This is a genomic window from Acinetobacter sp. V116_7, from assembly GCF_056735735.1.
This window is the reverse complement of sequence record NZ_JBWZIF010000022.1, coordinates 1-57671: the sequence shown is the minus strand read 5'-3', so window position 1 is coordinate 57671 and position 57671 is coordinate 1. Positions and strand designations below refer to the sequence as shown.

The following is a 57671-nucleotide window of genomic DNA, read 5'->3' as shown; positions in this document are numbered from 1 at the left end:
GGCATGATTCCTTGGTTACTCACTGTTGCCCTACTCTCTGAAACAGGAAAATCTCTTTCAACGCTCGTTGAAAATATGATTACCAAGTTTCCTTGTAGTGGTGAAATCAACTTTAAAGTGGCTGATACACAAATCACTATTCAAAAGATTTTCGATTTCTATGCCGAGCAAAACCCAGAAATTGACCGTACCGATGGTGTAAGTCTAGACTTTGGTGCATGGCGCTTTAATGTACGCGCTTCAAATACTGAACCTTTGCTACGTCTTAACATTGAAAGCCGTGCAGATCGCCAAGCTCAGCCAATGCAACATTATGTAGATGAATTGACTGGGTTGATTCAGAACTAATTCATAATAAAAAAAGGAGCAATAAGCTCCTTTTTTTATTAGTATTTAATTATATCCATTAGGATTCTGCTTCTGCCAATTCCAACTATCTTTGAGCATATCTTCTAAGCCATATTGCGGTTGCCAATCTAACTCAGCAACTGCACGGCTATTGTCTGCAAAAGATGTTGCAACATCGCCAGCTCGACGTGCTACAAACTCAAAGGCTACGGGTATGCCATTAACTTGTTCAAAGGTATCTTTGACTTGCAAAACAGATGAACCATTACCTGTACCGATATTCCATGCTCGGCAACCTTTCGACTGTAAACGGTTATTTAAAGCACACAAATGTGCATTCGCTAAGTCAACCACATGAATATAGTCACGCACACCAGTACCATCTACCGTGTCATAGTCATTACCATAAATAGACAGCTTCTCACGGCGGCCAACAGCAACTTGAGTCACATAAGGCATTAAATTATTTGGAATACCTTGTGGATCTTCACCAATACGTCCACTCTTATGTGCACCTACTGGATTAAAATAACGAAGTAATGCGATTGACCACTCTGGATTAGAAGCCGACAACTTTTGCAATAATTGCTCAACAATCAACTTAGTGTAACCATAGTTATTACTCGGTATACCTGTTGGCATGTCTTCATTTAATGGCGATATATTAGCCTCGTCATATACTGTTGCAGAAGAGCTAAATACAAGTGCATAAACACCAGCCTTTTTCATCGAGTTAACCAGTTGAATACTACCCGCAATATTATTATCAAAATAAATCAGCGGTTTTTCTTGGCTTTCACCTACTGCTTTTAAACCTGCGAAATGAATAACAGCATCAATTGAATGATTTTCGAAAACACGATCAAGTTCATCTGCATTACGAATATCACCATGTATAAAAGTTAAACTTTTTTGGGCGATATCTTGAACTCTATTTAAAGATTCTTCTGAACTATTCGAAAGATTATCAAAAACGATAACTTCATGACCAGCCTGTAAAAGCTCAACACAAGTATGTGAACCAATATAACCTGCGCCACCAGTGACTAGGATTTTAGCCATCTACTTTTCCTAACAATATTTTAATTAATCCGCGCGTTGATGCATCAAGTGTTGAAAGATCATTTTGAACACCGTTTAAAATCGGAAGTAACTGATCAGCAATCTGCTTACCTTTCTCAACTCCCCACTGATCAAATGGATTAATATTCCAGATCACAGACTGCACAAAGACTTTATGCTCGTATAAAGCAATCAACATTCCTAAACTGTAGGGGTTTAATTCTTTCAATAATAATGTAGAACTGGGTTGATTACCTTCATATTGCTTATAAATTGGTAAATTCTCTAATTCAGCTGAGTCTAGAGCTTCATTACCAAAGGCTAATAATCTTGATTGCGCTAAACAGTTTGAAAGTGCAAGATGATGTTGTTCAACGAGAGCTTCTGCATTTTCAACATAGGTAAAATGATCTGAATTATAACGTTGAATTGGCGCAATAAAATCACAGCTTACTGCTTGTGAACCTTGATGTAACAACTGATAGAAAGCATGCTGGGCATTGGGACCAACCTCGCCCCATATAATAGGGCAAGTATCAAGCTCAACTTTTAAACCATTACGTTGCACCGACTTACCGTTAGACTCCATTTCTAGTTGTTGCAAATAAGCTGCAAAATATTTTAATCGCCCATCATAGGGTAATACTGCATGGGTCTGAATATTTAAAAAGTTATTATTCCAGATTCCTAATAATGCCATCAAAACCGGAATGTTTTGATCAAAACTCGTATTTTGAAAATGCTCATCGACGGCATGAGCACCTGCTAAAAGTTGCTGGAAGCCTTCCACACCAATCGTCAAAGCAATAGGTAAACCGATACAAGACCATAGAGAATAACGCCCACCTACCCAGTCCCACAGTAGTAACTGGTTTTCAGGCGCAATTCCCCATTCAGACATTTTGTCAGATTTTGTAGATACACCAATAAAGTGACTTTTTAATACACGAGCATGTGTTCCTAATGCCTTTTCAAGCCACTGACGAACTGTTTGTGCATTTGATAAGGTATCAATCGTACCAAAAGATTTAGATGAAATAATAAACAAAGTTGTTTCAGGACGAAGTTGATGGAGTAACTCAGATAACTGACTACCATCCATCGTAGACACAAAGTGAATATTCAAAGGTTTAGCCGTTTTTACCTTAAAATCAGATAAAGCATGCGTGACCATTTGTGGTCCTAAATCAGACCCCCCCACCCCAATATTAACAACATCTTGAATCACCTCACCAGTTGAACCCCGATATTGCCCTGCATGGATTTTTTCCACTAAGGTATACATGCGTTGTAACTGGCTATGAACTTGCTCTGTTAAATCTGCAAACTTCGAATAGTCAACGGGCAAACGTAGTGCCCAATGCATTGCCTCACGTTGCTCAGTGCAGTTAATTTTATTTTGTGAAAAAAGGCGATTAATCCATTCGGTTAAATTTTTAGTATTTGCAAGAGCTACTAATTGTCCCAAAATATCTTTGGTTAAGCGGTGCTTACTATAATCAAAAAATAATTGATCAAATTTTACAGAATAATTTTGAAAACGATCTGGCTCTAAAGCAAATAACTCTTTTATATGTAATTTTGAGTTTTTTTCACCTAGAGTTTGAAGATGAGCTAAAGGTGAAGCTAATTCCTTTGGAAATTGCTCAATTGATTTACTCATAAGCGCCCTACTCCTTCATAAGCAAAACCTTTTGCCTTTACATACGCAGGATCATAAATATTACGTCCATCTAAAATTAAAGGATGCTTCATTAACTGTTGTAGTTGCTTAAAGTCAGGACTCCAATATTGCTTCCATGCCGTGACTAGGCATAGCGCATGAGAATCCCGTACCGCCTCATATTGGTCCGTACATAAAATTAAATCTTCACGATGCCCATAAGTTACAGCTATTTCATCTAAAGCTTGAGGGTCATGCAGACGTACTATTACCCCCTGTGCCCATAATGCGGCTAATAAAATATGAATCGGTGAGTTATGTATATTCGAAGTATTTTCTTTAAAAGAAGCTCCCCAAATCGCAACTGTTTTACCATTTAGGCTACAGTGATAATAATTCCATAACTTACGAAATAAAATTTCTTTCTGCTGCTCATTAATCGCCCAAACCTGTTCCAAAAGTCGACTTTTTGTTCCAGTCTCAGACACAGTACTCGAAAGTGTTAAAATATCATGCGAAAAGTTCTCACCGCCAAATCCGACACCCGGCGATAAATATGCAGCACCAATACGTGTGTCAGCAGCGATACCATGCTTTACATTCGCAATATCAATACCTAACTTTTCAGCCACCATAGCCAAGTCATTCATATAACTAATGCGGGTAGCCAACATGCCTGAAATACTCAGTTTGGTGAACTCAGCATCTAAAATCGGCATAAATAAATATTGATAACTAAATTGGAAAAAAGGGCGCAATAACTCTTGCATGGTTTCACTTGCATCCCTAGATTCAACACCAACAATGACATGTTTTACATTTAATACACTGTTGATAGCATTACCTTCCTGAATCACATCAGGAAAATAAACCCACTCATCTTTTGGTAAATGCTGTTTTAATTTCTCTGTACCATGCAAACCAAAAGTAGAGCCATTAATCATTAATCGCGGATGAACAATAGGTCGTTCGCTCAACTTCTCAACTGTTTTTAATGCAAGTTCAATTTGTGTTGGACTAAAACAGAATAAATAAACTTCAATATCTAAAGGAATCTGAGAAAAAGGGCTCTCTTTTAAAAAACCCGCTTTTCGCTGCTTATTTAAATAATTATTTACGTCTTGATCTTGATACGAAAGTACAGAAATATTTTCTTCACAGGTGACACTTGTACACCAGTAAATTTGATTACCATATTCAGCTAATAACGCTGCCATCACACCGGCATGTAACGTTGTTCCAAATACTGCGATTTTCATTGCACACCTGATTTTTTCGTATTTTATAGATTTCTCTTCCCATTACAGGAAGAGAATATACTGCCCAGCTACTATCTTCAGTAGTTTTTACAAATACTTAAGCAGAACTACAAAACTTTATAATTTAAGTTCTTGAATCAGCTGTTTAAATTCCAATCCTAACTTAGGGTGTGCAACCCCATAGTGTAGTACAGCTTTCAAATAACCGAGCTTACTGCCACAGTCAAAAGTTTGGCCTTGCATCCGATAGGCTTCAACAGTATCTGTTTCTTGAAGCATCGCAATTGCATCAGTTAACTGAATTTCATTGCCCGCGCCTTTCGGAGTATTTTCTAAAAGCTGCATAATCTTAGCAGGTAAAATATAACGGCCCACCACAGATAAATTAGAAGGTGCAGAACCTATCGCAGGCTTTTCGATAATTCCCTGCATAGCAATACTTTCACCCTCATTTGGGCTCTGCTTTACATCAACAATTCCATACTGATCTACAAGATGGTCTGGTACTGCCTCAACCATGATTTGAGCAGCTTGACTCGATTCATAGCGTGAAATCATACGCGATAAATCGTTTTTTCCTGAGTTATCTTGAACCAACACATCTGGCAACAACACAGCAAAATCATCTTGTCCAACAATACTTTTTGCACATAAAACAGCATGCCCCAACCCCAAAGGTTGGGGTTGTCTTACACTTACCACACTTACATGAGATGGAATAATCTGCGTAATTTCTTCAAGTAAATCGAACTTTTTCTTTTGCTCTAGAGTCGTTTCTAGTTCAAAGTTTCGATCAAAATAATTTTCAATTGATGCCTTAGATGAATGAGTTACCAAAATAATTTGCTCAATTCCAGCCTCTACAGCTTCACGCACTACATATTCAATTGCAGGACGATCAACCACTGTAACCATTTCTTTGGGAATTGACTTACTTGCTGGTAAAAAACGTGTACCTAATCCAGCTACAGGTAAAACTGCCTTTTTAATCACACATTCACTCTCTAATTAACCATAATATCTTTACTACGTTTATAACCATCAACATAGTGTTCGAGTTGACAAAGAGCCCAATCAATATCTTTTTGAACAGCAGTCATATTATTAACTCGATCAAAAACTTCTTGAATTTCAGTGAGTGGGTAGAATTTTTCAAATGATCGAAGAATTCTACTGTGCTCGGTATATTCAGTATTTTCTTGATCAATTAATAATTCTTCGTAAAGTTTTTCTCCTGGGCGTAATCCACTATAGTGAATTTCGATATCCCCTTGAACTGAGTCTTTTTCACGAACAGTTAAGCCACTTAAAGAAATCATTTGTCGAGCTAAATCCTGAATACGAACAGGCTCACCCATATCAAGTAAAAAGACATCTCCACCTTTGCCTAACGCACCAGCTTGAATAACCAACTGAGATGCTTCAGGAATAGTCATGAAGTAGCGCGTTACATCAGGGTGAGTCACAGTAATCGGACCACCTTTTGCGATCTGATGTTTAAATAACGGCACTACAGAACCCGAAGATCCTAATACATTACCAAAACGTACAATACTAATTTGAGTTTGCTTTTGAGCTTCAGCCATAGCTTGACAATAAAGTTCGGCCATGCGTTTTGAGGCGCCCATAACATTGGTTGGACGTACAGCTTTATCAGTCGAGATGAGAACAAACGTCTCCACACCTTTTTTCACAGCTGCATTTAAACTATTCGCTGTACCAATCGCATTATTCTTTAATCCTGCAATTGGATTACATTCTACTAAAGGTACATGTTTATAAGCCGCGGCATGATAAACAGTTTGTACGCTGTATTGCTCAATAATACGCTCTAATTTTTGTTGATCCTGAACAGTACCTAAAATTGGAACAATTTCACATTGAGCGGTTAGACGTAATTCTCTATCAATACTGTAAAGCGCAAATTCGGTAATTTCATAAATAATCAACATTTTAGGCTGATTTTTAATAATTTGTCGACACAACTCCGAGCCAATTGAACCACCGGCACCAGTTACCATCACAATTTTATTATGAATATTTTTTGCAAGTAAATGATCTACAGGGGGTACTGGGTCACGTCCCAATAAATCAACAATGTCTACTTCACGAATATCAGCAACTTTTAGCTCACCATCAACCAACTGAGTAAGGCCAGGAAGTTCAGTAATTTTAAGATGTGCAGGTTCTAACTGTTGGATAATTTCACTTTTACGTACACGCCCAACGGAAGGTAATGCTAGTAAAATCTCATCTGTTCTATATTTTCCAAAACGTTGTAACGCTTTCTCTAAAGATAGTACTTTTAAACCGCCAACCATATGGTCTTGCAAAGAACTGTTATCATCAATGAAAAATACAGGTAAATGGTTGCCAGAACGGTAAAGCACAGCTGCAATTTGCTGACCAGCATCACCAGCACCATAAATTGCTATGCGCTTAGGTTCTTCACCAGTTTGTAATGAAGCTTTTACAATAAAACGAATGAATGCACGGCTGCACCAAACCCAACCAAACATTAAAAAGCCAAACATCAAAGGAATTGACGTCGGAACAAACGCTGCTGAGAATGCATTTAGGCTATATAAAACAATTACCATCAGAGCAACAGCAAGCGCTAATTTTGCAATAAAGGCTTCGTTAAAAGTACGAACAATGAAGCGATATACCCCTGTTACCATTAAACTTAAAATAGCAATGATCGTAACAATGGCTACTCCATAGTTAATGCCTGGGATAACTTCAGCACCTAAATCAAACAGTCGAATGGCATAACATAACCACAAAATAACAGGAAACGCAAAAAGGTCTATAAGAACCAAAAAACATTGTTTGGTGAGTCTTGGGGCAGACGCAAACTGATAAATAATCTTTTTCACAATACTCTTCTAATCGTTCTAGTAACCGTGCGATATTTATACTTACTTCTTGTATAACTAGAAATAAATTTTACGCAGCGGTTACATAACTTTAAATCAGATCATAATTCAAAATAAAGCTATGTGAATAGCTTCACATTTTTTATGATTGTATAGCTTTACTAACCGTATTAATTGCACTAACTGTTTTTTCTATACTTTCTTGACTTAAAGTCGGATGCACCAAAAACATCAAGCTTGTATCACCTAATTGCTGTGCATTTTCCAAACGTTTTTCTGGACGCCATGAGGTACCATCGAAAGCGTGTTCTAAATAAACTTCCGAACAAGAGCCACTAAAGCAAGGCACATCTTGAGCATTAATTTCTTGCATTATACGATCACGTGACCAACCTTCTGGTAACGTCTCTAAATTCACTTGGACATAGCATTTATAATGTGCATGGACATAATCATCTGAAGGAATGTGAACATTAAAGTAAGGGGAATCTTCAAACGCTTTTAAAATCTTTCCTGCATTTTCAGTACGCTTTTGTGTCCATTCAGTCATACGTGTTAACTGAATTCGGCCAATAACTGCTTGCATTTCCATCATACGCCAGTTAGTACCAAATGAATCATGCAACCAGCGGAAACCTGGAGGATGTTGTTTATTATAAATACTATCGTAGCTTTTACCATGGTCTTTGTATGACCACATTTTTTTCCAAAGTGTCTCATCATTGGTGGTGACCATACCGCCTTCACCACCAGTTGTCATAATTTTATCTTGGCAAAAAGACCAAGCGGAAATATGTCCGATTGAACCTGCTGCTTTACCTTTATATTTTGCACCATGGGCCTGTGCACAATCCTCAATTACATATAGACCATGCTCAGCGGCAAGTTGCATAATCGGATCCATATCGCACATCCAACCTGCTAAATGTACACAAATTATCGCTTTCGTATTTGGTGTAATGACAGCTTCGATAGTACGTCGTGAAATATTCTGAGAATCTAATTCTACATCGGCAAAAACAGGATTAGCACCTGCAGTTACAATGGAACTTGCTGAAGCAAGAAAAGTACGGGACGTCACAATAACATCATCGCCGGCACCAATGTCTAAAGCTTTTAATGCAACATCCAACGCAACAGTTCCATTTGCCAAAGCTACCGCATATTTTGTACCAGAAAACTCAGCAAATTCCTTTTCAAAAATTCTACATTCTTGTCCAGTCCAATAATTTACTTTATTTGATAGTAATACATTTTTGACTGCGTCAGCTTCTTCTGTTGTAAAACTTGGCCATGGTTCAAATGCAGTATTTAACATTTTTATTTCCTATTTAAATATGTCTTACTTTCTTTCTAAAATTCTTGCAGGGTTACCGACAACAGTTACACCTGCTGGTACACTTTTAGTTACTACTGCACCCATACCAACAATAGCACCCTTACCAATCACTAAAGGTTTATCGGGTGTCCCTTGCTTTATGGATGCTCCAGCACCAATGTAGGCATGATCTTCAATATGAATGTTGCCATTACATTTAACACCTGGTGCAAAAGTTACATAGTCGCCAATCACACAGTCATGCTCAACATAGCTGTATAAATTAGCATGAAAACATTTACCAATTTTTATGTTTGATGTAATTGAAACGAAAGGACTTAAGGCTGCACCTTCACTCATTTCAACATTATCCATGATTACTGTGTTATCAGCTTGTACAGACCAAAGTTTAATACCATCAGCAATCAACCGATTTGCGATTTTTTCACGAATCTGACTATTTGCAATCGCAATTAAGACGTATTTATAAGAGCAATCTATTGATTTAAAAGATTGATAGTTTAAAGCTCTATGGCCATTTACTACCTTTTCTTCTTGTAAACTATCATCAATAAAATAAATCTCAGCCGCAATACCATGACGTTGAAGCTGTTGTCTTGCAACAGGCATCAAACTACGGCCACAACCCGAAGCACCATAAATAGCATAGACTTGGTTGTTCATTTATCTGCTTCCGACTTTGAACCTGTAAATTTCGTCATAGTCGCCTCGCCAGCTTCATTAATATCATCTTTAGCGATTACTTTTTTTATGGTTTGTAGCATAATTTTAAAATCTAACCAAAGCGATCTGTTTTCCACGTACCATGTATCGAGTTTAAATTTTTCATCCCAACTAATTGCATTACGCCCATTAACCTGAGCATGACCAGTCATTCCTGGACGTAGATCATGACGCTTCGCCTGTTCTTTATTATAAAGCGGCAAGTATTCCATCAGTAAAGGTCTTGGACCTACAATACTCATATCACCTTTAATCACGTTCCAAAGCTCAGGCATTTCATCCAAACTGCTTGAACGAAGCATTTTACCAAATGGCGTTAGACGCTCACTATCAGGTAAAGGATTACCCTGTGCATCTGTCGCATCTTTCATTGTTCGAAACTTAATCATTTCAAATGGCTCACCATTTAAACCTGGACGAACTTGGCGAAACAAGACTGGAGAACCTAAATTCTTTTTTACCTTATAAGCAACATAGAAATATAATGGTGAGAGTAGAATTAAGGCAATAGTTGCAATAATAATATCCACAAAACGTTTTAACATTTTATAGTCCTAAGATATCCATCAGTTTCTGATTCACTTTATTAGCATCAAATTTTTCGATTGCTATTTTATGACTAGCTTCACCCATTACTTGGATTTTTTCAGGATGTTCAATGAAGTAAATCATTTTCTCAGCTAACTTTTCAGGGTTCCATCGAGGTACAATAAAACCATTAACTCCATCTATAACTGTTTCGCGACAGCCTGGTACATCAGTAGTAATTACTGCTCGTCCGATTGCCATCGCCTCTTGTGTGCTTCTTGGCACACCTTCACGATAAGATGGCAAAACAAAAACATCACTTTTTACAATCCACTCCTGAATATTGTTAACATGTCCAGGATATTCAATTATTCCAACTTGTTTTAAATTACTAACTTCATCTTCAGATAAAGCTCCTAAATTACTTTTATCAACAGCACCTAATACAGTAAATGTAGTATTAGAATATTTTTGTTTTACCAGCTTAATAGCTGCAATAAAATCATGAATACCCTTCTCTTTTAATAAACGGCCTATAAATAAGAATTTAAGATTGACTGGTACTTTAGAAATAGGTCTAAAAGGATAATTTTCTAAATTTAAACCAATTCCACCTAAAATATTAACTGCTTTTACATGAAGGTTATATTTTTCTAAAAGGTCCACGGGATCATCGGGATTAAGAAAAATAAGCTGATCTAGATAAGGAAAAGCAATTCTATATAAAAATATCTGAAGATTACGTATAAGTTTAGTTTTAGGTGATAAACCTTCAGGTTGATCAGTGAATGTATAACCCAATCCTTCTAGCATACCAATAATTTTAGGCACTTTAGCCCATTTAGCAGCCAAGGTTCCAAAAATTACAGGTTTAGTAAAATAAGAAAATACTATATTTGGCGAAATTTCCTTAATTTTTTTTGCGAGCACATACGTTGCTTTAATATCTGCTAATGGATTTAGCCCACCTCTATTTAAATCATAGGTTACAGGAATAGCACCTAAACTTTTTATCTTCCGTAAATCAGATTCTGAATATTCTGAAGTAAAGGCATATACAATATGACCTTTTTTGTGTAATTCGCGAATTAAGTCTGCCCGAAAGCCATAAAAGCTACTAGCTACGGTACCTATTAAAACAATCTGCATTACATTGCCCCCTTTTTATATTTATTCAGTAGAGACATCTGATAAAAACAAGCTAATAAAATCCAGAAAATTACTGTTCGAGCACCAAAAGTTGAGAAACTATACATTAAGGGCACTAAAAATAGTATTTTTTGATAAATATTTAAATTTTTAAAAATATTTATTAAAAAAAACAAGAATAAAGATATACCAATTATACCGTAATAAAAAAAGATACCTGCCCAAGTTGAATGAATTTCAACCGGAGAGTTAAATCTCATATCCAACCCTTGCCCAGCACCAAATAGTAGATATTCTTTAAAGTTAAGAATACGTGTATAGCCGCGTACGTCCGACTGCTCGCCGATATCAGCTTCAGAAAATCTCTCAACAACAGATTGAATATAACTAATATGTAATAAATACTCAGAAGAAATCATTAAAACTAAAGACACAACAAGCACCAAGCTCATAAAAACTAAAACTGAGTTTTTATTTCCACGCCAATACAAAAATAATAAACTAGAAACCAGCATAAAAACCCCCAAAATAGCAGAGCGAGATTGAGTAAAAAGTATTAATGCAAGTGCAAAAAACAAAGTCAAAGAAAATAAATAGATATTTTTTATATATAGGCATGCTATCGTAGTAACACATAAAACAAAGAAGGCCATTTGGTTTGGATCATTAAAATAACCATTATAGCGAGGGTAAAACTTATACTCACCGAAACCAAAAAACCACAACAAAAACAACATAATTAAAATTAAAAAAACAAAATATGGAATTTTTTTTACTAGATTAATATTTTCATTATTTAAAAAAGAAACTAATGAGAACATTATTAATAAATCAAAAGTTAAATTTAAAGGATAACTAAAAAAACTTGTATCTTGATAATATAATGAATATACTAAATTCACTATAAGCACGTATACAAAAAAAGGCATCGTTAATAAAAATAATTTACGATCAACATAAAAGCCTTTCTTATATATTAAGAAAAAAAAGACAAATAAAAGTAAGAAAAAGTGCGAAGGCTGCAGGCTTCCACTGGAAAATATGTAAAAAGGTGTAGTAAAAATTCCTAGTATTAGGAAAATTTTAGAAAATTTTTCCATTTAAGTACCTATTTTACTCAAACGCTTTTGCTCGATAAATTGATGAATTTTATTGACCTGCTCATCTCTACCAGCAATTTTTTCTAGAAAAGCTTGATCTTTGGAATTAGAAAAATACATTTCGTTCATTTTCAATGTTTCAATAAAATCTAGTAAATCAACAAATAATCCTGAACTCTTTATCAATTGTACAGATTCAAAATCTTCTCTGGGCCCAATGGTTATTATTGGGTTACCTAATCCAATTAATTCAAATATTTTCCCGGGCATTACGCCTTTTGCATCTGGTTCAGCAGATTCTAAAAATAAATTAAAATTACTTGCCTTTAAAACACCTAACATTTCATTACGTGGCAATGGAGCGTGAAATGAGCAATATTTTTCAGCATTATTTGCTTTAACAATCTCCTCTAAATTAGCCAAATAATGTCCAAAAAAATGAAGATTAACTTTATCAGTTAAATTTGATTTATTAATTAATAATAAAAGCTCAGTTGGATCTCTTCTACCCTTATAAATATTTCCCGCATATACAACATGTATTTTAGTTTTATCTTGAAAAAAAACTTCATTTTTTACAATAGAAGAAAATTCTGTGGGAACAAAACCATTTCGAACAATGAGTACATTCTTTTTATGAAAGTTTTTCATTTGCTCAGATAAATCATTTGAAACTGTAGTAATTACATCTGCTTTTGAAAGAAATTTTTTCTCAAAGAAACTATCAATTCTTTTTGAAAAAAAATTATATTCTACTAAATGATTAAGTGTCCATAAATCTCTAAAATCTGCTATCCATAGACAATCTTTATTTTGAGACTTGATATACCAACCTAGCCAATTTACACATGGGGGTAAACTAGATGTAATCAATACATCATATTGAACATTAGAGGTTTTTAAATATTGGATTGAATTATAGGCCCATAAAGTTCGATAATCTAACAATTGCCCAGTAAACTTCACTAGAATAGCTTTAATTTTTTTTAAAAACTCCCTCTTTTTATTATTTTTACTGCCAATAATTCCCTTTTTTTCTTGAATAACAGGTAATTCCTTATTAATCAAAGTACTTGGTATCTCAATAAAATTAGCTTTTTCTTTTAATTCTTGATATTTATCAAAATCTTTAATGGGTCCATCTATTTCCCGTTTTTTTGATGTAAGCACATCAACTTGATAACCCTTTTCTGAAAAAAAATCGATAAAATGATTTATTCTTTGTGAAGAAATTAAATCTAAAGGAGCGATATCATGCGCAGCGATTAAAATTTTCATGCCTGAATTGCCTATTGCTAATTTTATTGATGGTTAAAAGTAGATACAATAATATCTAGTATTTTTTTAGCAGTTTTCCCATCTCCATAAATGCCCGAGCTTTCTATTTTTTGGGAATCCGAGGCATTAATTCCATCAACAATAAGTTCGGCATCATAACCAACTAATTTATTAAATCCATGTTCTACCAATTCTACCCATTCGGTTTCTTCACGTAAAGTGATACAATATTTACTATGAAAATATGCTTCTTTTTGCACGCCCCCAGAATCTGTAACAATAAGATCGCTATTTACTTCTAACCATACCATTTCAAGATAGCCCACAGGGTCTACAATCCTAATATTATTTGGCACAATAATATTATGCTCTTTAATTTTATTAACAGTTCTAGGATGCAAAGGTAATATTATATTTTTATTGGAAGAACCTAATCCTTTAAATATATTTAAAAGTTTAAGCTCATCATCAGTATTTTCTGCACGATGAATTGTACATAATATAAAATTATTTAAATTAAGTGCATCAAACCAATTTGGTTTTACCATTCTTTCTTTATAATAAAGTGATACATCATACATAATATCCCCTACTATAAAAATTTTATTCTCATCCACACCTTCATGTAATAAATTATTTTTTGCTCCTAAACTTGGAACAAACAAACAATCACTCACTTGATCAGTTAAAATTCTATTAATTTCTTCTGGCATTTTTCTGTTAAAAGAACGTAAACCAGCTTCAATATGCGCAATAGGAACATGAAGTTTTACAGCTGATAAAGCACCGGCTAAAGTAGAATTTGTATCACCATAAACTAATACTAAATCAGGTTTTTCTTCCAATAAGATTTCTTCAATTTTCTCTAATTGCTGACCAGTCATCGCTCCATGGGTTTTTCCACCAGTTTGTAATTTATACTTAGGTAAAGGAATACCCATTTCTTCAAAAAAAATATCGGACATATTTTGATCATAATGTTGACCAGTATGCACAATCACTTCCTGCAGTCCATCATAATCAGCTATAACTCTAGAAAAAGCTGCTGCTTTAATAAATTGAGGTCTTGCACCTAATACTGTTAAAATTTTCATATTAAAAACCTTGTTTAATTTGCACTAAAAATTTCTTAAGTGTATTAAAAAAAATAAAGAAACCACCTATAAACAACAAAAACCACATTAAAAGAAATACTAGATAATTTTCTTTTAAACAAAACATGCTATATATTGAAGAAACCATTAAAATAGTGACAACTGTATAACTTTTTAAGACTGGAATCTTACGCCATACTAATTTTGAGAATTCTGTCCTTAAAATAAAAAAACACCAAAATGCAAAAGCAGTTGAAGCTGTAGCGCCTATAGCACCATACTTCGGCACCAATAAATAATTTCCTAAAAGATTAATTAACATTGCTCCAACCGATGCCAACATTGATAATTTAGTTTTTCGAGTTAGGGCAATACCTACAGCTGTAGTCTCTGAAAGAGTGTAAAACAAAGGGCCAAGTAAACACGTAGTAACTAAAAACTGAATAATTGAATATTGTTTAGGGAGTAGATAAGGAATAATCCAAGAAAATAATCCAGACAATACAATTAGAAAATAAATAATTACCAATATAATTTCAGAAATATTATCTATTTTTTTTAGGTCTACTGAATTTTCACTTTCCCATTTAAACACCATAGGTGACCAAATTGTATTAAAAATACCGGAGAGTATAGCTGCAACTGCAGCAATACTCATTGCAACTGAGTAGATACCTAGCTCTGTATAATTAGACATAGCTCTTAAAAAGAGCTTATCCATTACATTTAGTCCCCATGCAGCTAAACCACCTACAACTAGAGGCAATCCAAAAGCAAGCACTTTTCTTAACTGCCCGTTTTCAATTTTATATTTAAAAGTGGCAATTAAATCAGTTCTTGTATTCCATGAAAAAATTAAGAAAGCAAAAACTATTGATAATGCATTTGCAGTAAGCAAGTTGTATGTATCGCGAGAAAACTGTAGCCAAACCGTAAAAAGAATAAAAAATAAAAATAATATCTTAGGGAGCAATTGACTCATCGAAAAAGCTAATGCTCTTTCTTGCATACGAATAATTAAAGATAGAAACCTTGAAACAAGAGCAATAACAAAACAAATAATAGTTATTATACTTAAATACGTATCAGGAATATCATATAACCATAAAGCAATAATAGTAGAATCGTAAGATAAAACTACTATTAAGGATAAAACACTTAATAACAATCCTGGTAATAATGTGGTTTTAAACAACTGTGCTTTTTCTTTTGTGCTATGAAACTCTCTTACATAAGCCTGATCTAAGCCTAAGCAAAACAATAAAATAAAAAAACTAGTAAAAACTTGAAGCATTGAAACTCGGCCAACATCTTCAACTGAATAAAACCATGTGATAATTGGCAAAGTTATAAAGCCTAAAATACTGGAACCTATTGGACCAACTGCATAGCCTATTAACTTTTTGGTATCCATATTCTTCTACAATTAATCTTTAAAAGTAATGTCATACCAAGTAGAGAAATTCTTTTCCCAACTTGATTCATTTCTAATATATGCTTTTATAGATTCAGTATTTTCTAAAGAACTTTTACAATTACTTTCTATTAAATCGGCTAAAGCCTTACCAACCTCCTCCTTTTCATTAATTAGAACCATTTTAGGTTCAAATTGTAATAAAGCATCATAAGGAAGCCAATTTCCTGTTAGTACCCATCCTCCTGCATATAAGGTTTCTTGCATTGAACCACTAAATTGATCTGTAGGTTGAATATTAATTAAAATATCAGTGACCAATCTCAACTTTGCAGCTTCGTTAAAATTGTAGAATTTTTCCAATATTGAATATTGAATATTTTTATTTTTTTTCAAAATTTCTTCTATCAAAACCCTACTTTCATTATTTCCATAGCCCATTGGAAAAATTAAATGAATTTTTTCTAATATACTTTCATTAAATAGAATAATTTGATTAAGAATTAACAATTGCTGGTGTGCAAGATTAGCATTATAGCCTACCATAATTTTTATTTTATCTATCGGCAAACCAAAGCTATTACAAAACTGACCATAATCATCTCGTCTTAAATTATCAATTTCATCCAATACTGGCAAACCAAATCTAGCGACATTTAGCTTTGTTTTAATATATTTTTTCTTTTCAGAAAAAAGTTCTTTAGTTTTTGGATTTGTAAAAACAATATTATCTGCATTTTTATAAATAATGTCTTGTAAAAATATTTTCACTTTTGAAGTGACTCTATAAAAGTCACTTCCCCATATTACTGCTACAATTTTTTTAGTTTTATTTTTTATTTTAAATATATGAGGAGCTAAAAAGAAATAAACAAAATGAATGACGACGACATCATAGTCATCATCCATTTTATCAATAATATTATTTCTAAACTCAAAAAAGTTTTTAAGTGCAGAAAAGTTAAAACCTAATTTAATCTGAAAATTCTTTTGTAGCCTAACAGCATCATTTTTACCACTTTTTCCATAAGAAATCAGGTCTACGATCACTCCTTCTTTATGGTATTGGTTAATGAAGTCCTTAACAAAAACCGAATCTCCATCTCCAATAACAAGCATTTTTCTCATTATTTTACCCTAATGCTGTAATAATTTTTTTCTGCGCATCTATACTCAAATAAGGATGCATAGGCAAACTCATCACTCTTTCCGCAATCGCATCACCGACTGGAAGCATTACACCTACATCAGCCACAGCCGGCTGTTTATTCAAAGGAATTGGATAATGCACAGCTGTAGGAATACCTTGAGCTTTTAGTTTTTCTTGAACTTCTGCACGGCCATCTACCTGAATCGTGTATTGCGCCCATGCACTAGTATTATATGACTCAATAAATGGGGTGGTATTAATACCTGCTTCATCAAATAGTTGATTATAGAGCTCTGCTACTCTTTGACGTGCTTGCATTTCGTCATCCAAAATTTCTAATTTTGGTAACAAAATAGCTGCTTGTAAGGTATCTAAACGACTGTTCACACCCACACGAATATGGTGGTAACGCTTATCTTGACCATGCCTTGCAATCTGACGAATCACTTTAGCTAGTTCATCATCATTGGTAAAAATAGCACCACCATCTCCATAGCAACCTAATGGCTTACTTGGGAAGAAGCTCGTACAAGCAACTGTACTTAGGTTACAGCTTTTACGGCCTTTATAGGTTGCACCAAAACTTTGCGCAGCGTCCTCAATTACAGGAATGCCATATTTTGCAGCAATCGCATTGATTGCATCAAAGTCTGCACACTGACCATATAAACTTACAGGAATAATAGCCTTAGTCCTAGGGGTAATTGCTACCTCTAGTTTTTCAACGTCTAAATTATATGTCTTCGGATTTACATCCACATAGACAGGCTTTGCACCTAAGAGTGCAACTGTTTCAGCAGTAGCAATATAAGTAAAACCCGGAGTAATCACTTCATCACTAGGCCCAATGCCAAAAGCCATTTGTGCAATTTGCAAGGCATCTGTACCATTTGCGCAAGTAATGCAGTGCTTAGCCCCCACATAGGCAGCTAGCTTTTCTTCCAATTCGGTTACTTCTGGACCTAAAATATATTGACCATGAGTCAAAACATTTTGAATACCCACATCAATTTTATCTTTAATTCGATTTTGTTGTGCTTTTAAATCAATAAAGTCAATCATATTAACCCTGCTTTGTCAGTGTCGTTCCATCGAGTTGATAAACTGCTCCAGTATGAGAACAGATAGCTTGGGCTTGTCCCTGCAAAGGCAAATCAATTTGCTCACCAAACTCACTCATCCAGCCAATTTGTTTAGCAGGTACACCTACCATAAGTGCATACGCAGGTACATCTTTATTAACTACAGCACCAGCACCAACAAAAGCATAAGCCCCGATAGTAACACCACAAACAATCGTACAGTTTGCCCCTAGCGTCGCACCTTTTTTTACTAAAGTGTCACGATATTGATCTTTACGCTCTATCAAAGAGCGCGGATTATACACATTCGTAAAGACCATGCTTGGGCCACAAAATACGCCCTCTTCCAAAAATACATTATCGTAAACGGATACATTATTTTGGACTTTACAGTGGTCGCCAATCACAACTCGGTTACCAACAAATACATTTTGACCTAAAGATACACCTTTACCAATTTTGGCTCCGCCGCAGACATGAACAAAATGCCAAACACGCGAATCATCACCAATTTGTGCGCCATCATCTACTATGGCAGTTTCATGTTGATAAAAGCTCATGCTTTTTTCACCTTTGCCAATAGTGGATGTGGGTTTTCTGGGTTTTCAACAATTGGAGAAACACGAATTACTTCAACTGTCTCAATCGCTGCACGATTTTCTTCAACACCGTAACCTTTGCCTTCCAATACACGCTGATAACTTTGTGTATGCAAATCGGTAAAACCACCTGAAAATTCTAGCTCTTCATTCTCAATAGTAATACTACGATACGTCAGCTTTTCACCTTGTACCGCGTTTTCTGGAAGGTTATTCGCATCAATTGATAAGAACCAACGTACACGTGCACGCTCATATTCCAAATAACCTGAAGCGGTTTTTTCATCGCGGAAATGCACTTCATTTTTAATAATTTTGCCAAAAATAAAATGCAGCATATCGTAGAAATGCACACCAATATTAGTTGCTACACCACCTGATTTATTGTCTACCCCTTTCCATGATTTTAGATACCATTTACCACGAGAAGTTAAATAGGTAAGGTCAACATCAAATATCTTATCTGCTGGCGCAGCTTGAACTTTATCGCGCAGCGCAATAATTGAAGGGTGTAAACGTAATTGTAAAATTGAGTTTACTTTAGCACCATATTGCTTTTCATATTCAGAAAGCATATTTAAGTCTTCTGAATTAAGCACTAATGGTTTTTCGCAAATGACCTCAATACCATTTTTCAAAGCATATTTCATATGCGGTGCATGAAGATAGTTCGGTGAGCAGATCGCCACATAATCTAGCTTTTCACCTTTTAGTTTTTGGTCTTCTACATAAGCTTCAAATTCTTCAAACTCGGTAAAAAACTCTGCTTCTGGAAAATGGCTATCCATAATCCCGACTGAGTCATTTACGTCCATAGCAACAGCTAAGGTATTACCAGTTTCTTTAATAGCTTTTAAATGACGTGGTGCGATATAACCAGCAGCACCAATAAGTGCAAATTTTTTCATGATCAAAACTTCAATTTAATAATAAGATAAACTTAGAGACGGAATATAGTAAAACCTGCATCGGACATTTCAGTACGGTCAAAAAGACTCTTAACATCAGCTAAAACTGGCTTTTCACAATTCATATAACTGCGTAACTCATTTGCAGAAAGTGAACGGAATTCATTATGTCCTACTGCAACAATTACACTGTCAACAGGGTTTTGAGCATCAACCTTTCCAAGTTCAATACCATATTCATGTCTAACTTCATCAGCATCCGCCCACGGATCCACAACTACAACCTGAGCTCCCCAAAACTCTAACTCTTTAATGAGATCAGCTACTTTACTATTACGAATATCAGGACAATTTTCTTTAAACGTCACCCCAAGTACACCAACTTTTGCACGCGGTACATCAATACCATTTTGAAGCATAAGCTTAATGGTGTTACGCGCCACATAACGTGCCATGTTGTCATTAATACGGCGGCCTGCAAGAATTACTTGGGGATGATAACCCACTTCTTCTGCTTTATGAGTCAAATAATAAGGGTCAACTCCAATACAGTGTCCACCTACCAAACCAGGACGGAATGGTAAAAAGTTCCATTTACTACCTGCTGCTTCCAAGACATCTAAAGTGTCGATACCGATACGATCAAAAATTACAGAGAGCTCATTCACTAAAGCAATATTTAAATCACGTTGCGTGTTTTCAATGACTTTTGCGGCCTCAGCCACTTTAATACTAGATGCTTTATGTGTACCAGCAGTAATAATGCTGGCATATACTGCATCTACAGTATTTGCTACCTCTGGTGTACTGCCACTGGTAATTTTTTTAATTTTGGTTAGCGTATTAACTTTGTCGCCTGGATTAATACGTTCAGGGCTATAACCAGCAAAGAAATCTTGATTAAATTTAAGACCAGATATCTTTTCTAATATTGGAATACATACTTCTTCAGTTGCCCCTGGATATACTGTAGATTCATAAACTACAATATCGCCTTTCTTTAAAGCATATCCAACAGTTTCACTTGCTTTTTTTAATGGGGTTAAATCAGGACGATTCACCTGATCTACAGGAGTAGGAACCGTTACGATAAAAAAATTACTTTCTTTTAAATCATCTAAATTTGCACTAAAACTTAATTGTTCTGATTTTTTAAGTTCTTCTGGAGAAACTTCTAGAGTATGATCTTGACCACTCTTTAATTCATTAATACGACTCTGATTAATATCAAACCCAATTACTGATCCTTTTTTCCCAAACTCAACTGCCAATGGCAAGCCTACATATCCTAAACCTATAATCGCTATTCTTAAATCGGCAAGTTGCATAAAAGTTAGCCTTTTTCCTTACAAGATTGTATATATTAAATATATGTTGCATGTTAACTGGATATCGTCGAGCGTAACTATATCAGTTTTTTTCTATTCTCCGTATTGCAATTGTATAAAAGTGTTTACAATACGATGTCTTTTCGCCTTAAAAACTAAATAAATTAGTGATCAAAAAATAGGGTATTAATTATTTTTTGGCAAAAATAAAGTATGTAGATAAACTAAACATACAAAGCTATACGTTTTTTCTATGTTTTTTCATTTTTTTTAGGCTAGAATCCATTCATTCTGCGTTTAATAGACACTTGTTACTATGCAGTGGACAATATCAATTAAAGATAAATACACAAAGGGTTGCGTGTGAAGTATTGCCAGTTTTTTTCTGTTCTTGCCTTAAGTTTGAGTGCTGCCAGCTGTGCAGTAACTTCTGGTTTACAAACTTACGATGTTCCGAATGAAGGTATTTATAAAACAGACCTCGGAACTACAGTTAATGTAGTTAAAATTTCTCAAGAAACTTTACCAGCGATTCAACCTGCTCAAGTTGACTATCAACGTGACTATGCGACCTTATTTAAAAATCAGAATCCTGTTTATCGTTTAAGTGCAGGTGATATATTATCCATTCAACTTTGGGCTTATCCTGAAATTTCTGGCAATACTTCTACCGATCCGAAAGTCAATGGTTACACTATCGATCAGGATGGTTATATTCAACTACCTTTAGTTGAACGGTACAAAGCTGCAGGAAAAACATTAGCTCAAATTAATAGAGAATTACGTAATAAATATTCTCAATTTTTAAAAACACCAGATGTGGTCGTACGTGTACTGTCTTATGAAGGTCAACGTTTCTCTGTTCAAGGTAACGTCACTAAAGGTGGACAATTTTATTTAAGTGATCACCCTGTAAGTATTTACACAGCACTTGGTATGGCTGGTGGTGTATCTACATCTGGAGACAACACGTACATTCAACTTATTCGAAATGGTCGAACCTATAATTTAAATACGATTGATTTAGAAAAAGCTGGTTATTCATTACATAAGCTATTGGTACAGTCTAATGATACGATTTATGTAAGCAATCGAGAAAATCAGAAAATTTATGTGATGGGCGAAGCTGGCAAAAATCAGGCAATTCCTATGCGTGATCAAGGCATGACTTTAACTGATGCATTAGGTGAAAGTTTAGGTATAAATCCATTATCTGCTAGCGCTAGCCGTATTTATGTTTTACGTACCAATCCAAATGATCGTACAACTGAACTCTACCATTTAAATTTAATGAGTATTGGCGACTTTGGTTTAGCCAATCAATTTAAATTGCGCAGTAATGATATTGTCTACGTTGATGCTACAGGCTTGACTCGTTGGCAACGTATTATTAATCAAATTGTTCCTTTCTCAAATGCAATTTATAGTTTTGATCGTTTGGGACAATAGTTTATATGCACTTTAAAAATATTCTCGTAGTTTGTATAGGAAATATCTGTCGTAGTCCTATGGCAGAGTATCTCTTAAAACAGCAACATCCACAGTTAAATATTGAATCGGCTGGTATATCAGGACTCGTAGGGCATCAGGCAGATAATAAAGCACAGCTATGCATGCAACGCTTAGGTATTGATATGCAACCACATATTGCACGCAAACTTAGTGCTGAACATCTTAAAAAAGCTGATCTGATTTTGGTTATGAGTCATAACCAACAAAAACATATTGAACAAACATGGCCCTTTGCAAAAGGTAAAATCTATCGATTGGGTCACTGGCAAAACAAAAATGTGCCTGACCCCTACCAGCATGATCAAGCTTTTTTTGATGAAACTTGCCAACTCATTCAGCAATGCGCGGCTGACTGGAAATCTCATTTTAACGTTTAGATTTTAAGCTTATGAACCAAAAAACTAATACTGAAGATACAATTGATTTAAAAGAATTGTTTTTCTCATTGATCGCACAATGGAAACTTGTTGCTTTATGTACTATTTTGAGTTTGGTATGTGCTTTGCTCTATTTACGTGCAACACCAGATATTTACTCAGTTGATGCTTTGGTTCAAGTAGAAGACAGCAAAGGAGCTTCTGCTGCATTATTGGGTGATCTATCTAACATGATGGAACAAAAGTCACCCGCGCAAGCAGAAATTGAAATTCTGAAGTCTCGTTTGGTTTTAGGCTCTGTCATTAAAGATTTACATCTGAATATTCAGGTCTCTAGTAAAGAAAATACCTTAACCCATCGTTTATTGACTAATCCTCAATACAAAACAGAATATAATAAATCTGTTACCTTTAAAGATGGAATAAAAAAATTTGAAATTCGCCAGTTTGAAATTCCACCATATTATTTAGATAAAAATTTACTTCTAAATTTTGATAAACAGTCTTTACGTTTAAGTGACCCGAACACGGAACAAACCATTTTAACTGTACCACTTAATCAGTTAAACCAAGTTTCAGGCCCTCATGGAACTTGGAAAGTTGCTATCTTTACCAAAGATCAATTTGATGCAACTTATAATATTAGAAATCTTTCCTTACCCGCAGCAGTAAATGCAATAAGTTTAAATTATTCAGTTGCTGAAAAAGGAAAACAAACAGGCATCCTTGGTCTAAATTATCAAGGCCAAGACAAAGAGCATATTACACAAGTCTTAAATGCAATTTTAACAGCTTATAGCGCACAAAATATCGAGCGAAGAACAACAGAAACAACCCAAACTTTAAAGTTTCTGGATGAACAACTTCCTGACTTAAAAAAGCAATTAGACGATGCTGAACGTCAATTTAATAAGTTCCGTCAACAATATAATACAGTTGATGTAACCAAAGAATCTGAGTTGTATCTAACTCAAAGTATTACTTTAGAAACTCGAAAAGCGGAGCTTGAACAAAAACAAGCTGAAATGGCATCTAAATATACTGCAGAGCATCCAGCAATGCGTGAAATTAATGGCCAGATTACTGCTATTAACAAACAAATTGGTGAATTGAATAATACTTTAAAACAATTACCGGATGTACAACGCCAATATTTGCAACTCTATCGTGAAGTAGAAGTTAAAACTCAGCTCTATACAGCTTTATTAAACTCTTATCAACAACTTCGTATTGCTAAAGCAGGAGAAATTGGTAATGTGCGTATTGTTGATACAGCTGTTGAACCTATTGCTCCAATTAAACCACAAAAATTTCTAGTTCTTATCTTATCAATATTTATTGGCGCGTTTATTGGTATATTATTTGCCTTATTACGTAATATGTTACGTACGGGAATTAAAGATTCTAGCCAAATTGAAAATGAATTGGATTTACCCGTTTATGCGACTGTACCACGCTCTCCAATTCAAGAAAGTCGCGTTAAAATTTTAAAGAAGAAAAAGAATATTCCTATTCTTGCTGTTAAAAATAGTGATGATATTGCAATTGAGAGCTTACGTAGTATCCGTACTGCAATTCACTTTGCATTAGCGAGTGCGAAAAATAACATCATTATGATCGCAGGTCCTTCACCAGAAGTAGGTAAATCATTTATTTCGACTAACCTTGCAACAATTTTTGCACAAGGTGATAAACGTGTATTACTGATTGATGCCGATATGCGTCGTGGTTATATGCATAAATACTTTGATATTGATGTTAAGCCAGGTCTTTCTGAATTATTAAGTGGACAAGCTGATCTACAAAAAGTTTTGCATAAGACTCCTGTGGCAAACCTTGATGTGATTACGCGTGGTAAGAGCCCAACAAATCCTTCAGAGATTTTAAGCTCAAACCAATTTAAAGAATTACTTGAACAGCTACAAAGCCAATATGACCATATCATTATTGATACTCCGCCAGTGTTGGCAGTAACTGATGGTATTATTATTTCGCAATACACAGGTGTAAACTTAATTGTTGCCCGTTATGCTAAATCACAAATAAAAGAGCTTGAATTAACACTTAACCGCTTTGAACAAGCGGGTGTTAAAGTCAACGGCTTTATTCTCAATGACATTCAACGTGCTAGCGCAGGCTATGGTTATGGTTATAACTATGCCTATGCTTATAAAGCACAAAAAGAAGATTAATCGTAAAGTGATAAGAGAACCGGATCAAATGATCCGGTTTTTTATTTAAGATTTTTTTAAGTATATCCCTACTAAAACTAACTAAAATATATAAAAAACCACTCGTTTTTTTTCTTAAACATTCTATGCTTAAGCATGCTAAGATCAAAAGCAGCCTTTTAGACTCAAATGATTATTTTTGGAACCTTTTATGAGTAAAGCCTTACCCATTGCTGTCGCTGTAGTTTTAGGCGGTGCTGCACTTGTACCAGTTTATTATGCAAGCCAACATCCGACCACAGAAGTCGGAAGCAAGGCAAATAAAAATGCCTCTCCAATTGAAAAAATCAGTTATGTTCTTGGATATGAAGTTGCTCAGCAAACTCCACCTGAGCTAGATACAAAAGCATTTGTGAAAGGGATTCATGATGCTCGTAGCAAGCAACCAAGCGCTTATACTCAAGAAGAGTTAAAAGCTGCTGTAGCGGCTTATGAAAAAGAATTGCAGCAAAAAATGCAACAAAAAAATAAACCAGAGCAAGCTGCTGGTGCTACTCCTGAATCTGCAGATGCGCAGTTCCTTGCAGAAAATAAATCAAAAGCTGGCGTAAAAACAACAGCTTCTGGTTTGCAATATATCATTACTAAAGAAGGTACTGGCAAACAGCCAACAGCTCAGTCAGTTGTTAAAGTACATTATGAAGGTCGTTTAATTAACGGTCAGGTTTTTGATAGTTCTTATAAACGCGGTGAGCCAGTTGAGTTCCCTCTTAATCAAGTTATTCCAGGCTGGACTGAGGGACTTCAATTAATGAAAGAAGGTGGTAAAGCGACTTTCTTCATTCCATCAAATCTTGCCTATGGTCCTCAGGAAGTTCCTGGCATTCCAGCAAACAGTACACTGATCTTTGATGTAGAACTTATTTCAGTGAAATAAAAACATTCAGGAGAGTAGAACACTACTCTCCTTTTTTTTGGAAAACGGCATGAAAAAAATCGGTTTAATTATTGCAGCATCAACCATGAGTTTATCTGTTTTTGCTGCAACTCCTATAACGAATAAAAGCCCAGCAAAAGAACAATTTAGTTATAGTTATGGCTATTTAATGGGTCGTAATAATACGGATGCGCTAACAGATCTGAATCTTGATATTTTTTACCAAGGTCTCCAAGAAGGTGCTCAAAGTAAAACAGCACGCTTAACTGATGAAGAAATGGCGAAAGCGATTAATGACTATAAGAAAACATTAGAAGCCAAACAACTCGTCGAATTTCAAAAAACAGGTCAACTAAACGCTCAAGCAGGTGCGGCATTTCTTGCTGACAATGCAAAAAAATCTGGTGTGATAACGACTAAATCTGGTCTCCAATACCAAGTGTTAAAAGAAGGTAATGGACAAAAACCGAAAGCTACCTCTCGCGTTAAAGTGAATTATGAAGGTCGTTTACTAGATGGAACCGTATTTGATAGTTCTATTGCTCGTAATCATCCAGTTGAGTTTCAGCTCAGCCAAGTCATTGCAGGTTGGACAGAAGGTCTACAAACCATGAAAGAAGGCGGAAAAACACGTTTCTTTATTCCTGCCAATCTTGCTTATGGTGAAGTCGGTGCTGGTGACACGATTGGTCCAAATAGTACTTTAATTTTTGATATTGAATTACTACAAGTTTTACCAAAATAAATTCATTAGATATAAAAAAGCGATCATTTAAGATCGCTTTTTTTATTTTAGTGTTTTAAGTCTCTAGGACGAAAACCGGTAATGATTAAAACGACCAGATAAGCAACTACGCCAACAACACACAATCCCACTACTTCGGCAATACGCAACCACTGTGAAAGCTCACCGTTATACCAATTTAATGCAAACCAAAGTGCTGCAATCATGGCAAGGTTCGCCAAACCATATTGAAGCCCTAATTTTTTCCAATGCGAATCAAATCGGAAAATATTACGTTTGTGTAAATAGAAGTAGAGTAGACCCGCATTTACCAAAGCCGAGCCTGAAGATGCCAGTGCCAGTGCCATATGTTCTGCATGCCAATCAATCAGCTTAAAGAAACCAATAAATACAACGTTTAAAATAGCATTAGCTGCGACCGACATTAAACCGACACGTACTGGTGTTTTGGTATCTTGCTGTGCATAAAAACCAGGTGCAAAGACTTTAATCAGCATAAACGCAATCACGCCTGCACTCATACATTGCAGAGCAAGTGCTGTCATTTGTGTATCACGTAGATCAAACTCTCCACGCTGGAATAATGCCTGAATAATTGGTGTAGAAAGCATAAATAAAGCAATACTTGCTGGTAAGCCAACTAATACAATAATTTTTGCAGCCCAATCGATCATACCGCGGAATTTTGCTTGATCTTGTTCTGCATGACGGGCAGAAAGTGAAGGTAAAATCACTGTACCAATCGCAACGCCAATTAAACCTAACGGCAACTCAGTCATACGCTCTGCACTATAGAGCCACGACACTGAACCATCTTGCATAAAAGAGGCCCAAATCGTATTTAATAACAGGTTAATCTGGGTAACAGATACCCCAAATAATGCTGGAAGCATTAATTTTAAAATGCGTTCTACACCTTCATGTTTAAAATCAACTTTAGGTGGAATCAGTAGGTTTTTACGCCACAATTCAGGAATTTGTATAGCTAACTGTAATATCCCTGCCACGACCACTGACCAACCTAAGGCTTTGATGGGTTCAGCCATATACGGCGTAAGCCACCATGCACCTGCGATCATCGCAACATTCAGTAAAACCGGCGAAAAAGCCGGTGAAGCAAACGAACCATAACTATTTAAAATACTGCTGGCAAAGGCAGTCAGTGACATAAATAATAAATAAGGGATGGTTAACCGGAACATGCTGACTGCTAAATCGAACTTTTCAGGATCGCTATGGAAACCCGGTGCGTACATATAAATGATCGCGGGTGCTAAAACCATAGCCACAAAAGTCAGTAAGGTCATCACTGTTAGCAAGCAACCAAATACTCGACTAATCAAGATCTGTACTTCAGCGTGTGCTCGACCTGTTTTATATTCAGTTAATACTGGAATAAAGGCCTGAGAAAAGGCCCCTTCGGCAAACAATCGTCGAAAGAAGTTGGGAATACGAAAAGCGACGACGAAGGTATCAAAATCTTTACCTGCACCAAACACGTTGAGCAATACGACGTCACGTACAAGCCCTAACACTCGTGACAACATCGTCATTGCACTGACAATAAAAGTCGATCGCCACAATGCCATCGTACTCACCTACAGCTATATTCGAAAGACGCTATTGTAATGAAACTAGAAAATCTTTTCGTTGTGAAATGATGAATGAACTCAACTTTTTTTCTGAACTAACAGTTGTCTAAAGTACTGCCATTTAAAATAAGGTCCCGGATCGGTTTTTCGGCCTGGCGCAATGTCCGAATGCCCTGCTATATGGTTTTTAATTTCGGGATAAGCCTGACGAATAGCCTTAACCACATCGGTTAATACTTCGTATTGTACTTCTTCAAAAGGTAAATCATCACTTCCTTCAAGCTCTATCCCAATTGAATAATCATTGCATTCTACTTTGGCTAAATAGCTCGAACGTCCTGCATGCCATGCCCGATCATTAAAATTAACAAATTGTAGGACTTCACCTGTTCGTAAAATTAACAGATGTGTAGAAACTTGCATGCCTTCAATGGTCTGGAAATAAGGATGCACTGACCAATCTAATTTATTTTGAAAAAACTGCTCAATATATCCACCTCCAAATTGAGATGGTGGCAAGCTAATATTATGAACGACGATCATTTGAATTTCGGTACCAGTCGGCCGCTGGTTAAAATTTGGAGAAGGGATTTGTCTCGCCCCTTTTAATTGTCCATCTATAACTTCATACGGTGTGATTTGCTTCATTGAGATGCCAATAAATTACTTGCCAATTGTTTTAGTTTAAAGCAGTTATCTACTTTTCAAAGCAGTAAATGCGATTGTTTATCGCGATTAATCTCATAAAACAGCTTATTTTTAAAGTCGACGGTGCTAATATATCGCAAGTTTTAGGGTCATCTACAAAATGGAAACCGTATGAGCATACCTCAGTCTTTGCTTGAACAATCAATTCAAATCAATATTCAACAAGCATTACAAGAAGATATTGGGGACGGTGACATTACCGCTATGCTCACACCTGAAGATGAGCAGGCAACCGCGACGATTATTAGCCGTGAAGATATGGTTTTAGCTGGCCAACCTTGGGTCAATGCACTCATCTCAGCTTATGACAATACTGTACAGGTAACTTGGTTAAAACAAGAAGGTGACCGTGTTGCTGCAAATGAAGCCTTTTTAAAACTTGCAGGCTCTGCACGTAGCTTACTTACTGTAGAGCGCCCTGCTTTAAACTTTATTCAAACTTTGTCTGCTGTTGCAACAAAAACTGCTGAATATGTTCAACATCTTGAAGGTTTAAATACAAAACTTCTCGATACGCGTAAAACCTTACCAGGCTTACGTATTGCACAGAAATATGCTGTGGCTATTGGTGGCGGACAGAACCATCGTCTCGGTTTATTTGATGCATTCTTAATTAAAGAAAATCATATTATGGCGGCGGGTGGTATTGCTCAGGCAATTGAAAAAGCACATCAAATTGCACCGGGTAAACCTGTTGAAGTCGAAGTTGAAACTTGGGATGAGCTAAATCAAGCGCTTGAAGCTGGTGCAGACATTGTTATGCTCGACAACTTCAGTCAACAGCAAATGATTGATGCTGTAAAACATGTTGCAGGCCGTTGTAAACTCGAAGCATCAGGCAATATCACCATTGAAAACTTGCGCGAAGTTGCCACTACTGGTGTTGACTACATTTCTATGGGTGTACTAACCAAAGACGTTAGAGCTGTTGATTTATCAATGCGTTTTAATGCTTAAATAAAGTCTACATCGTTATTGGTATTTTTTTGCGACTTGGTCATGTCTGCTGCTTGTGTTTTTTGCCATGCTGACTGAGTCGCTTGTGCCCCGTTATCTCGGGGGTCGGCAGCCATTAAAACAAATGTAACTACTGCTAGTAATACAATAAAACCTTGTAGCATAAATTTTCCCCATTACTTTAAAAATTAGGGTTTCAAGGTAAAAGATAAATATGACGAGGCTTAGGAGATTCTGTTACAAAAGGTAAGCCTTTATTTTTATTATTCATCTATAAAGCAGAATGTGACCTTTAAAAATTTTATAGAATGGTCAAACCTAATATTTATGGCAGTCACAGCTGCCATCCTTTAGTTATATTTCCCAAATTTAGCTTGTGCTAGATGTCATCTACAACCTGCCCAAAATCTATAAATATATTTTTTTTGCAATAAATCAAATATATGCAGAAAGAGAACAGGTTTTGTAGATGACAAATGCATTTGGTTACTTTGGGCGAAACCAAAGTAACAAATTAGCTACTTCTACTGGATGAATAAACGATAAGACTCCGTCGTGATAGCTAATTTAAAATAATGATTAATCTAAGACTTCAGCTTAATCATTCATCCCTTACAGCAACTTAAGACTCTACATAACCCATATACGGATCAGAAATTGAATCTTCTTGAGTTTCTATACGTCCTGCAAAACGGCGGCTAAACGTCGCATCATCAGCTAATGTCACAGTGAAGTCGTACCAACCACCAAATTCAGACATATCCCAAACCAGTTCTTTTTCAGAACTATTCGTTTCTATAGTCCACGTTTTATTTGGAAGATAAGCATTTGCTTTGACTGTGAGCTTGACTGACTTATTACCGTCGTGACGTACTTTTAAATACAAATTCGCATCACACTCTTCCACACAGACTCTAATTTCTGGTAATGCTTGGGTTTGATTGGCTTGGATCAAATTACCTTTAAACGCGCGGTGGAAACCATTTGGACCGAGTACCCATAAATCGTACTGTCCATTTATAGTATTCCACACGTCATCAAGCTGTTTACCCACCTCAACCATATAGCGACGAGGAGCTACCGTAAGATCTAATCGGTTATACACATGAAAAACAGCTGCCTGCTTACCCGTATTTGAGAACATCAGCTTTACAGTCTTTTGTGCTGCATCGACTTTGGCACTGGTGTGTAAAATATATGGCAAAGCACGTGATGGTCGAATTCCCATTTCCTGCTGAGGAAATTGTTGCTGGCTCGGAACAGGAACTTGTGGCAATAAAGCTTGAGCAACACGAATCGCATCGGCTTCGGCTTTTGTTTTCTTCCCATCTAGTTCAGCAACAGGCAGAAGATTCGGGGTTTTAAAATTAAATGCTGTCGTTAAATCACCACATACGGCACGGCGATATGGGCTGATATTCGGTTCTTGCACACCAAAGCGTTTTTCTAAGAATTGTAAAATAGAGGTATGGTCAAAGACTTGTGAATTCACCCATCCTCCACGGCTCCACGGTGAAATCACATACATAGGAACGCGTACTCCCGGCCCATACACCCGCCCGTCTGTAGCGGGTTGAGATTTTGAAGTCGCTACTGCTGGATGGTTAAAGTATTCATAAGATATTTGCTGATCACTTAATGTAGTTTTTCCATATACGACACCGTTTATATCTTTAAAGGGTGCACTCGGTGAAGGAACATGGTCGAAGAAACCATCATTCTCATCAAAGTTCACCAATAAAACGGTTTGGCTCCACAATTCAGGATTTTCAGTTAATGCATTTAATACTTCCTGAATATACCAAGCGCCTTGTACAGGACTAGATGGCCCCGGATGTTCACTGTAAGTTGCAGGAGCAACTAACCAACTCACTTGCGGTAATTTACCTTGTGCAATATCAGCTTTAAAAGTTCCTAAAAAACCACCGTCCGGCATAGTATTGGCAATACCTTTGTAAAGTGGTTGAGTCGCATCAATCTTTTCATCGTATGCTGGACACGTTAGCGTGTCGTTACTGACAGGCTGACCCGATTGCTCATTTGCACGGCGATACTGTTTGAAACCAGCTAACGGGTTATCGGTAAAGTTATCCGGCATGTTTTGATAAACTTTCCATGTCACCCCAGCCTGCTGTAAGCGTTCAGGATAAGTCGTCCATTCATAACCTTCTGTTGATGGTCCAATCCCATCAAATTCATTTACCACACTAGCCACACCTGCGCCTGTAGGACCATTAGTACCCGTCCAGATAAATTTACGGTTAGGGTTAGTACCTGCATGCATAGCACAGTGGTAAGCATCACAAATCGTAAAAGCATTGGCTAAAGCAAACTGATATTCGACTTCCTGTTTTTTGTAGTAGCCCATCGACTGCGGTTTTTTATAAGCCACCCAATCACTCATGCGACCATTGTCCCAAGCTGCTTGGCCATCAGACCATGAGTGAGGCGTTCCTGAAACGCGCTGAGCATTCCCTAAACGACTGTCGAGATGGTAAGGCAATACTTTATTTTTCTTGGCATCGTATTGCTCCCAAACCTTTCGACTTTCTGTCATTGGAATAGTAAAGCGGTCACCGAAACCCCGCACGCCTTTTAGTGTTCCGAAATAATTATCGAATGAGCGGTTTTCCTGAGTCAAAATCACGATGTGCTTAACATCTTGAATAGTTCCACTTTCAACTTTGGCATCAATAGCCAGCGCTTTTTGAATACTCAAAGGGAAACTCGCTAAAGCAGCGGTTCCAAACATGGTTTTTGTAGAATTTAAAAGAAATTCGCGACGATTCATTAGTTCTATCCTAAGTTCTTATTATGGTGCACAGTGCATTTTGCAATTACTGGTTGGCGGTGTTGTTGGCGATGAATTGTCTGAGTCGTTATCATCGTTACAAGCACTGAGCAGAAGTGCTAAAGAAGTAATTAATAGAAGTGAAAGTTTTCGCATCAGTTTTTTCCAAACGGTTTAAATGCGAACTACTAATAACGTGTAAAAGTGACAGACAAGTGATGTTTTGATGTCGATTTCATGAAGACATAAAAAAACACATCCGAAGATGCGCTTTTTTAGAAAGTGTAAAATTACCAGCCTAAAGCTTCTTGTTGCTTTTTAATGAGCTCGGCAATTCCCTTTTCAGCCATTTCTAACATGTCATTGCTTTGTGCACGGGTAAATGGTTTATCTTCGGCTGTACCTTGAATTTCAATAAATTCGCCTGCTTGTGTCATTACCACGTTTAAGTCCGTTTGACAGTTCGAATCTTCTTCATAGCAAAGATCAAGCAATACTTCGTCTTGATACATACCAACAGAAATTGCAGCAACTAATCCTTTAAGCGGATCATGCTTAATTTTCTTTTGAGACAATAAAACATTCATCGCATCAACTAACGCTACAGCCGCGCCAGTGATTGAAGCGGTACGCGTACCACCATCAGCTTGGATCACATCACAGTCGATGGTAATCGTGTTTTCGCCAAGCTTTTTCAAATCGACCATAGCACGTAAGCTACGTCCAATTAGACGCTGGATTTCCTGTGTCCGGCCTGACTGTTTACCACGTGCTGCTTCACGGTCACAACGTGAATGTGTTGAACGCGGTAACATGCCATATTCAGCAGTGACCCAGCCCTGTCCTTTTCCTTTTAAAAAACGTGGAACCGAATTATCGATACTTGCAGTACACAATACTTTGGTATGACCAAATTCAACCAGAACTGAACCTTCTGCGTAACGGGTGTAGTTACGTGTGATTTTCACTTCACGTAACTGGTCTAATGCTCTTTGGTCAATACGCATAATGATTCCTTAAAACAATGGCACAAATATAATTGCACCGTAGTATATCTCAATTACACGTACTTTCCCTTTTACTTATTGGTAAAGAGCATCGCTTAATAACTCAAACAATGCTCTATCTTTATTAAGCAGCTTTGCCAAACATGCCTTTCACTGCCTCAACAAAGGTCCGCTTAGTCGCCACCAAACGATCAACCACATTATCAGGTAAAGAGTGTACAGCCAGACGTTTATACACACTCAAAATTTGAGATCCAAAGGGCGCGGTATTGTATTGTTGACCGAACTCTGCACAAACTTCACGTACTTTAGGTGCCATCTCTTGATAGCGGTTGGCAGGTACATCAGGAAACAAGTGATGTTCGATTTGATGGCTCAAGTTACCGCTCAAGAAATGCATAATCTTACCGCCAGTAAAGTTTGCTGAACCACGAATCTGACGTAAGTACCACTCTGCTTTAGTTTCATTATCAATATTGTCAGTGATAATTTCAGAATCTTCTGTGAAATGGCCACAATAAATCACGGTCGATGCCCAGTAGTTACGGATCAAGTTAGCAAAAAAGTTACCAGCCAATACTGGCAGGAACATTGGTCCTGCAATGAGTGGGAACAGCACATAATCTTTACCAAACTGACGTACCATTTTTTTACGTAGATTTTTAGATTCTACATATACTTCTTTCCAAGTTTTGGTGCCATCAAACAACACTTTTTCCATCTCTAGACGTTGCAAAGCTAATAGCCATTCAAAACCCGTTGACAATACAAAACCCATTGGCACGTTGAATAAAAAACGGGTTTCCCACTTTTGCTCACGGCTCATGCGCATCACACCATAACCGCTAATATCATGATCCATGCCAAACACATTGGTATAAGTATGATGCTTATAGTTATGGGTATATTTCCAGTCTTCACCAGTACACACCGTATCCCAGTCATAGGTTGCACCGTTAAGCGTCGGGTCATTTAACCAATCAAACTGACCATGCATCACATTATGACCGAGTTCCATGTTTTCAACGATTTTAGATACGCCCAGCATAGCTGTACCTAACAACCATACTGGTGGAATCCAACCACCAAACATCAACATGCCACGTGATGCAATTTCGGTGTAGCGTACAAAATTACGTACTTTATAAATATATTTTGAATCTTTTTCACCGAGATCTTTCATCACTTCAAGACGAATTTCTTCAATACGGCGACCAAAAGCTTCTGTTTGCTCTGGGGTTAAATGTGCCGATTTTGATGTTGCTTTAAGTTCTACTGCCATATTCATAATGGTATCCTCAAATCTCTTTTATGTTTGTTTTTATAGATCAATAGTGACTGGGCTTAATGCCTGGTTCACGCATAACTTAATTGCACGATTGGGTTGATCGTCAATTTCGCCTGTTAATATATTCTGGGTGACACCACTGACTTTGGTACACGTACATTGGTTGCATACACCCATACGGCAACCATGCTGTGGACGTAAGCCAGCTTGCTCTGCACTGCTTAATAATGTTGTCGTCGCAATAAAGTTTTGTTGCGAGCGGCGAAATACGATGGGTTGTGCTTCATTAGACTGTTCGATTTGAACAGGCATGAAAAACTCTTGATGAAGCTGCGACTGAGCACTTTGCTGCGCATAAATTTCATTTGCCTGTTGCATCATGCCGTGGTGTCCACACACATACGTTGCGGTCTGTGCGTAATCAGGAACCAACTTTTGCAATAGGTCTTTAGTTAAATGCTGCTTTTGCTCAGCAGTATTAAAAAAATGATAGTGAAGCTCTGGATGCTTTACTGCCAAAGCTTTTAATTCAGCATGAAAAATTTCTGCACGATTAAAATAAATGACATGAATCTGTTTAAGCTGTTGTTTCAAAGCTTGCTGCAAAAGTGAATAAATTGCAGTAATACCACTACCTGAAGCGATTAAAATCGCGGGTTGCTGGCCTTGGTGCAAAGTAAAATCACCTTGGGCCTGTGAAATCTCAATGCACTCTCCGACATGTAATCGTTGAGCCGCACTAGATACCAAGCCTTGTACTTTAATACCTAAAGAGATTTCACCTTGAGGAGTTACTTCAATAATTGAATAACTGCGCTGTTGGTAAACTCCATCTATAAGTAGCGTTAATAGAATACTTTGCCCAGCACGTACCTGATCGAACTTAAAATTACGATTCGGTTTAAGCTTAATAAGTACCATATCAGTATGTAGAGACTGAACTGCGATAACTTCTGCAAGTACGCGTTTCCAAGCCCAAGTCACGTTAATTTTTTGCAAAACAAAATCAACGAAATCTTCTCGGACCAAATGTGGCTGATAACTAAGTGTTGCGTTCATACGTTCCTCTTTTGTATCTGGCTATTTATTTGAGTGAACACATGTTCGTATAGTGAACATATGTACACTATATTTATAACTGTTCACTCAGTCAACACTTGTTCACTATTTTTTTTATGAAAGTTTGCTCTTTTTTGTTAGACTCTGGCTCACGGTTTAAATAGGTTCTTTTAATGTCGATACGGGATGAACGAAAACAGCAAAGTCGTCAGGCACTTCTAGATGCAGCCTTGCATCTGAGCACGTCTGGGCGTTCGTTCAGTAGTATCAGTTTGCGTGAAGTTGCACGTGAAGTTGGTTTGGTACCGACAGCGTTCTATCGTCATTTTCAAGACATGGATGAACTCGGTAAGGAATTGGTTGACCAAGTTGCCCTGCATTTAAAAAGTGTTTTGCATCAACTAGGTCAAAGTTATTTACAACATAAATCGACTAAAACTCAGACCAGCATTGAGCTATTTGTTCAGGCGGTAAATCATAGCCCTAAGCAGTGGCAATTTATGATTTCCGAGCGTTGGGGTGGTTCAGAAACGGTTCGTGCAGCCATTGCTAGAGAAATCGAATTTCTGATTGAAGATCTAACAACTGATCTGACTAAACTCGAAAATTTTAAACATATTCAACAACCTCAAGACTTAAATGTCCTATCCACTATTTTGACTAACATGTCATTTACATGGGCAATGACGTGGCTCAACCTATCAAAACAATATCAAGGTGAACAGCTCAAGCTCCAACAAACTGCCTTTATTGAAAATGCCTCTACACAAGTTCGCTTACTGTTTAGAGGGATTGCAAACTGGGAACGGTAGAAGCGGCAAATGACAAAAAACAGGTTATGTGGTAATACGTAAAGAGAGAAAGAAAAAGGCTAAAAATTTCGAGAAAAGTCTTTTTCTTTTTACAGGAAGTAAATTATTAGTTAGGCCAAACTGGTGTGGGAATACCTATGAATCTTGATCGTCATACACAGTTTTTGATGCGCAAAGAAAAAATTCTAAGCGTGGCAGAAAAGTTGTTACTAGAAAACAATCAGGAAATTACTCTAGATGAGTTAGTGGCCGAGCTAGATATTGCTAAAGGCACTCTTTATAAGCATTTTAGAAGCAAAAATGAGCTTCTACTTGAGCTCATTATTCAAAATGAAAAGCAAATTTTAGAAATTTCTAAAAAATATAATACAGATTTCAAAGAATACGCCCCTCATTACATGCTTCACCATTTGCTTACCCCTGGAAAAACCATTTTATTGCATCAACTTGAAGAAAATCTGACAATGACAGAGTCTAAGTTGAAGCATCTTTTCGAAGAGCTTTATGAAATCCGCCAACAGCGTATTTTAGCAATTAAAGATATTACAGAAAATTATTTAAAATCATTAAATTATGACATGTCAATTCGTGATTATTTGTCTTATATCTGGTCACTGACTTATGGTGCATCACTGCTTTTAAATTCTACGTATTATCAGCGCTCTATTGGTTCTCGCCAAAAATTAATTAATTTATATATTAATCAGGCATTATCGCTGCCCACTCAGACTGTTAATTTTGATGTTTTAAATTTTCAAATTGAAGATGAAAATAAGCAAAATTAATTGCAATATTTCGTGATAATTAACTCAATATAAAAATGGGCTTCATATGAAGCCCATTTTTGAAGTAAAGCCTAAACAACTTATTTTGCTTTACGTTCTTTCTCAATTAAATAATTAAGAACTTGAGTGACTTTACCATCTTCACCCTGCACAACATATTTACCATTCACGACAACTGCAGGTACGCCTGTTAATTGGTATTGTTGAGCAAGTTTATTTGACTCGGCAACTTTTGCAGTTACTGCAAATGAGTTGTAAGTGCTATTAAATTTCTGTTCAGGCACGCCATAACGAGTAAAGAACTTCGCCGCAGAAGCCTGATCAAAAATTTGCTGACCATTCACCTGAATCGCATGGAACAACGGTAAATGCGTGCGTTTACGCACACCTAATGCCTCAGATGTATAATAGGTACGCGCCCCTTGTTCCCATACTTTGTTCATAGCAGCAGGTGTACGTACAAAACGCACATCGTTAGGAATCTGTTTTAACCACGTTTGCATATGCGGTTCAAGTTTAAAACAGTGTGGACATCCATACCAAAAGAACTCTCGAACTTCGATTTTCCCCGGAACTTCCACTTTGCCTGGATTAGCAATCACGGTGTAGTCTTTACCAGCAACAAAATCTGCTGCCATTACACTACCCGATACGGCCATAATTGCTGCGCTTAAACCACCCAAAACCAATTTTTTCATTGCTACAGCTTTTCCTCTAAGTTGTTATGCATTAGCTTATGCTCTAAATATAAAACAAATATGCTAAATTCGTTTTGCTTCTGTGAAGTTTTTTATTGGGTTTATCGCTTTTTTCCCAATAATCGCTACACTAACGGCGAACTATATCCAAAAAGATAACCCAAGTTTAGAGGTAGCACCATGTCGCAATTGAATGTTGATTTACAAGAAATCGCAAAGTTTGAAGCACTTGCTGCCAAATGGTGGGATCAACATTCTGAATTTCGCCCACTTCATCAAATTAATCCACTACGTTTAAACTGGATTGATGAGCGTGTAGGCGGCCTTGCTGGTAAAAAAGTACTTGATGTCGGTTGTGGTGGCGGTATTTTGGCAGAGAGCATGGCACGTCGTGGCGCAGATGTACTTGGTATTGATATGGGTGAAGCACCGCTAGCTGTTGGCCGTTTGCATGCTCAGCAAGACAATGTTCAAAATATTGAATATCGCCAAATTCCTGTAGAGGAATTAGCACAAGAGCAAGCAGGTCAATACGATGTGGTCACTTGCATGGAAATGATGGAACACGTTCCAGATCCAGCATCTATTGTAAGAGCTTGTCAGGCTTTGGTTAAACCGGGTGGTCATGTGTTCTTCTCAACCATTAACCGTAACCCAAAATCTTATTTATTTGCCATTATTGGCGCAGAATACGTACTACGCATGTTGCCAAAAGGTACACATGACTATCATAAATTTATTCGACCATCTGAAATGGCACATGACATTCGTAATGCAGGTCTTACTCTAAAAGAAATGACAGGACTGCACTACAACCCACTGACCAAGCATTACTGGTTAGCGCCAAATGTTGACGTTAATTATATGGTTCACACGATAAATACAGGTGCATGATGAAAGCTGTTTTATTTGATTTAGACGGTACTCTTATCGATACGGCTGCCGACTTCATTCGTATTATTCAGCAAATGTGCCGTGATGAAAGACGCCCAGTTGTTGATGCCGACCTCATTCGCACTCAGGTTTCTGAAGGTGCACGTGCAATGGTTAAATTGGTCTATCCAGAACTGGATGTGGCCAATCCAATTTTCTTGGCACATCGTCAAAACTTTTTAGATATTTACGGCAATAATATTGTGGTTGATACAGATCTGTTTGAAGGTATGTATCAACTTTTAGAAGAGTTAGAAGCTCAGCAAATTCCGTGGGGTATTGTGACCAATAAACCACGCGGATTAAGTGAATCTCTTTTAGAAAAGTTAAATCTGACCGAACGCTGTGCGGTTTTAGTGTGTCCTGAAGATGTCAGTAAAACCAAGCCAGATCCAGAACCAATGTATTTGGCGGCTAAACAGTTGAATATCCCAGCAAATGAAATTATCTATGTGGGTGACCATCCACGCGATATTGATGCTGGTCGCAATGCCGATATGTATACTATTTTGGCTGCATATGGCTATTTACCAATCGAACATCGTGATGATCTTGCTGCATGGCAGGCCGACTCGATTGTAAATACGGTGACAGAATTACACCATATGTTACGTCAAAAGCTTCCTGCTCTACAGGAAAATCAGCGTATGATAAGTTAAGCTAAGAGTTTTATAGGCTTTTTTAACAGTTGTTTGTTTTATCAATATAAAAAGAAGGAGGTTTACCAATGAAATATTCAGAATACCAACCTCGTCCGGATCTACTCAAAGATCGAATTATTTTAATCACCGGTGCTGGCGATGGAATTGGGCGAGCTGCCGCTCTGACTTATGCCCTACATGGTGCGACCGTTGTACTGCATGGTAGAACCTTAAATAAACTTGAAGTTATTTATGATGAAATTGAAAGTCTGGGTGCACCGCAACCAGCGATTTTGCCATTACAACTTTCGAGTGCTTCTGACCGTGATTATGACTTTTTAGTCCATACGCTCGAAAAGCAGTTTGGACGCCTAGACGGTATTTTGCATAATGCAGGTATTTTAGGTGAACGCGTAGAGCTCGCACATTATCCAACCGAAACTTGGGATGATGTCATGGCTGTTAACCTACGCGCGCCTTTTGCTTTGACTCAAGCATTATTACCACTTTTGCAAAAATCAGAAAATGCCTCTGTTGTATTTACCAGTTCGGGTGTAGGCCGTGAAGCACGTGCTTTATGGGGCGCATATTCTGTCTCAAAAATTGCAATTGAAGCGGTGAGCAAAATTTTTGCAGCGGAACATACTTATCCTAATATCCGTTTTAACTGCATTAATCCAGGTGCAACACGTACTGCAATGCGTGCTAAAGCCTATCCACAAGAAGATCCGAAAACATTACCTACACCAGAGTCGATCTTGCCTGCTTATCTCTATTTAATGGGTGAAGATAGCTTGGCACTCAATGGTCAAAGTATTGATGCACAGGATTAAAAGTTAAAGATGAAAAGCTAAAGAAAATTACAGCCGATCATCAAATCTGGCTTGCCTATACCTGAAAAGATATATTCAAGCCTTTTTTATTATTGATAAAAACTCTTGATCTATCCGTAATTTTAATTGAACCATTAAATGATCTTCACAGTTTCTCTGCATTTTGCGCGTAGAGTATTCAACATGAGAGACATCAGATGTAAACGAGGATGCATCATGAAAAAGTTGTTCACAATCTTAACCCTTTCCATAGCCGTACTCACCACAAGTATGGCGAGCTTTGCTGATCCTCCTTTTGACCGAGGCCATGGCCCCAAAGGTCCTAAAGGTGGAGGACCACGCGGTGAATGGAACGATCGTGGGCCAGGATTTGGACGTGATCATGATGAAGATCGTGTCCGTGACGAGCGCCGTATGCGCGAAGAACGTGGTTTTGAACGGCTTAAACAGCATCGCTGGCAGCCTGGTTATGTTATGCCACAGCACTATCGTGGCAATGGCTATAAAGTTGACTATAAAGATAGTAACTTGCCAAAACCAGACCGTAATCAGCAATGGTACAAAATCAACAATGACTATATTTTAGTCGACACCGATTCTAATAGTATTGTGAGTATTCGTGGTTTTTAAAGCGATAGAACCTCGCTATCGCTGAGCAAAAAGGATAAAGCCTTATGGTTTTATCCTTTTTTTATTACTTATAGATTTAAAAAAAACAAATAGATTTTTATATTCTAATATTTCATATTTTCTTAATTTCTTCTTATTTCATCGTTAGTTTTCACATTTATTCTTCGTAGCCTCCACGATTTATCTGTAATTGTTCACTAATCTTTAGTTATTGAAATTTAATTCATCACTCGAGGTTTACAATGAAAAAACTAACAACTGCGATTGTTCTTTCACTTAGTGGTTTAGTTGCAACAACAGCAATGGCAGCACCAAACGATCATAATCACCATGGCAACTACCAAAACCATGAAGTAAAAACCGTTAAAGTAATTAAAAAAGACGACCATCGTAATGTTTGGCGAGCAGGTCAAGTTGTACCCCGTGAATATCAACACTCACGTTATGTGATTGACTATCGTCAGCATCAAAAATTAACGAAACCGGGTCGCTACCAAAAATGGTACAAAGTGAACGGAAATTATGTGCTGGTAAATGAACAAAGCCATAAAATCATTAGAGTGGTTCACTAATTTAAAAAAATTTAAACACCCAAACTTAGATTTGGGTGTTTTTTTATCTAAAACATGCGGCTTTAATCTTTTTTGTTTAGAATCATCTTTATATCTTTTTGCTGTTGATTCGAGATCGGTATGCCAAGCAAGTCTTTAGAAAAGTCGCATAATAACCCCCAGCATTATGTACACTGGTTTCGACACTCAGCACCCTACATTAATGCTCACCGCGATAAAACATTCGTACTGATGTTTGGTGGTGAAGCAGTCCGTCATCCTAATTTCGAACATATCATTCATGATATCGCGTTACTTCATTCTCTTGGTATTCGCTTAATTCTTGTGCACGGCGCCCGTCCGCAAATTAATCAAAATCTTAAAGAGAAAGGAATTGAAACTCCTTTTTATGACAATAGCCGTATTACCACACGCGAATCTTTAAGCTGTGTCATGAGTGCCGTAGGCTCTATTCGCCTAGAAATTGAAGCATTGCTTTCTATGGGCTTAGCAAACTCACCCATGTACGGCGCTCGAATCGATGTGGTATCAGGTAATTTTGTGACTGCTAAACCCTATGGCATTCGTGATGGCATGGATTTCCAGCTTACAGGTGAAGTTCGCTCAATAGACACCGATGCAATTGAACGACACCTCGATAATCATAATATTGTGTTACTCGGGCCAACAGGTTACTCCACTACAGGCGAAGTCTTTAACTTACGAGCAGAAGAAGTTGCGACCAAAACTGCAACTTATCTAAAAGCAGATAAACTGATTTTTCTTGGGGAGCAACAAGGTCTTCTGAATGAAGATGAACAAATATTACGTGAATTAAGCCCACATCAACTAGACTACTATATTCAACAATATCAAACCATTAGTCCAACACTAACCCTGCATTTGCAACAAGCAAAAAAAGCGTCTTTATCAGGTGTACACCGCGTTCATCTCATTTCCTATGCCTATGATGGCGCCCTTCTCGAAGAGTTATTTACTCGAGATGGTATAGGCACCATGATTACCGATGCGCATTATGAAGAAGTTCGTACCGCCCATATTAAAGATGTGGGTGGTTTAATGAATTTATTGCGTCCCTTGGAAGAAGAAGGCATTTTGGTTTATCGTTCACGTGAACGTCTGGAGCAAGAAATCAGCCAGTTCGCTGTTATTGAACGCGACGGTATGATTCTAGCGTGTGCTGCGCTTTATCCAATTCCAACCGAATTTAACGAAACTCGTTCTGCAGAAATTGCCTGTGTTGCAGTGCATCCAAGTTATCGTAAATCAAACCGTGGTAGCCAAATTCTGCAATTTCTTGAAGAAAAAGCCAAAGAACAAGGTATTCGTCAGTTATTCGTTTTAACAACGCGTACCGCTCACTGGTTTTTGGAACATGGTTTTCATCAGGTCAGCGTTGATGAATTACCTAATGCCCGTCAGGCACTCTATAACTATCAAAGGAATTCTTTAGTCTTTAAGAAACTGCTTCCCTAGCCTTTGCTCTTTTTAAGATATTCTTATTTCAGATAAGCTTAGTTAAAAAAGTACAACCATAAACGCTATTAATTTATGGTTGTACTTTTTTTAAATCTCTATTTTTAATGTTTTAATATTTTTTTATTTTATTTACATCAACTTACTCCTAATTTATTAAATATATTTCTATTAGATAAATCACTTTTTTGCATAAGTTTATAGCCTATTGTTTTTAGCTTTTTTTTGCATAAATAAAGACCGAATACTTATTTTTTCTGAAATAAAAATCCCTTTAGGGTATCTGCTCATCCAATTATTTTTTCTTTTTCTCTTTCGGGGAGCACGAAATCTCATGGCACTTTTCAACACCACTTCATGGGCAAAATATTCAGTCATCGCAGCCAGCCTTGCAGGAGTGATGATGTTAAGTGGTTGTGCCAAAAAAGAGGAACAGGCCACCACAACTTTAAATATTGGCTATCAAAAATATGGCATTCTTCCTATTTTAAAGGCTCGTGGTGACCTAGAAAAAGTACTAAGAGAACAAGGCGTGCAAGTAAAATGGGTCGAGTTTCCTGCTGGCCCTCAATTGCTTGAAGGCTTAAATGTAGGGAGCGTTTCACTCGGTGAAGCAGGTGAAGCACCACCTATTTTTGCTCAAGCGGCCAATCCAAATTTAGTCTATGTCGCAAACCAACCTGCTGCGCCAAAAGCCGAAGCATTATTGGTACAAAAAGACTCTCCAATCCACTCTATTAAAGATTTAAAAGGCAAACGTGTTGCTCTTAATAAAGGTTCGAATGTTCATTACCTATTATTAAAAGTTCTAGAAGCCAACAACTTAAGCTTAAGTGACATTCAACCAGTTTATTTACCGCCATCAGACGCTCGTGCTGCTTTTGAAAAAGGTGCAGTAGATGCATGGGTCATTTGGGATCCGTTCTTTGCAGCAGCTGAACATCAAATTCAAGCTCGAGTTTTAGCGACTGGTGAAAATTTAGTAAGCAATCATCAGTTCTATCTAGCTGACCGTAAATTTGCAGAAAATAATCCAAAAGTTCTCAATACAGTTGTTCAAACTCTTAACCAGACAACTGAATGGGTGAGTTCACATCAGGATGAAGCTGCCAAGCTACTCGAAAAACCTACAGCACTTGAGTTTGATGTACTGAAAACTTCCATTTCACGTATGGGTTTTGGAGTTCAGCCAATCTCTGACAAGGTGGCACAAGAACAACAACAAGTAGCTGATGCCTTTTATGCGCAAAAGCTCATTCCTAACAAGCTCACCATTCAAGAAGCCATTTTAAAACTGAAATAAACCCAGCTTGGGCACGGCTTAAATAATCCTATAAATGCTGTGCCTGACCTCAAGGGGAACAAGGATATCAATATGCAACATCAGTCATTATTTAATAAGAGTCAGTGGGCACAACTAGCTAAACGCATCAGTGCAGTCACTGTATTAGGTTTAACAATCGCAGCGCCAGCTTGGGCAATTGATCCAACAGTGAAAGAACTTCGTATTGGTTTTCAAAAAAGTTCGATTAACTTTGCGATTGCCAAACAGCAAAAACTATTTGAACAAGAATTTCCAAATGCCAAAGTTACTTGGAATGAGTTTCCTGCTGGACCACAAATTTTAGAAGCTTTGGCTGTCGGTTCCCTTGATATCGGAGTTACTGGAGACACCCCTCCAGTCTACGCACAAGCAGCTGGAAAGCCTTTATATTACATTGCCTATGAAGCAGCTAAACCATTAGCATCAGCAATTTTAGTTCCTAAGAGCTCGCAGCTCAAACAACTTAAAGACCTTAAAGGCAAACGTATTGCGCTGCAAAAAGGTTCGAGCTCACATTACTTACTTGTACAAGCTGTACGTAAAGCAGGCCTAAACTGGAGTGACATTACTCCGATCTGGCTTACACCTGCCGATGCTCGCGCAGCATTTCAAAAAGGTGCTGTTGATGCATGGGCCATTTGGGATCCTTACTTCGCTTCAGCACAACTAGAAGATCAAGCTCGTGTTCTTGCATCAGGTAAAGGCTTAAGCCCGAACTATACATTTTATTTAGCAGCTCCAGACTTTGTTAAACAACATCCGAAAGCTGTTTCTGGACTCATCAAACAAATCAATCAAGCTGACAAATGGGTTCAAAGCCATCAAGCAGAAACGGCAACAGCCATTGGCCAAAGCACAGGACTGAAGCCTGCAACCAGTGACTTATTTATTAAACGCCGTCCTCGTCCCTCATCAGCCGCTCCGCTGAACAGCAAAGTGATTGCTGAGCAGCAGCAACTCGCAGACATTTTTACTCAACAAGGCATCATTCCAAAGCCAATCAGCATCAAACAAGCTGTTTGGATTGCCAAGTAATTTCAATAGACATATAGGTAATGCACATGAAAATTTTCTGGTTTATTCCTACCCACGGTGATAGTCGCTATTTAGGTACAAGTAAAGGCGCTCGTCAGGTTGACCATGCCTATATGAAGCAAATTGCTGTAGCGGTAGATAATTTAGGTTACGAAGGTGTACTTATTCCAACAGGTCGTTCATGTGAAGATCCTTGGATTACGGCAGCTAGCCTGATTGATGCAACTCAACACCTTAAATTTTTAGTTGCGTTACGTCCAGGAGTAACAACACCGGCTTTGGCAGCTCGTATGGCTGCAACATTTGACCGCTTGTCGAATGGTCGTGTGTTACTTAACCTAGTGACTGGTGGTGATGAGGCCGAACTACGCGGCGATGGTTTATATGAAGATCACTCAACGCGTTATCAAACTGCAAATGAATATGTAAAAATCTGGCGTGAAATTTTGACGCGTTCACATACGGGTGAAGCTTTTACATTCCATGGTGAACGCTTACAAGTAGATGATGCAAAACTACTTTACCCACCTGTTCAAAAGCCTTATCCGCCACTTTGGTTCGGTGGCTCTTCAGAAGTCGCTGTCGATCTTGCAGCTGAGCAAGTCGATACTTACCTTACATGGGGTGAACCACCAGAAGCAGTTAAACAAAAAGTCGAACATGTTCGTGCCAAAGCTGAGGCTAAAGGTCGTAAATTAACTTATGGCATTCGCTTGCATGTGATTGTTCGCGAAACCAACGAACAAGCTTGGGCAGCAGCGAACGAACTTATTCAATATCTTGATGATGCAACTATTGCTGCAGCACAGAAAAAATTTGCACAAATGGACTCTGTAGGTCAACAGCGTATGGCAGCTCTCCACGGCGGTAACCGAGACAAGCTTGAAGTATCTCCAAACCTTTGGGCCGGTATTGGTTTAGTCCGTGGTGGTGCTGGTACAGCACTTGTAGGTGACCCAGAAACAGTTGCTGCCCGCATTCAGGAATATGCTGATTTAGGTATCGATACTTTTATTTTCTCGGGCTATCCACATCTTGAAGAGTCAATCCGTTTTGCAGAGTTGGTCTTCCCGTTATTACCAATCGAAACTCGCGCTAAACTTGCTCAGCCAAATTTAACCGGTCCATTCGGTGAAATTATTGCCAACAACTATGTTCCAGACGAGAAGAAGCAAAATAGTTCCGTCAAGGAGCCTGCATGAGCAAAGACGAAAGTATTGTTTCACGTGGAACAAAACAAATCGGGCAGCGTTTGCTGCCTTGGATTTTCCCTATTGTTCTATTGGTTGTTTGGCAAATTGCCTCAAGTTCGGGTCTTTTAGAGAACCGAATTTTGCCTGCACCGACTGCTGTAGTCTCCGCTTTTTGGCACCTACTCGTTAGCGGCGAATTATGGCATCACGTTAAGGTAAGTGCTGGTCGCGCTTTGATTGGTCTTTTGGTTGGTGGTGGCTTAGGTCTGCTCTTAGGTTTACTTAATGGCTCTTCACGCTTCGCCTCTACCCTGCTCGATACAACCTTGCAAATGATTCGTAACATCCCAGCATTAGCACTTATTCCACTCGTAATCTTGTGGTTCGGTATTGATGAAACAGCGAAATTATTCTTGGTTGCAGTAGGCGTTTTCTTCCCGATTTATATTAATACCTATCACGGTATTCGGTCAGTTGACCCTCAATTGATCGAAATGGGTAAAAGTTACGGCCTTTCTCGCTGGCAGCTTTACAAAGAAATTATTCTGCCAGGTGCAATGCCTTCTATTTTAGTAGGTCTACGCTTTGCTTTAGGTTTGGTTTGGGTATTGCTCATTGTTGCTGAAACCATTTCAGCTCAAGCAGGTATTGGTTATATGACCATGAATGCACGTGAGTTTTTACAAACAGATGTAGTTCTGGTCGGTATTCTTCTTTACGCCTTACTAGGCAAACTAGCCGATGTTTTAGCCCAGCTTTTAGAACGCTATTTACTACGTTGGCACTCTGGATATCAGAAATAAGGGAGCTTAGAACATGACAAATCTGAATTTAAATATTAATCAGAATGAAGTGCAGCTCATTCCGGAAGAACCAACAGAATCTCAAGAACCTGTATTAGGTGCAGAGATTCTGATTGAGCAACTTTATAAATTCTATGGCGAGGTAAAGGTCCTTGAAGATCTTGACCTACACATCCAGCCTGGTGAGTTTTTAGCAATTGTTGGTCGAAGTGGCTGTGGCAAAAGTACGTTACTACGTTTAATTGCTCAACTTGAAAAAGCCAGTTTTGGAGAAATCAAATTCAAATCTGCTCGACATTTGCGTGAAGGCATTACTAACGATGATATTCGAGTAATGTTCCAAGACCCACGCCTACTTCCTTGGAGGAATATCCTTCAAAATGTTCAACTGGGTTTACCTAAAGCCCAACATGCTTTAGCAGAAGAATTACTGGAAAAAGTGGGTTTAAAAGAAAAATCAGGGCAATGGCCTTCACAACTCTCTGGTGGCCAACGTCAGCGTACAGCCTTAGCACGTGCACTATCGCATACACCACGCATTTTATTGCTTGATGAGCCTTTAGGTGCATTAGATGCTCTAACTCGGCTTGAGATGCAAAGCTTGATTGAGCGCTTGTGGAAAGAACAAGGTTTTACTGCCATTTTAGTCACACACGATGTAAGTGAAGCAGTGCAATTAGCTGACCGTATTATCTTATTAGATAAGGGCCAGATTGCTCAAAGTTTCCAAGTTAATCTTCCACGCCCGCGTAAAAAGAGCATTACTTTTGCCCAACTTGAACAACAAGTACTCGATGCAGTTTTGGCAACTTAAGATTACGATGAGTAATCAGAAATGCTCAGCCAAAAAATGCCCAATTTACGAGCAATAAAACTGCTGTTTTATTGCTCTTTTTTAGGGCGAAATTTAAAAAATATTTTTAAGAATAACAATAAACTAGTGAATCTCTCTATTTTTTGCACAATAGTATATCTATTACGCAAATAACTAGCCGTTTTTTGATTAAAAAAGCAAGACACCTGTGCACAAATCAAACAATTTCCCTTACAATGGGAGTATTATTTTTTTAATTATGCAGCAGATGGAACAAAAAAAGAGTACCCAAAAGCGCAATCAGCTTCTTGCTGCCGCCCTTGACGTATTTTCAGTCTATGGGTTCACTGGCGCAAGTCTGGATGAAATTGCCCAACTCGCCGACATGCATAAGTCGAATATTTTCTATTACTACGAAAATAAAGAGTCTTTATACGTAGAAGTGCTCACAACCGTTTTACAAAAATGGTTGGCTCCCTTACAAACTTTAGAAGCTGAATTAGAACCAGCCGAAGCCTTATCTCACTATTTAATACAAAAAATCGAACTGTCTCGTAGCCAACCGAAAGCATCTAGATTGTTTGCATTAGAAATCATTCAAGGCGCTCCGCATATTTTACCTATACTCAAAGGACCATTAAAAAAACTATTTAAGCGCAAAGCCAAAGTCATTCAGACGTGGCAAGAAGAGGGAAAGATTTCACCAGATATCGACCCGGAATTATTAATCTTAAACATTTGGGGCCTTACGCAAAACTATGCAGATTTTGCGACCCAAATGGAAATGGTGACTGGAAAAACATTGCGTAACCGAAGCATGTTCCAACGCTCAATTGAGCATACAGTCCACCTTATGCTCTACGGCGTATTGCCTCGTTAAAACCCAAAAAAAAGATCGGCAAATTTGCCGATCTTTTTTTTAGAAGTGATTTTGATAAAGCGCTAAAAGTTTTTTAGCACCTAATAATAAATTTTCTTCCCAATCTACATGTGCAGTGTCATCTGCACCATCAGTAATATATTTCACCGAAATCAGGCGTACACCTAACTTATGGCAGACTTTGGCTAAGGCATATCCTTCCATATCCACTACATCACAAGCTACTTTTGGCTGACCCGTTTCAAATGAATCTCCAGTTCCACAAATTGCTTTTGGCAAATCAGCAAAATGTGATTGAAGATGAATTTCAGCTGGCAAGTGATCATCTAACGGCGTTACACCTACTTCAAACCCTAGGGGTGAAACATCCATATCACGTTGTACAAAAGTCTTTACCTCGACTAAATCATGTCGATTAAACGCAGAGCTTCCAGCTGTACCTAGATTAATTAAAGTTTTACAGCCAGTTTTTTGAATAACCTCAAATGCTTTAAAGGCAGCATTAATCTTACCAATACCACTGTAATGGACTTCAACACCTGCCTGTTCAAACAAACCTTTAGATTCATTAGGAAGTGCCATAATTAAAGCAATATCAGTGTTCATTCAAAAAGCTCAAATCAAAATTAAATAAATTAGAAAATAAGTATAAATCAGGTGCAAAAGCTTTTTGCACCTTTTCATCATTACTGCATTTTTTGTTGTAAGGCGATTAAACACGGAGAAAAGAACAGTTGGCCGCTATATGCGCCTGCTAGCGTTTTCTTCATTACCACACCCCACATTGTCAATAATAAAAGGCTCAGTGCAACAGCAACATATTGTAAAAATACGATTTCAACCTGATGTCCTAAATTAAATAGCGCCAGAATAAATACACCTAATGGAAAGGTTAAGCCCCACCAACCCAAATTAAATGGAATACCTGTCTTTGCGTGACGAAGCGTTGTTAAAATTGCAAGACCCAGCCACCATAACCCGAAGCCTAAAAGCACGAGACTACCTACAACTCCTAAAGCTTGAAAGACATTCGCAAATTGGTGAAATCCTACATTTGCTGCCACTCTTTGTGCCTGCTCTCCTAGCAATAAGAGACCTAAAGCACCTGTACCAATCGGTCCTAAAGACAACCAGCTAGAAATTGCGACTTCTTTTCCCGGTAACTGATGTAAAGCCATACGCAGCATTAAAATTGTCAAAATAGCGAATGCGGGTAAAACAGAAATCCCCCAAAGTACGTAGCCCGCCATTAATAAATGAAAGCTATGCAAATCTGCTTGTAAATGAGCTACTAACATGCCCGCAGAACTTGCTGCTACTTCACATGCAACCACCGGTAAAAGCCAGATTGCAGTCATGGTATGTAGCTGATGGTTCTGACGGCTAAACATACAAAACGGTACGATCCACGCAATTGCTAGTGCTAAAAAGACATCGATGTACCATAAAGCTTGAGCAATATGTATGGCAATTTCACCGTAAAGCCCCACACCGAAGCTTAAAAAGCCATTTAGTATTGTAGCGAGCCCCATCGGAATAGCGCCTAAAAACAAGCTCATATTGGGATGGTTAAATATTTGCTTCGCTTCATGAGGGAAAAGAAACCACCGCAATAAATAAAGAACTGAAAAAACGCTGAATAAAACAATATTAAATTGCCATAACAAAGTTGCTAACGTGAATAAAAATGATGGAGCAAATGGAAGCTGAATTAAAATCATACTTACCACGCCAGTACCCATAGTCGCTGTAAACCAATTTGGAGTAAAATGTCGTATAACATCTTTGCTATGATTTAATTGGTAAAAGGGTTTTTTCATTTTAGTTCTCTAATCAAAGAGTGGATAAAGATATAGTAGAGCAAACCATTAATAAGAAAAATTGATTTATTTTTATTTAATTCATCAATATTTTAGATATACAAATATTCATGTTGAAAAATAACTGAGTAAAAACACAACAACAAGACGAATCTGTGAGATTATGGCAATATATAGCCCTTGCAAAAATAGCCATATTTTAAGTTCATGAAACTGCTTCGTCTTAATGCGTTATCGCCCAATTTTCAGTTACCTCAAACAGCGGTAACTATTGGTAATTTTGATGGTGTCCATTTAGGTCACCAAGCGATGATTGCTCAACTCAAAAAAATTGCTGCAGCACAAGGCTTAAAAACATTGGTTATGATTTTTGAGCCACAACCTCTTGAATTCTTTAAAGGCTACGATGCCCCTCCTCGTATTAATTCACTACGAGAAAAAGTTGAATACCTAACTGAGCTTGGGGTTGATTACATTGCAGTTGCTAAATTTGATCAGCATTTCCGTAGTATGAGCGCGTCAGCCTTTGCAGACTTATTAAAAGATAAATTAAACGCGCAGTCTTTAGTTTTAGGAGATGACTTTCATTTCGGTAAGGACCGTCAAGGCAACAGTGAATTTTTAAAAGATTACGGATTTGGGGTCACAAATTTACATACGATTGAGCTTGAAGGTGAACGCGTAAGTTCAACTCGTATTCGCCAAGTGCTTCAGGTAGGAAATCTTGCCTTAGCTGCTAAATTATTAGGCCGTCCTTACAGTATTACCGGACGTGTTCAATATGGCGACCAGATTGGCCGAACTCTGGATTTTCCAACGATTAACGTTCGCCTCAACCGCCACAAGCCATGTTTAAATGGGATTTATGGTGTTGAGGTCATTTGTGAAACAACCTCACTTACTCAAAAAGTGCGTCAAGATACACCCGAAAAACCGGGAATTGCCGGATATCATGAAAACAGCCTCTATGGCGCAGGGCATGTCGGTACACGTCCAGCCATTCAGCAAGAACATCCAGAGTGGAGATTAGAAGTACATTTCCCTGATGTTTCTGCTAATCTGTATGGCTTATTTATGCGGGTGACTTTCCTTCACTATCTTCATGGTGAATTGAACTACCCTTCGCTTGAGGCACTTAAGGCAGGAATTGATAATGACGTGCAGCAGTTACGACAATACCGTAACGACACGACACAATTTCCTTTTTAATTCGAATTTTGATTGTAAAACATGTCGGCTCCCTAGCTGATTAAACTGGATGAAAACTTGCATGAGCGATAAGCAAACTCCTGAGAATGCAGTGGACTACAAAGCCACGCTAAACCTGCCGGATACTCAATTTGCAATGAAAGCAAATTTGGCAGTACGTGAAGTGAAATGGTTAGAAGAGTGGTATACCGACAACATTTATCAGCAGATTCGTGCATCGCGTATTGGCAAGAAAAAATATATTTTGCACGATGGCCCTCCATATGCGAACGGTACAATTCACTTAGGTCACGCAGTCAATAAAGTACTCAAAGACGTGATTGTAAAAAGCCGTACTTTGGCAGGTTTCGATGCACCTTATGTTCCGGGTTGGGACTGTCATGGCTTGCCAATTGAGCTAAAAGTTGAAGAAAAAGTAGGTAAAGTTGGCGAAAAAGTTGACGCAGCGACTTTCCGTAAACTCTGTCGTGAATATGCTCTAAAACAAATTGATTTACAGCGTACTGACTTTAAACGTCTTGGTATTTTAGGTGATTGGGATAATCCTTATCTCACCATGAACTATAAACAAGAAGCCGATATTGTTCGTACTTTAGGCTTAATCCAGAAAAATGGCCATATCCAGCCGGGCTTAAAGCCAGTGAACTGGTGTATGGACTGTGGTTCAGCACTTGCCGAAGCTGAAGTTGAATATGAAGATAAAAAATCTGACGCAATTGATGTTGGTTTTGGTGTTGTAGATCTTAAAGATTTAAGTGCCCGTTTAAACGTAGAAGTTCAAGACCCAACTGATATTGTGATCTGGACGACTACGCCGTGGACATTACCTGCTAACCAAGCAGTTGCATTGCATGCCGAAATTGAATATCAATTGGTACAAGTGACTACTGAGCGTGGTAAGCAAAACTTCATTCTTGCTAAAGACTTAGTTGCTTCAGCAATTGAACGTTACAAGCTTGAAAACCCAGTTGTTTTAGCTGACTTTACAGGTTCAGCTCTTGAAAACCTTACTTTACAACACCCTTTACTTACCGATCGTCAAGTTCCAGTAATTTTGGGGGAACACGTTATTGCAACAAGCGGTACAGGTGCAGTACATACAGCGCCTGGTCATGGTGCAGACGACTATAAAGTAGGTCTTCAATACAACCTTAAAGTAGACAATCCAGTCGGTGGTAACGGTGTTTATTTACCAACTGCTCCAATCTATGCTGGTGAGCACATCTATAAAGCCAATCCAAAGATTATTGAAGCTTTAGGTGCTGTAGGCCGTTTATGGGCTCATCAACCAATTAAACACAGTTACCCACACTGCTGGCGTCATAAGACTCCTATTATTTTCCGTGCTACACCACAATGGTTCATTAGCATGGATCAAAAAGGCTTACGTGAAGGCGCGCTTAACGCGATTGAAAACGATATCGAGTTTGTACCGAACTGGGGTAAAAACCGTATTGAATCAATGATTGAAGGTCGTCCGGACTGGTGTATCTCACGTCAACGTACTTGGGGTGTTCCAATTCCTTTCTTCGTTCATAAAGATACGAATGAATTACATCCTCGTACACCTGAACTCATCGAAGAAGTTGCTCAACTGATCGAACAAGAAGGTATCGAAGCATGGTTCAAACGTGAAGCAAAAGACTTCATAGGTGAAGATGCTGAACAATATAATGCTGTTCGCGATACGCTTGATGTATGGTTCGACTCTGGTACAACACATTACGCTGTACTTGAGCAACGTGAAGAATTAGAAAGCCCTGCTGATTTATATTTAGAAGGTTCAGACCAACACCGTGGTTGGTTCCAATCTTCTTTATTAACGTCTATGGCAATTCACAATCGTGCACCATATAAAGCCTTGTTAACACATGGTTTTACAGTGGATGAAAACGGTCGTAAGTTGTCGAAATCTTTAGGCAACTACATTCCGCTTGAAGAAATCATCAAACAGCTTGGTGCTGATGGTTTACGTCTATATGTAGCTTCTAGCGACTATCGCTATGAAATTGCAGCGTCTAAAGAAATCTTTAACCGTGTAAGTGATAGCTACCGTCGTATTCGTAATACCCTACGTTTCTTGCTTGCGAACCTAAATGGTTTCAAACCAAGTACAGATGCTTTAGCAGTAGATGATCTTATCGCTCTTGATCAATACATCTTGCAACGTGCGAATGAAGTACAACAAACGATTATCACTGCTTACGAAGAAATGAACTTCCATGTCGTGTGTAGTGCGTTAACAAGCTTCTGTATTAATGACTTAGGTGGTTTCTACCTAGACATCATCAAAGACCGTCAATATACGACTAAGGCTGACTCACAAGCACGTCGCTCTGCACAAACAGCGCTTTATCATATTGTCCAAGCATTTATCCGTTGGATGAGCCCAATCTTAAGCTTTACCGCTCAAGAAGCTTGGCCACTGATTCCAGAACAAACTGAAAAGTATGTATTTACTTCAGAATGGTATGACTTACCTGTTTCATCAAAAGCAAACTTGCTTTCTGAAGAAGATTGGCAAACATTGATTAGCGTAAAATCTGCAGTAAATAAACAGATTGAAGCAGCTCGTAACGCTAAACTTGTCGGCAGTAATCTTTCAGCCAAAGTTGAACTTTGGGCAAATGAATCATTACAAACAGTTTTAAACCAACTGGCTGATGAACTCCGTTTTGTTCTTATTACTTCGCAAGTAGTAGTACATCCATTTGCTGAGCAAGGTGAAGCAACTGAAATGGAAGGCTTACGTGTACAAATATCTGCAGCTGAAGGTGAAAAATGTGCACGTTGTTGGCACGTCCTTCCAGATGTAAATACACATGCCGATCATCCTGGTTTATGTGGTCGTTGTATTGTGAACGTCACTGGTCGTGGCGAAGTGAGAAAATATGCCTAATTCACAAGCTAAAAAAGGCTTATTCCAGTTTTATCCACACAATCTCATTTGGCTTGGACTTTCTGTCCTTGCCATTGTGTTGGATCAATGGACAAAATGGATTGCAAGTACACATCTGAATTACGCAGATCCAGTGCCTGTGCTTCCATTTTTAAACTGGACACTATTACATAACTATGGTGCAGCCTTTAGCTTTTTATCTGATGCAGGAGGATGGCAGCGCTATTTCTTCACATCTTTAGCAGGCTTAGTTTCAATCCTTTTTGTATTTTGGTTGCTTCGTATGCCTAAAAAAATGATGGTGCTACCTGTAGCCATCGCTTTAATTTTAGGTGGAGCTTTAGGCAATTTAATTGACCGTATTACCCTAGGTTATGTAGTCGATTTCATTCATGTTTATTACCAAAATCATCACTTTCCAGCTTTTAACATTGCGGACAGTGCCATTACCTTAGGTACCATCTTGCTACTCATCGATACATTCTTCCTTGAGAAGCAACGCAACCAAAATTCGGATGCATAATATGACCGAAATTATCCAACCTAACGAAGAAATTCGTATTACAGACGGCTCTAAAGTCGATCTACACTTTTCTGTCGCTATTGAAAATGGTGTAGAAATCGATAACACACGTAACCGTGAAGAACCTGTTACATTGACTATTGGTGACGGAAATCTTTTACCTGGCTTTGAAAAAGCATTATTTGGTTTACGTGCTGGTGACCGCCGTACAGTACATCTTCCACCAGAAGATGCATTTGGTCCATGGAATCCGGAAAATATTCAAACTTTCGATACAGTTAAGTTTGAACAACGCCCTATTCCTGGTCATATGATTGAGTTCGAAGATAAGGCAAAAACAACTTTATTCGGTGTAGTGAAGTCAGTTAATGATGACATTACAGAAATTGATTTTAATCACCCGTTAGCTGGGAAAAACATTACCTTTGAAGTAGAAATATTCAAGGTTACTCCTGAAGGCCAACAAGGCATTAAACTCATGTAAATAAAAAGCCCTCTCAATGAGGGCTTTTTTATTATCCAATTTTTTTCATAACATAAGAATCCTTACAAATTCTATATTCTCAGCTACCCATGTAATGAATTAAGTTATAAGTATAAAAATCCTTGGGAAAAATACATGCTGGTCTATATTGTCGTGGGAAGTGTCCGTGAAGGACGTACAGCAATCAAAATTGCCAATTGGGTAGAATTAACAATCCCAACATTGGGTCTAAGTGATTTCCAAACCGAAGTAGTCGATTTAAAAGAATGGGATTTACCTCTATTTTCAGGATCTCATCCACCCGCTACCGGAATTTATGATCAACCTAAACAACAAGAATGGGCAGACAAAATTGCTCAAGCAGATGCTTTTATCTTTATTAGCCCAGAATACAACCATGGTTACAGCCCAGCTCTAAAAAATGCTCTGGACTATGTAGGCAAAGAATGGAGTGGTAAACCAGCTGCATTTATTGGTTATGGTTCAACGAATGGTTCTCGATCTATTAGCCAAATACGTCAAGTCACCTCAAGTTTAAGTATCATTGATCCCAATGCTGTAATAGAGATACGAGATATCTTTAAACGCAATAAAGATGAAAAATTCGAAGCTAATGAGTTTGAAGTAAAAGGGCTTCAATCAATTGTTGAGAAACTACAGAAATATCACTTATCTTAAATTTAAAAAAGGCCTCTACAAACAAAATAGGGGCCTTTTATTTTTATAAACTTTTTAAATAATTTACTACGTCTATATTACCAGCCATTTCTGCGAGCTGTAGTGCTGTATATTCGCTTTTATAAGCAACTTGAGCACCTTTTCCTACCAAGAGTTTAACTATCTCTAAATGATCATTTTCAGCAGCTGCTTGCAAAGCACTATAGCCTTCATCGTCTGCCTGATTGGGATCTTGCCCTTCTAAAAGCAGTTGCTCTACCTGATCTAGATCACCTAAAGAAGCCCAATAGATTAATTCAGGAAGAGAGAGTTCTTCATCATCTTCAGGTATTGAAGAGAAAGAATTAATTTTCACGTAAACACCTAAAAATAAGAAACTTCATCATTATTATATTCATATAACATGCTTGATATGCAAATCTGATTTTAAAGCTGTACTTTCACTAGCTTAAACTCTTCAATTAATTTAATTTCCCATAAAAAAACACCCCCAACTGTTAAGTTGGGGGTGTTAGAATAATGAGCTGGCGATGACTTACTCTCACATGGGAAACCCCACACTACCATCAGCGCTAAGAGGTT

General features: G+C 37.6%; 56 protein-coding genes (1 of these 56 running past the window's edge). 26 read left to right on the top strand and 30 right to left on the bottom strand.

The window, feature by feature from the left end; translation table 11 throughout:
- Positions 1 to 348, top strand: the end of a protein-coding gene (locus AC1PJP_RS09200; RefSeq protein WP_479766862.1) for a phosphohexomutase domain-containing protein. 1023 nt of this gene lie to the left of the window's left edge; 348 of the gene's 1371 nt are visible here — the last part of the coding sequence; the start codon falls outside the window, past its left edge; the stop codon is at positions 346 to 348.
- A 45-nt stretch (positions 349 to 393) separates the two neighbouring features.
- On the opposite strand, the gene galE is transcribed toward AC1PJP_RS09200, so the two are convergent.
- From galE to tviB, 18 genes are all read right to left on the bottom strand, one after another.
- Complete coding sequence (galE, locus tag AC1PJP_RS09195; RefSeq protein ID WP_479766861.1) at positions 394 to 1410, bottom strand: UDP-glucose 4-epimerase GalE; 1017 nt, start codon at positions 1408 to 1410, stop codon at positions 394 to 396.
- On the bottom strand, positions 1403 to 3073 hold the full coding sequence (gene pgi / locus AC1PJP_RS09190; RefSeq protein WP_479766860.1) for a glucose-6-phosphate isomerase: 1671 nt from the start codon (positions 3071 to 3073) through the stop codon (positions 1403 to 1405). The genes galE and pgi overlap by 8 nt, the downstream gene beginning before the upstream one ends.
- Positions 3070 to 4332, bottom strand: coding sequence for a nucleotide sugar dehydrogenase (locus AC1PJP_RS09185; RefSeq protein WP_416718178.1), 1263 nt, complete (start codon positions 4330 to 4332; stop codon positions 3070 to 3072). Before AC1PJP_RS09185 ends, pgi begins: the two co-directional genes overlap by 4 nt.
- 117 nt (positions 4333 to 4449) lie before the next feature.
- Positions 4450 to 5325 carry a UTP--glucose-1-phosphate uridylyltransferase GalU gene (gene galU, locus AC1PJP_RS09180; protein WP_111856301.1) on the bottom strand — a complete coding sequence of 292 codons (876 nt, stop codon included), beginning with the start codon at positions 5323 to 5325 and terminating at the stop codon, positions 4450 to 4452.
- A gap of 11 nt (positions 5326 to 5336) precedes the next feature.
- Positions 5337 to 7211: a polysaccharide biosynthesis protein gene (locus AC1PJP_RS09175; protein WP_416707995.1), complete on the bottom strand. Its 1875-nt coding sequence runs from the start codon at positions 7209 to 7211 to the stop codon at positions 5337 to 5339.
- A 142-nt stretch (positions 7212 to 7353) separates the two neighbouring features.
- Complete coding sequence (locus AC1PJP_RS09170) at positions 7354 to 8529, bottom strand: DegT/DnrJ/EryC1/StrS family aminotransferase (RefSeq protein ID WP_479766859.1); 1176 nt, start codon at positions 8527 to 8529, stop codon at positions 7354 to 7356.
- 24 nt (positions 8530 to 8553) lie between these two features.
- The gene (locus tag AC1PJP_RS09165) at positions 8554 to 9213 is read right to left on the bottom strand and encodes an acetyltransferase (RefSeq protein WP_479766858.1); all 660 of its coding nucleotides are present in this window, start codon (positions 9211 to 9213) and stop codon (positions 8554 to 8556) included.
- On the bottom strand, positions 9210 to 9818 hold the full coding sequence (locus AC1PJP_RS09160) for a sugar transferase (protein ID WP_479766857.1): 609 nt from the start codon (positions 9816 to 9818) through the stop codon (positions 9210 to 9212). Before AC1PJP_RS09160 ends, AC1PJP_RS09165 begins: the two co-directional genes overlap by 4 nt.
- 1 nt (position 9819) lies before the next feature.
- Positions 9820 to 10950 carry a glycosyltransferase family 4 protein gene (locus AC1PJP_RS09155; protein WP_479766856.1) on the bottom strand — a complete coding sequence of 377 codons (1131 nt, stop codon included), beginning with the start codon at positions 10948 to 10950 and terminating at the stop codon, positions 9820 to 9822.
- Positions 10950 to 12050, bottom strand: coding sequence for an O-antigen ligase family protein (locus AC1PJP_RS09150; protein WP_479766855.1), 1101 nt, complete (start codon positions 12048 to 12050; stop codon positions 10950 to 10952). Before AC1PJP_RS09150 ends, AC1PJP_RS09155 begins: the two co-directional genes overlap by 1 nt.
- Positions 12051 to 13328, bottom strand: a complete 1278-nt coding sequence (locus AC1PJP_RS09145) for a glycosyltransferase family protein (RefSeq protein WP_479766854.1) — start codon at positions 13326 to 13328, stop codon at positions 12051 to 12053. It lies immediately after the preceding gene.
- A gap of 23 nt (positions 13329 to 13351) precedes the next feature.
- The gene (wecB, locus tag AC1PJP_RS09140; protein WP_479766853.1) at positions 13352 to 14422 is read right to left on the bottom strand and encodes a non-hydrolyzing UDP-N-acetylglucosamine 2-epimerase; all 1071 of its coding nucleotides are present in this window, start codon (positions 14420 to 14422) and stop codon (positions 13352 to 13354) included.
- A gap of 1 nt (position 14423) precedes the next feature.
- Positions 14424 to 15836 (bottom strand): oligosaccharide flippase family protein, encoded by a 1413-nt coding sequence (locus AC1PJP_RS09135; protein ID WP_479766852.1) that lies wholly within the window; start codon positions 15834 to 15836, stop codon positions 14424 to 14426.
- Between the two features lie 12 nt (positions 15837 to 15848).
- Positions 15849 to 16964: a glycosyltransferase gene (locus AC1PJP_RS09130; protein ID WP_479766851.1), complete on the bottom strand. Its 1116-nt coding sequence runs from the start codon at positions 16962 to 16964 to the stop codon at positions 15849 to 15851.
- A 4-nt stretch (positions 16965 to 16968) separates the two neighbouring features.
- A complete protein-coding gene (locus AC1PJP_RS09125) occupies positions 16969 to 18048 on the bottom strand; it encodes a DegT/DnrJ/EryC1/StrS family aminotransferase (RefSeq protein WP_479766850.1) in 1080 nt (359 codons plus the stop codon).
- A 1-nt stretch (position 18049) separates the two neighbouring features.
- Positions 18050 to 18628: a UDP-2-acetamido-3-amino-2,3-dideoxy-D-glucuronate N-acetyltransferase gene (gene wbpD, locus AC1PJP_RS09120; protein WP_151828241.1), complete on the bottom strand. Its 579-nt coding sequence runs from the start codon at positions 18626 to 18628 to the stop codon at positions 18050 to 18052.
- A complete protein-coding gene (locus AC1PJP_RS09115) occupies positions 18625 to 19575 on the bottom strand; it encodes a Gfo/Idh/MocA family protein (RefSeq protein WP_013199264.1) in 951 nt (316 codons plus the stop codon). Before AC1PJP_RS09115 ends, wbpD begins: the two co-directional genes overlap by 4 nt.
- A gap of 32 nt (positions 19576 to 19607) precedes the next feature.
- Positions 19608 to 20903, bottom strand: a complete 1296-nt coding sequence (tviB, locus tag AC1PJP_RS09110; RefSeq protein WP_479766849.1) for a Vi polysaccharide biosynthesis UDP-N-acetylglucosamine C-6 dehydrogenase TviB — start codon at positions 20901 to 20903, stop codon at positions 19608 to 19610.
- A 363-nt stretch (positions 20904 to 21266) separates the two neighbouring features.
- Between tviB and AC1PJP_RS09105 the strand changes: the two genes are divergently transcribed.
- The 5 genes from AC1PJP_RS09105 (at position 21267) to bamJ (AC1PJP_RS09085) (ending at position 26645) form a co-directional block, all read left to right on the top strand.
- Positions 21267 to 22352: a polysaccharide biosynthesis/export family protein gene (locus tag AC1PJP_RS09105; RefSeq protein ID WP_479766848.1), complete on the top strand. Its 1086-nt coding sequence runs from the start codon at positions 21267 to 21269 to the stop codon at positions 22350 to 22352.
- 5 nt (positions 22353 to 22357) lie between these two features.
- Positions 22358 to 22792: a low molecular weight protein-tyrosine-phosphatase gene (locus AC1PJP_RS09100; RefSeq protein ID WP_479766847.1), complete on the top strand. Its 435-nt coding sequence runs from the start codon at positions 22358 to 22360 to the stop codon at positions 22790 to 22792.
- Between the two features lie 11 nt (positions 22793 to 22803).
- Entirely contained in the window at positions 22804 to 24984 is a 2181-nt protein-coding gene (locus tag AC1PJP_RS09095; RefSeq protein WP_479766846.1) for a polysaccharide biosynthesis tyrosine autokinase, read from the top strand.
- 190 nt (positions 24985 to 25174) lie between these two features.
- Positions 25175 to 25900: a BamJ family beta-barrel-assembly machinery protein gene (bamJ, locus tag AC1PJP_RS09090; RefSeq protein ID WP_479766845.1), complete on the top strand. Its 726-nt coding sequence runs from the start codon at positions 25175 to 25177 to the stop codon at positions 25898 to 25900.
- Between the two features lie 49 nt (positions 25901 to 25949).
- Positions 25950 to 26645, top strand: a complete 696-nt coding sequence (gene bamJ / locus AC1PJP_RS09085; protein ID WP_016139674.1) for a BamJ family beta-barrel-assembly machinery protein — start codon at positions 25950 to 25952, stop codon at positions 26643 to 26645.
- 47 nt (positions 26646 to 26692) lie between these two features.
- Here bamJ (AC1PJP_RS09085) and murJ read toward each other — a convergent pair whose 3' ends face one another.
- Both murJ and ampD read right to left on the bottom strand, forming a co-directional pair.
- Positions 26693 to 28243 (bottom strand): murein biosynthesis integral membrane protein MurJ, encoded by a 1551-nt coding sequence (murJ, locus tag AC1PJP_RS09080; protein ID WP_171056862.1) that lies wholly within the window; start codon positions 28241 to 28243, stop codon positions 26693 to 26695.
- Between the two features lie 72 nt (positions 28244 to 28315).
- Positions 28316 to 28885: a 1,6-anhydro-N-acetylmuramyl-L-alanine amidase AmpD gene (gene ampD, locus AC1PJP_RS09075; RefSeq protein ID WP_479766844.1), complete on the bottom strand. Its 570-nt coding sequence runs from the start codon at positions 28883 to 28885 to the stop codon at positions 28316 to 28318.
- Between the two features lie 171 nt (positions 28886 to 29056).
- On the opposite strand from ampD, the gene nadC reads away from it, so the two are divergent.
- Positions 29057 to 29902, top strand: a complete 846-nt coding sequence (gene nadC, locus AC1PJP_RS09070) for a carboxylating nicotinate-nucleotide diphosphorylase (RefSeq protein WP_016139677.1) — start codon at positions 29057 to 29059, stop codon at positions 29900 to 29902.
- Here nadC and AC1PJP_RS09065 read toward each other — a convergent pair.
- From AC1PJP_RS09065 to AC1PJP_RS09040, 6 genes are all read right to left on the bottom strand, one after another.
- Positions 29899 to 30066, bottom strand: a complete 168-nt coding sequence (locus AC1PJP_RS09065; RefSeq protein ID WP_004640355.1) for an ABZJ_00068 family colistin stress protein — start codon at positions 30064 to 30066, stop codon at positions 29899 to 29901. The two genes, nadC and AC1PJP_RS09065, sit on opposite strands and share 4 nt — an antisense overlap.
- A 458-nt stretch (positions 30067 to 30524) precedes the next feature.
- Positions 30525 to 32693 carry a phosphocholine-specific phospholipase C gene (locus tag AC1PJP_RS09060; RefSeq protein ID WP_479766843.1) on the bottom strand — a complete coding sequence of 723 codons (2169 nt, stop codon included), beginning with the start codon at positions 32691 to 32693 and terminating at the stop codon, positions 30525 to 30527.
- Between the two features lie 21 nt (positions 32694 to 32714).
- On the bottom strand, positions 32715 to 32849 hold the full coding sequence (locus tag AC1PJP_RS09055; RefSeq protein WP_262409250.1) for a hypothetical protein: 135 nt from the start codon (positions 32847 to 32849) through the stop codon (positions 32715 to 32717).
- A 134-nt stretch (positions 32850 to 32983) separates the two neighbouring features.
- Positions 32984 to 33700 (bottom strand): ribonuclease PH, encoded by a 717-nt coding sequence (gene rph / locus AC1PJP_RS09050; protein ID WP_004795487.1) that lies wholly within the window; start codon positions 33698 to 33700, stop codon positions 32984 to 32986.
- A 124-nt stretch (positions 33701 to 33824) separates the two neighbouring features.
- A complete protein-coding gene (locus tag AC1PJP_RS09045) occupies positions 33825 to 34988 on the bottom strand; it encodes a fatty acid desaturase family protein (RefSeq protein WP_416697494.1) in 1164 nt (387 codons plus the stop codon).
- A gap of 33 nt (positions 34989 to 35021) precedes the next feature.
- Entirely contained in the window at positions 35022 to 36047 is a 1026-nt protein-coding gene (locus AC1PJP_RS09040) for a ferredoxin reductase (RefSeq protein ID WP_479766842.1), read from the bottom strand.
- Positions 36048 to 36220: 173 nt separating this feature from the next.
- On the opposite strand from AC1PJP_RS09040, the gene AC1PJP_RS09035 reads away from it, so the two are divergent.
- Together AC1PJP_RS09035 and AC1PJP_RS09030 are read left to right on the top strand one after the other, a co-directional pair.
- Positions 36221 to 36859 carry a TetR family transcriptional regulator gene (locus AC1PJP_RS09035; RefSeq protein ID WP_005308931.1) on the top strand — a complete coding sequence of 213 codons (639 nt, stop codon included), beginning with the start codon at positions 36221 to 36223 and terminating at the stop codon, positions 36857 to 36859.
- A gap of 137 nt (positions 36860 to 36996) precedes the next feature.
- Positions 36997 to 37644, top strand: coding sequence for a TetR/AcrR family transcriptional regulator (locus AC1PJP_RS09030; RefSeq protein WP_005308928.1), 648 nt, complete (start codon positions 36997 to 36999; stop codon positions 37642 to 37644).
- Between the two features lie 80 nt (positions 37645 to 37724).
- Here the strand turns inward: AC1PJP_RS09030 and AC1PJP_RS09025 are convergent, their stop codons facing one another.
- Positions 37725 to 38342, bottom strand: coding sequence for a thiol:disulfide interchange protein DsbA/DsbL (locus AC1PJP_RS09025; RefSeq protein WP_005308926.1), 618 nt, complete (start codon positions 38340 to 38342; stop codon positions 37725 to 37727).
- Between the two features lie 180 nt (positions 38343 to 38522).
- Between AC1PJP_RS09025 and ubiG the strand changes: the two genes are divergently transcribed.
- The 12 genes from ubiG (at position 38523) to AC1PJP_RS08965 (ending at position 49476) form a co-directional block, all read left to right on the top strand.
- Complete coding sequence (gene ubiG, locus AC1PJP_RS09020) at positions 38523 to 39236, top strand: bifunctional 2-polyprenyl-6-hydroxyphenol methylase/3-demethylubiquinol 3-O-methyltransferase UbiG (RefSeq protein WP_003655787.1); 714 nt, start codon at positions 38523 to 38525, stop codon at positions 39234 to 39236.
- A complete protein-coding gene (locus tag AC1PJP_RS09015; RefSeq protein ID WP_479766841.1) occupies positions 39233 to 39934 on the top strand; it encodes an HAD family hydrolase in 702 nt (233 codons plus the stop codon). Before ubiG ends, AC1PJP_RS09015 begins: the two co-directional genes overlap by 4 nt.
- Positions 39935 to 40002: 68 nt before the next feature.
- On the top strand, positions 40003 to 40749 hold the full coding sequence (locus tag AC1PJP_RS09010) for a YciK family oxidoreductase (protein ID WP_479766840.1): 747 nt from the start codon (positions 40003 to 40005) through the stop codon (positions 40747 to 40749).
- 216 nt (positions 40750 to 40965) lie between these two features.
- Positions 40966 to 41379, top strand: coding sequence for an RcnB family protein (locus AC1PJP_RS09005; RefSeq protein WP_004795500.1), 414 nt, complete (start codon positions 40966 to 40968; stop codon positions 41377 to 41379).
- A 242-nt stretch (positions 41380 to 41621) separates the two neighbouring features.
- The gene (locus AC1PJP_RS09000) at positions 41622 to 41951 is read left to right on the top strand and encodes an RcnB family protein (RefSeq protein WP_004640333.1); all 330 of its coding nucleotides are present in this window, start codon (positions 41622 to 41624) and stop codon (positions 41949 to 41951) included.
- Positions 41952 to 42071: 120 nt separating this feature from the next.
- On the top strand, positions 42072 to 43427 hold the full coding sequence (gene argA, locus AC1PJP_RS08995; RefSeq protein ID WP_107882288.1) for an amino-acid N-acetyltransferase: 1356 nt from the start codon (positions 42072 to 42074) through the stop codon (positions 43425 to 43427).
- Between the two features lie 334 nt (positions 43428 to 43761).
- The gene (locus AC1PJP_RS08990) at positions 43762 to 44730 is read left to right on the top strand and encodes a sulfonate ABC transporter substrate-binding protein (RefSeq protein ID WP_479766839.1); all 969 of its coding nucleotides are present in this window, start codon (positions 43762 to 43764) and stop codon (positions 44728 to 44730) included.
- 72 nt (positions 44731 to 44802) lie between these two features.
- On the top strand, positions 44803 to 45786 hold the full coding sequence (locus AC1PJP_RS08985; RefSeq protein WP_199943958.1) for a sulfonate ABC transporter substrate-binding protein: 984 nt from the start codon (positions 44803 to 44805) through the stop codon (positions 45784 to 45786).
- A 26-nt stretch (positions 45787 to 45812) separates the two neighbouring features.
- Entirely contained in the window at positions 45813 to 46988 is a 1176-nt protein-coding gene (gene ssuD, locus AC1PJP_RS08980; RefSeq protein WP_479766838.1) for an FMNH2-dependent alkanesulfonate monooxygenase, read from the top strand.
- Positions 46985 to 47782 (top strand): aliphatic sulfonate ABC transporter permease SsuC, encoded by a 798-nt coding sequence (gene ssuC, locus AC1PJP_RS08975; RefSeq protein ID WP_005308906.1) that lies wholly within the window; start codon positions 46985 to 46987, stop codon positions 47780 to 47782. The genes ssuD and ssuC overlap by 4 nt, the downstream gene beginning before the upstream one ends.
- Positions 47783 to 47795: 13 nt before the next feature.
- Positions 47796 to 48596 carry an ABC transporter ATP-binding protein gene (locus tag AC1PJP_RS08970; RefSeq protein WP_005308903.1) on the top strand — a complete coding sequence of 267 codons (801 nt, stop codon included), beginning with the start codon at positions 47796 to 47798 and terminating at the stop codon, positions 48594 to 48596.
- A gap of 259 nt (positions 48597 to 48855) precedes the next feature.
- On the top strand, positions 48856 to 49476 hold the full coding sequence (locus AC1PJP_RS08965) for a TetR family transcriptional regulator C-terminal domain-containing protein (RefSeq protein WP_013199284.1): 621 nt from the start codon (positions 48856 to 48858) through the stop codon (positions 49474 to 49476).
- A gap of 39 nt (positions 49477 to 49515) precedes the next feature.
- Here the strand turns inward: AC1PJP_RS08965 and AC1PJP_RS08960 are convergent, their stop codons facing one another.
- Both AC1PJP_RS08960 and AC1PJP_RS08955 read right to left on the bottom strand, forming a co-directional pair.
- Positions 49516 to 50082, bottom strand: coding sequence for a 5'-methylthioadenosine/S-adenosylhomocysteine nucleosidase family protein (locus AC1PJP_RS08960; RefSeq protein ID WP_479766837.1), 567 nt, complete (start codon positions 50080 to 50082; stop codon positions 49516 to 49518).
- Positions 50083 to 50162: 80 nt separating this feature from the next.
- Complete coding sequence (locus AC1PJP_RS08955; protein WP_192455671.1) at positions 50163 to 51296, bottom strand: TDT family transporter; 1134 nt, start codon at positions 51294 to 51296, stop codon at positions 50163 to 50165.
- 207 nt (positions 51297 to 51503) lie between these two features.
- Here AC1PJP_RS08955 and ribF point away from each other — a divergent pair, with 207 nt between their 5' ends.
- The 5 genes from ribF to AC1PJP_RS08930 all read left to right on the top strand — a co-directional run bounded on the left by ribF (position 51504) and on the right by AC1PJP_RS08930 (position 57089).
- Positions 51504 to 52505 carry a bifunctional riboflavin kinase/FAD synthetase gene (ribF, locus tag AC1PJP_RS08950; RefSeq protein ID WP_192455670.1) on the top strand — a complete coding sequence of 334 codons (1002 nt, stop codon included), beginning with the start codon at positions 51504 to 51506 and terminating at the stop codon, positions 52503 to 52505.
- A 61-nt stretch (positions 52506 to 52566) separates the two neighbouring features.
- On the top strand, positions 52567 to 55404 hold the full coding sequence (gene ileS / locus AC1PJP_RS08945) for an isoleucine--tRNA ligase (protein ID WP_111856273.1): 2838 nt from the start codon (positions 52567 to 52569) through the stop codon (positions 55402 to 55404).
- Positions 55397 to 55927 carry a signal peptidase II gene (lspA, locus tag AC1PJP_RS08940; protein ID WP_416716612.1) on the top strand — a complete coding sequence of 177 codons (531 nt, stop codon included), beginning with the start codon at positions 55397 to 55399 and terminating at the stop codon, positions 55925 to 55927. The genes ileS and lspA overlap by 8 nt, the downstream gene beginning before the upstream one ends.
- Position 55928: 1 nt before the next feature.
- Entirely contained in the window at positions 55929 to 56411 is a 483-nt protein-coding gene (locus tag AC1PJP_RS08935; RefSeq protein ID WP_004640310.1) for an FKBP-type peptidyl-prolyl cis-trans isomerase, read from the top strand.
- A 135-nt stretch (positions 56412 to 56546) separates the two neighbouring features.
- On the top strand, positions 56547 to 57089 hold the full coding sequence (locus AC1PJP_RS08930) for an NADPH-dependent FMN reductase (RefSeq protein WP_416685733.1): 543 nt from the start codon (positions 56547 to 56549) through the stop codon (positions 57087 to 57089).
- Between the two features lie 43 nt (positions 57090 to 57132).
- On the opposite strand, the gene AC1PJP_RS08925 is transcribed toward AC1PJP_RS08930, so the two are convergent.
- Positions 57133 to 57444 (bottom strand): ankyrin repeat domain-containing protein, encoded by a 312-nt coding sequence (locus AC1PJP_RS08925; protein WP_151823192.1) that lies wholly within the window; start codon positions 57442 to 57444, stop codon positions 57133 to 57135.
- Between the last annotated feature and the right edge of the window lie 227 nt (positions 57445 to 57671).

What these genes read in the sequence shown, in the direction of transcription:
- galE (WP_479766861.1), bottom strand. Translation starts at nt 1,410, where the DNA reads ATGGCTAAAATCCTAGTCACTGGTGGCGCAGGTTATATTGGTTCACAT.
- pgi (WP_479766860.1), bottom strand. Translation starts at nt 3,073, where the DNA reads ATGAGTAAATCAATTGAGCAATTTCCAAAGGAATTAGCTTCACCTTTA.
- AC1PJP_RS09185 (WP_416718178.1), bottom strand. Translation starts at nt 4,332, where the DNA reads ATGAAAATCGCAGTATTTGGAACAACGTTACATGCCGGTGTGATGGCA.
- AC1PJP_RS09170 (WP_479766859.1), bottom strand. Translation starts at nt 8,529, where the DNA reads ATGTTAAATACTGCATTTGAACCATGGCCAAGTTTTACAACAGAAGAA.
- AC1PJP_RS09165 (WP_479766858.1), bottom strand. Translation starts at nt 9,213, where the DNA reads ATGAACAACCAAGTCTATGCTATTTATGGTGCTTCGGGTTGTGGCCGT.
- AC1PJP_RS09160 (WP_479766857.1), bottom strand. Translation starts at nt 9,818, where the DNA reads ATGTTAAAACGTTTTGTGGATATTATTATTGCAACTATTGCCTTAATT.
- AC1PJP_RS09155 (WP_479766856.1), bottom strand. Translation starts at nt 10,950, where the DNA reads ATGCAGATTGTTTTAATAGGTACCGTAGCTAGTAGCTTTTATGGCTTT.
- AC1PJP_RS09150 (WP_479766855.1), bottom strand. Translation starts at nt 12,050, where the DNA reads ATGGAAAAATTTTCTAAAATTTTCCTAATACTAGGAATTTTTACTACA.
- AC1PJP_RS09145 (WP_479766854.1), bottom strand. Translation starts at nt 13,328, where the DNA reads ATGAAAATTTTAATCGCTGCGCATGATATCGCTCCTTTAGATTTAATT.
- wecB (WP_479766853.1), bottom strand. Translation starts at nt 14,422, where the DNA reads ATGAAAATTTTAACAGTATTAGGTGCAAGACCTCAATTTATTAAAGCA.
- AC1PJP_RS09135 (WP_479766852.1), bottom strand. Translation starts at nt 15,836, where the DNA reads ATGGATACCAAAAAGTTAATAGGCTATGCAGTTGGTCCAATAGGTTCC.
- AC1PJP_RS09130 (WP_479766851.1), bottom strand. Translation starts at nt 16,964, where the DNA reads ATGAGAAAAATGCTTGTTATTGGAGATGGAGATTCGGTTTTTGTTAAG.
- AC1PJP_RS09125 (WP_479766850.1), bottom strand. Translation starts at nt 18,048, where the DNA reads ATGATTGACTTTATTGATTTAAAAGCACAACAAAATCGAATTAAAGAT.
- wbpD (WP_151828241.1), bottom strand. Translation starts at nt 18,628, where the DNA reads ATGAGCTTTTATCAACATGAAACTGCCATAGTAGATGATGGCGCACAA.
- AC1PJP_RS09115 (WP_013199264.1), bottom strand. Translation starts at nt 19,575, where the DNA reads ATGAAAAAATTTGCACTTATTGGTGCTGCTGGTTATATCGCACCACGT.
- tviB (WP_479766849.1), bottom strand. Translation starts at nt 20,903, where the DNA reads ATGCAACTTGCCGATTTAAGAATAGCGATTATAGGTTTAGGATATGTA.
- AC1PJP_RS09100 (WP_479766847.1), top strand. Translation starts at nt 22,358, where the DNA reads ATGCACTTTAAAAATATTCTCGTAGTTTGTATAGGAAATATCTGTCGT.
- AC1PJP_RS09095 (WP_479766846.1), top strand. Translation starts at nt 22,804, where the DNA reads ATGAACCAAAAAACTAATACTGAAGATACAATTGATTTAAAAGAATTG.
- bamJ (WP_479766845.1), top strand. Translation starts at nt 25,175, where the DNA reads ATGAGTAAAGCCTTACCCATTGCTGTCGCTGTAGTTTTAGGCGGTGCT.
- bamJ (WP_016139674.1), top strand. Translation starts at nt 25,950, where the DNA reads ATGAAAAAAATCGGTTTAATTATTGCAGCATCAACCATGAGTTTATCT.
- ampD (WP_479766844.1), bottom strand. Translation starts at nt 28,885, where the DNA reads ATGAAGCAAATCACACCGTATGAAGTTATAGATGGACAATTAAAAGGG.
- nadC (WP_016139677.1), top strand. Translation starts at nt 29,057, where the DNA reads ATGAGCATACCTCAGTCTTTGCTTGAACAATCAATTCAAATCAATATT.
- AC1PJP_RS09065 (WP_004640355.1), bottom strand. Translation starts at nt 30,066, where the DNA reads ATGCTACAAGGTTTTATTGTATTACTAGCAGTAGTTACATTTGTTTTA.
- AC1PJP_RS09060 (WP_479766843.1), bottom strand. Translation starts at nt 32,693, where the DNA reads ATGAATCGTCGCGAATTTCTTTTAAATTCTACAAAAACCATGTTTGGA.
- AC1PJP_RS09055 (WP_262409250.1), bottom strand. Translation starts at nt 32,849, where the DNA reads ATGCGAAAACTTTCACTTCTATTAATTACTTCTTTAGCACTTCTGCTC.
- rph (WP_004795487.1), bottom strand. Translation starts at nt 33,700, where the DNA reads ATGCGTATTGACCAAAGAGCATTAGACCAGTTACGTGAAGTGAAAATC.
- AC1PJP_RS09045 (WP_416697494.1), bottom strand. Translation starts at nt 34,988, where the DNA reads ATGAATATGGCAGTAGAACTTAAAGCAACATCAAAATCGGCACATTTA.
- AC1PJP_RS09040 (WP_479766842.1), bottom strand. Translation starts at nt 36,047, where the DNA reads ATGAACGCAACACTTAGTTATCAGCCACATTTGGTCCGAGAAGATTTC.
- AC1PJP_RS09035 (WP_005308931.1), top strand. Translation starts at nt 36,221, where the DNA reads ATGTCGATACGGGATGAACGAAAACAGCAAAGTCGTCAGGCACTTCTA.
- AC1PJP_RS09030 (WP_005308928.1), top strand. Translation starts at nt 36,997, where the DNA reads ATGAATCTTGATCGTCATACACAGTTTTTGATGCGCAAAGAAAAAATT.
- AC1PJP_RS09025 (WP_005308926.1), bottom strand. Translation starts at nt 38,342, where the DNA reads ATGAAAAAATTGGTTTTGGGTGGTTTAAGCGCAGCAATTATGGCCGTA.
- ubiG (WP_003655787.1), top strand. Translation starts at nt 38,523, where the DNA reads ATGTCGCAATTGAATGTTGATTTACAAGAAATCGCAAAGTTTGAAGCA.
- AC1PJP_RS09015 (WP_479766841.1), top strand. Translation starts at nt 39,233, where the DNA reads ATGATGAAAGCTGTTTTATTTGATTTAGACGGTACTCTTATCGATACG.
- AC1PJP_RS09010 (WP_479766840.1), top strand. Translation starts at nt 40,003, where the DNA reads ATGAAATATTCAGAATACCAACCTCGTCCGGATCTACTCAAAGATCGA.
- AC1PJP_RS09005 (WP_004795500.1), top strand. Translation starts at nt 40,966, where the DNA reads ATGAAAAAGTTGTTCACAATCTTAACCCTTTCCATAGCCGTACTCACC.
- AC1PJP_RS09000 (WP_004640333.1), top strand. Translation starts at nt 41,622, where the DNA reads ATGAAAAAACTAACAACTGCGATTGTTCTTTCACTTAGTGGTTTAGTT.
- argA (WP_107882288.1), top strand. Translation starts at nt 42,072, where the DNA reads ATGCCAAGCAAGTCTTTAGAAAAGTCGCATAATAACCCCCAGCATTAT.
- AC1PJP_RS08990 (WP_479766839.1), top strand. Translation starts at nt 43,762, where the DNA reads ATGGCACTTTTCAACACCACTTCATGGGCAAAATATTCAGTCATCGCA.
- AC1PJP_RS08985 (WP_199943958.1), top strand. Translation starts at nt 44,803, where the DNA reads ATGCAACATCAGTCATTATTTAATAAGAGTCAGTGGGCACAACTAGCT.
- ssuD (WP_479766838.1), top strand. Translation starts at nt 45,813, where the DNA reads ATGAAAATTTTCTGGTTTATTCCTACCCACGGTGATAGTCGCTATTTA.
- ssuC (WP_005308906.1), top strand. Translation starts at nt 46,985, where the DNA reads ATGAGCAAAGACGAAAGTATTGTTTCACGTGGAACAAAACAAATCGGG.
- AC1PJP_RS08970 (WP_005308903.1), top strand. Translation starts at nt 47,796, where the DNA reads ATGACAAATCTGAATTTAAATATTAATCAGAATGAAGTGCAGCTCATT.
- AC1PJP_RS08965 (WP_013199284.1), top strand. Translation starts at nt 48,856, where the DNA reads ATGCAGCAGATGGAACAAAAAAAGAGTACCCAAAAGCGCAATCAGCTT.
- AC1PJP_RS08960 (WP_479766837.1), bottom strand. Translation starts at nt 50,082, where the DNA reads ATGAACACTGATATTGCTTTAATTATGGCACTTCCTAATGAATCTAAA.
- AC1PJP_RS08955 (WP_192455671.1), bottom strand. Translation starts at nt 51,296, where the DNA reads ATGAAAAAACCCTTTTACCAATTAAATCATAGCAAAGATGTTATACGA.
- ribF (WP_192455670.1), top strand. Translation starts at nt 51,504, where the DNA reads ATGAAACTGCTTCGTCTTAATGCGTTATCGCCCAATTTTCAGTTACCT.
- ileS (WP_111856273.1), top strand. Translation starts at nt 52,567, where the DNA reads ATGAGCGATAAGCAAACTCCTGAGAATGCAGTGGACTACAAAGCCACG.
- lspA (WP_416716612.1), top strand. Translation starts at nt 55,397, where the DNA reads ATGCCTAATTCACAAGCTAAAAAAGGCTTATTCCAGTTTTATCCACAC.
- AC1PJP_RS08935 (WP_004640310.1), top strand. Translation starts at nt 55,929, where the DNA reads ATGACCGAAATTATCCAACCTAACGAAGAAATTCGTATTACAGACGGC.
- AC1PJP_RS08930 (WP_416685733.1), top strand. Translation starts at nt 56,547, where the DNA reads ATGCTGGTCTATATTGTCGTGGGAAGTGTCCGTGAAGGACGTACAGCA.